We start from the raw sequence: 54,548 nt of genomic DNA, 5'->3' as shown, positions 1-54,548 counted from the left end.
GGTCATGAAGACGTGGCGTTCCTCCGCCACGCCATCGCCGTTGGCGTCGCGCAGCAGGGTGATGCGATTGGCCGACGGCACTGCGGCGCCCGCCTTGCCGAGCAGGTGGCGCATTACCCAGCCCTGGATACCGCCGCCATCGCGTGGCGGCGAATTGGTTTCGGCGACCAGCACGTCGCCATTGGGCAGGCGATAGAGCCAGCGCGGATGGTCGAGGCCCTTGGCGAAGGCCCGCACCGTCAGTCCGGCGGCGGGGGTGGGGGCTTCGTTGCCCTGCCAGCCGACGACATCGGCGACCTTCACGGTCGGGATCGTCTGCACGCGCGCCTCGGTGATCGCGGGACGCTTGCCGGTGACGCGGTCGAACGGCACCTGCGCCGTGTCCGGCCAGGCGAGATAGACGATGACCGCCACCGCGATGACGACGACGAGCGCGGCGACGCGCAGGATGTGCTTCAGCATGCCCCTACGATAGGCACGCGCGGCGACGTGCGGAAGGGGCGGATACGAAAAGGCCGCCGGCGCCAGAGGGGAAGCGCCGACGGCCCTGTGTCATGCCGGCGGATGCCGGCGTGCGCTTACGCTTCCGAACCGTAGAGCAGGTCGTAGCGATCCGCGTTCATCACCTTGGTCCAGGCCTGGACGAAGTGCCTGACGAACATCTCGCCCGCATCCGACGCGGCATAGACTTCCGCCAGCGCGCGCAGCTGCGAATTGGAGCCGAACACCAGATCGGTGCGCGAGGCGGTCCACTTCTGCTCATGCGTCTCGCGATCGGTGCCGACGAACTCCTCGTCGCTTTCGTCGCTGATCTGCTTCCACGCGGTGCCCATGTCGAGCAAATTCACGAAGAAGTCGTTGGTCAGCTGGCCCGGACGGTCGGTGAAGACACCGTGGTTCTTGGCCTTGGCATGGTTCGCGCCGAGCACGCGCAGGCCGCCGACCAGCACCGTCATTTCCGGCGCCGACAGGCCGAGCAACTGGGCGCGATCGACCAGCAGCTCCTCGGTCGGCACGTTGAACTTGACCTGCAGATAGTTGCGGAAGCCATCGGCGCGCGGTTCGAGCACGTCGAAGCCCTCGGCATCGGTCTGTTCGGCGGAGGCGTCGGTCCGGCCCGGCGTGAACGGCACCTCGATCGCATTGCCGGCCGCCTTGGCCGCCGCTTCGATCCCGACCGAACCGCCGAGCACGATCAGGTCGGCGAGCGATACCTTCTTCGCGCTCTTGCCGTCGAAGTCGGCCTTGATGCCCTCATACACCGCCAGCACGCGGGCAAGCTGCTCGGGCTGGTTGACCTCCCAGTCCTTTTGCGGGGCGAGGCGGATGCGTGCACCGTTGGCACCGCCGCGATGATCCGATCCGCGCCACGTCGAGGCCGAGGCCCAGGCGGTGGTGACGAGGTCCTCGATCGACAGGTCGGCATCGGCGATCGCCGCCTTGAGGTCGGCGATGTCGCCCGCCTCGATCTGCGGATAGTCGGCGAGCGGAATCGGATCCTGCCAGATCAGCTCCTCCTGCGGCACTTCCGGGCCGATCAGGCGGATCTTCGGCCCCATGTCGCGATGGGTCAGCTTGTACCAGGCGCGTGCCCATACGTCGGCGAAATAGGCCGGGTCGGCGCGGAATTTCTGGCAGATCGCATTGTAGGCGGGGTCGACCTTCAGCGCCATGTCGGCGGTGGTCATCATCGTCGGCACGCGCTTGCCCGCGGTGTGCGCGGCGGGCGCCAGCGTTTCGTCGGGATTGCCGACCGGCTGCCACTGGTGCGCACCGGCCGGGCTCTTCACCAGCTCGTATTCATGGTCGAAGAGCATGTCGAAATAGCTCATGTCCCAGGTGATCGGTGTCGGCGTCCAGGCGCCTTCGATGCCCGACGTGATGGTATGATCGCCCATGCCGCTCTCGTGCGTCGACGCCCAGCCGAGGCCCTGCGAGGCGATGTCGGCGCCCTCCGGCTCCTTGCCGACGAGCTTCGGATCACCCGCGCCATGCGCCTTGCCGAAGGTATGGCCACCGGCGGTGAGCGCGACGGTTTCCTCGTCGTTCATCCCCATGCGCGCGAAGGTTTCCTTCATGTCGCGCGCCGACCCTTGCGGATGCGGGCAGCCGCCGGGACCTTCCGGATTGACGTAGATGAGGCCGTGCTGGATCGCGGCGAGCGGGCTTTCGAGCGCGAGGCCGGCTTCCTCGTCGATCCGGGTCTGGCCGAGCCATTCCTCCTCAGTGCCCCAATAGACGTCCTTCTCCGGCTCGAAGACGTCCTCGCGCCCGCCGGAAAAGCCGAAGGTCGGCCCGCCCATCGATTCGATCGCGACGTTGCCGGCGAGGATGAACAGGTCCGCCCAGCTGAGCTTGCGGCCATATTTCTGCTTGATCGGCCAGAGCAGGCGGCGCGCCTTGTCGAGATTGCCGTTGTCCGGCCACGAGTTGAGCGGCGCGAACCGCTGCTGGCCGGCCGAGGAGCCGCCGCGGCCGTCACCGGTGCGATAGGTGCCGGCCGAATGCCACGCCATGCGGATCAGGAAGGGGCCGTAATGCCCGTAATCCGCCGGCCACCACGGCTTGCTGTCGGTCATCAGCGCGGTGAGATCGGCCTTCAGCTGGTCGTAGTCGAGGCTGAGGAATTCCTTCCGATAGTCGAAGTCGTCGCCCATCGGATTGCCGCTGACGCCCTTCTGGTGAAGGATGTCGATGGACAGCGATTCGGGCCACCAGTCCTTGGCGGTCTGGCCGAGCAGGCGGCGCATGGCGAGCGGCTGCTTCTTGGGATCGTTGATCGGGCTGCCTTCGGTGATCGCGTCCATGGCTTGTCTCTCCTCGATTCGGTCGGGCCGCGGCGGGGTGAACGCACCGTGCCGCGGTCATGTTGCGATTGCTATCGCAGTCCGGCTGATCGGGAAAACGCTTAATCGCGAAAGGTGTGATCGGGTAAGGCGATCAGCGGGGCGCGGTGCCACGCTTGGCGTTGATCCTGCTTTCCAGCGCGCGGGCTGCGGCCTGGGCGTGTTGCCGGTCCGTCTCGCTGCCGCCGGAGCGACCGACCATGGCATCGATCCGCCGCGATTCGCGCCGGAACTCGCGCGCCTCGTCACGGGTCAGCTGACCGGCGCGTCGCGCGCCGTCGATCATCCGGCGAGTACGGCGGAGCTCTGAATGGACCGGAGCCGTAGGCGGCAAGCTGCTGATCGTCTGCCACTCTTCCTTCGGCCGCCGGACGGGGCCGCCATTGATCGTGCTCCATGCCTGCGCATGAGCCATGCCACCGTCCAGCATCGCCACCGCAGCGATGAGCCAGGTTCCGTACCGCATGCCATCCATCTCCCCTGTCGCTTGGTCGCAGAGTGATCCGCTGCGATGAACGGTGGCTGAGCGGCGGCAAGCAGCGGTTTGGCGACGGTCAGGCCTCCTCCACCTCGCGCACGACCGGCGGGTGCAGCCGCAGGCGGTGGATGCGCCGTTCGTCGGCGTCGAGCACCTCGAACTTCCAGCCGCTGGGATGGTCGACGCATTCGCCGATCGCCGGCACATGGCCGGCGAGCACCGCGGCAAGGCCGCCCAGGGTGTCGACGTCGCTGTCCGCTTCGCCGAGCCGGATGTCGATCAGTTCGGCGGCATCCTCCAGTTCGGCGCGCGCGTCCGCCTCCCAGGCGCCATCGTCGATCGGCACCAGCAGTGCGGTGGGTGCCTCGTCATGCTCGTCCTCGATCTCGCCGACGATCTCCTCGATCAGGTCCTCGATCGTGACGAGGCCTTCGGTGCCCGAATATTCGTCGAGCACGATGGCGAGGTGGACATGGCGCTGGCGCATGTCGGCGAGCAGGTCGAGCGCGCCGCGGCTCATCGGCACGTACAGCGGCTCGCGGATCAGCCCGGCGATGCTGGCCGGGTGCTCGGCACCGGTCGCGAGGATCGCGAACACGTCCTTGATATGGACCATGCCGATGATCGTATCGAGTTCGCCGCGATAGACGGGCAGGCGGCTGTGGCCGGCCTCCGCGAAGATCTGCACCAAGTGGGCGAAGGTGGTGCCTTCCTCCACCGCGATGATGTCGGCGCGCGGCACGCCGACATCGCCCGCATCGCGCTCGCCGAAGTGGAGCAGGTTGCGCACCATCTGCCGCTCGAGCGGGGTGAGGTCGCCCTTGGCATCGGGACCGGGATCGTCCTCGTGCCGATCGATCGCCTCTTCCAACTGGTCGCGAAGGGATTCTTCCTGCGCGCCGCCGAATATGAGGGTTTTCAGCCCTCGCCAGATGCCGGATTCGTGGAGGTCGCCGTTGCCGGCGCTACTTCGGTCGTCTGCCATGGCGGCGGTATCAGTCCTCTCGTATCAAATAGGGGTCGGCGATGCCGAGCGTGGCGAGCGCCTGACGCTCGATCTCTTCCATCGCATCGGCCTCGTCATCGTCCAGATGGTCGTAGCCTAGCAGATGCAGCGTGCCGTGCACCAGCAGGTGCGTGGCATGCTCCTCGACGGTGACGCCCTTGTCCCGTGCCTCCGCCACGCAGACGCCGTGGGCGAGGACGATGTCGCCGAGCAGCAGTTCGCCGTCGTCGCTGTTCTGGCTGACGGTGTCGATCAGGTCCGGCTGCACCATCGGGAAGGAGAGGACGTTGGTGGGCTTGTCCTTCTGCCGATACTGGCGATTGAGCGCGTGCACGTCCTCGTCGGAGGTCAGCCGCACGCTGATCTCCACCACCGCGGCGGTGGTGAGGAGGTCGCCATGCGGCGTGCGTTCGATCGCGGCACGCGCGGCGCGGACGGCCAGCGCGTCCCAATCGGTGCCGTCGGGCCAGGGCTCTTCGCGGGTGAGTTCGATGTGGATCATGCAAGGTCCGTCTTCGAGAAATCGTCGCCCTTGTAGAGCAGCCTGGCGTCGTTTGTCCTGGCGCAGGCATAGGCGAAGCAATCGCCCATGTTGAGGCGGGCGGGGTGGTGGCCCTTGCCGTAGCGGGCATAAGCCTCGATCGCGAGTTGCGCTTCGGCTTCGCCGATCGCCACCATGCGCAGGCCGGCGGTCTGGACGAAGCTTTCCAGGGCGATGCTTGCCTTGGTCACGGTCGTTTTGCGCAAACGTACGATCGCACGCGTCGCTTCCCACGCCCCTACAGCGCAATAGCACCGGTCATTGTGCTGCTCGATCGCGTCGGCGAAGGCGTCCGCCTCCGCTTCGTCATCGACGATCGCGACGATAGCGGAGGCGTCGACGAAGATGGTCAATCGTCGTCCTCGTCGTTCAGCGAATCATAAAAAGCTTTGTCCGCCTTCAAGCCGGTCGGCTCGCCCAGCGGATGCTCCTCTCGCCAGATCCGCATGCGTTCCCGCAGCGGCAGGTTCGCCGCATCCCGCGCGAGTTCATGTTGCAGTGCTTGCTTGACCGCGGCGGTCTTCGATATCCCGCGGCGTCGCGCCAACCGAGCGGCCAGCGCGTTGGTCTCCTCGTCCTTGACGTACAGGGATGCCACTACCAACCCTCCGTATATCCTTAGGGTGTAGAAAGGATATCCCGCCGCGTCAACCGTTCGGCTCCTCATACGCCTCGACGATCCGCCCGACAATCGGATGGCGGACGACGTCGGCGGCGGTGAAGCGCGTCATTGCGATACCCTCGACGCCGTCGAGCCGCATCGTCGCATCGGCAAGCCCCGATGCGCCGACGCCGCCGGGCAGGTCGGTCTGGTTGGGATCGCCGCAGATCACCATGCGGCTGTTCTGCCCGAAACGGGTAAGGAACATCTTCATCTGCGCCGGGGTCGTATTCTGCGCCTCGTCGAGGATCACGAAGGCATCCGCCAGCGTCCGCCCGCGCATGAAGGCGATCGGCGCGATCTCGATCTCGCCGCTGGCGATCCGCCGCTCGACCTGCTCGGCGGGCAGGCAGTCGTGGAGGGCGTCGTAGAGCGGGCGCAGGTAGGGATCGACCTTCTCCTTCATGTCGCCCGGCAGAAAGCCCAGTTTTTCGCCGGCCTCCACCGCCGGGCGCGACAGGATCAGGCGCTGGACGCTGCCGGTGATGAGCTGCGACACCGCCTGCGCGACGGCGATATAGGTCTTGCCCGTCCCCGCCGGCCCCAGCGCGAAGATCATGTCGTTGGTGGTCAGTTCGCGCATGTAGTGCGCCTGCGCCGGGGTGCGCGGCACGATCGTCTTCTTGCGCGTCCGGATCATGATCGACGGAATGCCGCTGCGTTCGGTGCTGACGATGCCGTCGAGCGTCGGTTCGGACGCCATCGCGATCGAGGCATCGACGAGGCCGGTGTCGACCTCTTCGCCGCGCTGCAGGCGGTGATAGAGGTCTTGCAGCACGTCGCGGGCGAGCGCGACATTCTCTGCCGTACCCTCCAGCCCGACGCGATTGCCGCGCGCGGTGATATAGACCCCCAGCCGGTTTTCGAGCGCCACCAGATTCTGGTCGTATTGCCCGAACAGCGTGGCGAGCAACTGGGGCTTGTCGAACAACACCTCTGCCCGGCTGCGTTCACCGGAGCGGGCGGGGACGGGCTTGCGACTCATGCGGTCCTTTCATGCCGGAATGGCTGAGGACCGAATGTGGGATGCGGCCGGACGAAAGGAAAGCCGCAAAACCGTTCGCTTGCATCAGGCGCGGATCAGGCGGCGGCGCGCACCCGCTCCGCACCGCCGACCGACACCGGCCCGCCCGACAGGATATCGACCGTCACCATGTCGCCGATCGCGGCATCGGTCATCAGGTGGACCGATTGCAGCCAGGGCGACTTGCCGAGCATCTGGCCGGGCAGCTTGGCGCGGCGTTCGATCAGCACGTCGCAGGTGCGCCCGACGCTGGCCGCGTTGAACGCCAGCTGGTCGCGCCCCAGCGCCGCCTGTAGCCGCTGGAGCCGTTCGTCCATCACCTCCGGCGGCACCGCGCCGGCCAGGTCGGCGGCGGGCGTGCCGGGGCGGGGGCTGTATTTGAACGAATAGGCCTGGGCATAGCCGACCGCGTCGACGAGGCTCAGCGTCTCGGCAAACTCGGCTTCGGTTTCGCCGGGGAAGCCGACGATGAAATCCCCCGACAGCGCGATATCGGGTCGCACCACGCGGATGCGGTCGAGCAGGCGCAGGTAGGAATCGCGCGTGTGGCTGCGGTTCATCGCCTTCAGCACCCGATCGCTGCCCGCCTGCACCGGCAGGTGGAGGAACGGCATCAGGCTCTCGACGTCGCCATGCGCGTCGATCAGCCCCTGCGCCATGTCGTTGGGGTGGCTGGTGGTATAGCGGATGCGGGCGAGGCCGGGGATGCGGTCGAGCACCCGGATCAGGTCGTGCAGCCCGCGCGTGTCGTCGGCCCAGGCGTTGACGTTCTGCCCCAGCAGCGTGATCTCGCGCGCGCCGGCATCGACCAGCGCCTTCGCCTCGTCGACGATCGCGGCGAACGGCCGGCTGACCTCCGCGCCGCGGGTGTAGGGAACGACGCAATAGGTGCAGAATTTGTCGCAGCCCTCCTGCACGGTCAGGAAGGCGGAGGGGCCGACGCGGCGGCGCGCCGGCAGGCTGCCGAACTTCGAGAGCAGCGGCATGTCGGTATCGAGGCTGGGCGTACCGGCGGCGGCCTTCGCGACGAGATCGGGGAGGTTGTGATAGGCCTGCGGGCCGACGACGACGTCCACCTTGGCGCGGCGGACGATCTCCTCGCCCTCGGCCTGCGCGACGCAGCCGGCGACCGCAATCATCGGCGCGCGACCGTGTTTGCGGAGGCGGCCGATATCCGAATAGACCTTTTCGGTCGCCTTCTCGCGAATGTGGCAGGTGTTGAGGACGACGAGGTCGGCGGCGTCGGCATCCGCGGTCGCGGTGAGTCCGTCCGCCGTCATCAGTTCGGCCATGCGCTCGCCGTCGTAGACGTTCATCTGGCAGCCGAACGACTTGACGTGAAAGGTCCGGGGTTTGTCCGCAGCGCTCATGGCGCGGCGCATACAGGATCGAGGGGCGGATCGCTACCCGCCCGAACGACCGGGCTCCCGCGCGTGCGGGAGCCCGGAGCCGGATTACATCCCGCCCATCGCGCCACCCGCGCCGCCCTTGGCATGCGCCAGGTGCTTTTCGATGATCGGCACCGCGGTGGTCGCGACCTGGCGCAGCGCTGGGTCCTGGCCATCGGTGGCATAGCCCTTGTGCAGCGACCAGGCCGCCTTGTGCGCCTCGGCCTGCTGCTGCATGTAGAGCGCGTCGAAGGCGTCGGGCGAAGCGTCCTTCAGCGCCGCGATCTTGGCGGCATTGGGTTCGGACAGCGCCTTGCCGGGCTTCATCACCTTGGGCTCGGTCTTGGGCAGCGCCGCCATCAGCGACTTGGTCGTCTGCGTGTGATCGGCGATCATCTCGCGCGCGAAATCCTTGGTCGCCTGGTTCTTCGCCTTGGACAGGGCGAGCTTGCTCGACTGGATCTCGTACATGTCGCTGTCGGCGGCCCAGGCGACGTAATTCTGGGCGGGCGTACCGGTCATCGGCGCGGCGCCGACCTGGGCGGCGGTCATGCTGCCCGAATCCTGCGCCATCGCGCCGGCCGATGCCCCGGCGAGCGCCAGAACACTAATGCAAATCAACACCTTGCGCATGATCTTCTCCCTATTGCGGGGCGGTAACGACCCGACGTTGAAGGTGTTCCGGCCGGGCCGAGGTCGCCGATGACTTGCTGGTCTCCCGTCGCGATCCATGGAATGCTGCGCGCAAGGGAGAGGGATCGATGAAGAGCCGCGTGGCCTGGGTTTCGATCGGGATCGTCGCGGGCGCGTTCGCTGCGGCGCTCGCGGCCCAGCAGGATGGGGCGGCCGGGCCGGACATCGTCGTCGAGGGCGCGCCGCCGCGGATGGTGGCCGGTCTTTGGACCTTTCAGTCGAGCCCGATCCTCTTCGATCCTCCGCCGGGACAGCGCATGCCGCCGCCGCGGCCAGGGCAAAGCTGGCAACGCTGCATCGCCGAGGGCGATACGCGTGCGATCCTGGATCAGCTTGTCGGCGAGCGCGCGATGTTCGACGGCACCGCCAGCTGTTCGCGCCTGACGCTGTCGATCGCGCGCAACCGCGTGCGGGGCAACCGCCGCTGCATGATCGCCTCGCCGGCCGGCGTCGCGATCACGCGAACCACGCGCCTGCGTGCCCATATCGCCGAACTCGGCCTCGATGCGGACTACCTTCTGGAGAACGATGTGCGGGGTCTGGACGGGGGCAAGATGCGTTGGCGTGTGACCGCCCGCCGCGTGGGCGACTGTGCGGGGGCGCAGGCGTCGATACCCGTGCTGACGCCCGTGCCGGTATCGACGCCGGCCGAGCCGCTGATCCGGGCGGATCCGGGCCGCCCGGAAGAGCCGCTGCCATCCGGTCCGCAACCGGGGGTGACCGATCGTTCCCCGGCACCGAATGGGGCGCGGGCCGTAGCCCCGGCCGAGCGCCGGGCCGAGGCTCGGGAGGACGATATCGTCGTGGTCGCGCGCAGGCTGCGGGTGATGCGGCTGCATTATGCCAGTGACGGCGCGCTGTTCCGCTGGTGTCATGCCGACGTCTCCAGCGGCGATCCCCGCATCGACCGGATCGGCTGCGCCCTGGTGCGCGCCTGCGTGCGCGAGGGAAACGATGCGACTGCCACCGTGCTCGCCTGCTATCACCGCAAGGTCGATACGCTCGATCCGGTCACCGGCCCGTTGCCGCGGCCGGCCACGCTACAAGCGAAATAAGCGGGCGACGCCGGCGGCGACTCGCCAAAGCGTGCGAAAGTTGTAGGGTCCGGGGTCATGGACATGACCCGCTCCGCGACCCTTGCCTTGCTGGCCGTTGCCGGCGCCTCGCTATCCAGCGCGCCGGCGCGGGCTCAGGAGGCTGATGATAGCGCGCCGCGACGCACGCGTGTCGCGCTGGGGCCGCAGGTGAAGCCGACCTATCCCGGCGCCGATTCGGTGAGCCTTCGTCCCTATATCGACGTGTCGCGGACCCGCGGCGACACCCCCTTCGCCTTCGAGGCGCCGGATGAGAGCGTGGGCTTTCCGTTGTTGCGCCGTGATGCGCGCCTGCAACTGGGGCCATCGGCCGGCTTCGTCGGGCGGCGGCGCAGCCGCGACGTGGGTGGCGTGCTGCCGACGGTCGGCTTCACCGTGGAGGCGGGCGGCTTCGCGCAATATGCGGTGACCGATGCCGTGCGGGTCCGCGGCGAAGTGCGGCAGGGGCTGGGCGGGCACAAGGGGCTGATCGCCGTGCTGAGCGCCGATTACGTCATGCGCGACGCCGATCGCTGGCTGTTGTCGATCGGGCCGCGGCTGACGCTGGCGAGCGCGCGCTACAATCGCGCCTATTTCGGCGTCGCCCCTGCCGACGCGGTGCGATCGGGACTGCCGGCGTTCGATGCGGATGGCGGCGTGCAGGCGGTGGGCGCGACGGCCGGCGCGCTGAAGCAGCTTACCCCGCGCTGGGGACTGGTCGGCTATGCCAAATACGACCGGCTGGTCGCCGACCCGGGCCGGTCGCCGGTGGTGCGCGCGTTCGGGTCGCGCAACCAGCTGTCGGGGGGCGTGGCCTTGTCCTATTCCTTCGGGCCGGGGGTGCGCTGAGCCGCGGCAGACGGCGGACTAGTCCGCGATCGCCGTGCGTGCCCGGGCGGCGATGCCCTTGCGACCGCCGGCGATGGCCGGGTCAAAGGGCGGCAGCATGTGCAGCGTGACCGGGAAGGTGCCGCGGCGGCGGAGCACGCGCAGCGCATGGGACTGGCCGGGTTCGTCGCCGATCCAGGCGAGTTCGCCCGTCGCCGTCCCGTAATCGACCCGGACCGGCTGCACGCATACGCCCGGCGGCGGCGGGTCGAGCGCGGCGAGCAGCGCGGCCTTGAAGGGCAGCAGCGTGGTGCCGTCGCCCGTCGTCCCTTCGGGAAAGATGGTGACGCCGCGCCCTTGGGCCAGCACCGTGCGCAGGCGGGCGATCTGCGCGGTCACCTGCAACCGGTCCTCGCGCGTCACGAAGATCGTGCGGTTGAGCGTGCACAGCCAGCCGACCAGCGGCACGCCCTGCAATTCGCCCTTGGCGACGAAGGCGCTGCCGGTGGCGCCGGCGATGGCGAGGATGTCGATCCAGCTGAGGTGATTGGCGAGGAACACGACATCGCGCCTCAGCGGCGTGCCGATCACGCGCACCCGCGCACCGACGATGCGCGCGACGCTGCCGAGGAAGCGGCGCGGCCATGGCGATGGCCGGCGGAACAGCCGCCACAGGCCGTGCAGCGCCAGCGCGACCAGCAACGTGCCGATCAGCGCCGCCAGTCGCAGCGTGAGGCGCACGTTGCCCATCACGCGACGCCCGTCACGCCGCGACCGCGGCCGGACGCACGCGGCGCCTCAAGCCTTGCGGTCGAGGCTGACGCCGTACAATTCCATGCGATGGTCGACGAGGCGGAAGCCGAGCTTTTCGGCGATCGCCTTTTGCAGCTGTTCGAGTTCCGGGTCGACGAATTCGATGACCTTGCCCGTCTCCACGTCGATCAGGTGATCGTGATGGGCCTCGGGTGAGGGCTCGTAGCGGGCGCGGCCGTCACCGAAATCGTGCCGGTCGAGGATGCCTGCCTCTTCGAACAGGCGCACGGTGCGGTAGACGGTGGCGATCGAGATGCCGGGGTCGATCGCCGAGGCGCGCTCGTAGACCTTTTCGACGTCGGGATGGTCCTCCGCCTCCGACAGGACGCGGGCGATCACGCGCCGCTGTTCGGTGATGCGCAGGCCCTTCTGGTTGCACAGGGCTTCGAGGTCGATCTTGCGAGGCATGGGCACAATGTAGTGGATCGTGCTTGTTGCGAAAAGCGAAACCGACTCGCAATAATGACGGCGGTGGCCGGCCGGTACCGCCTAGACGGGCCGCCGATAGGTGTGCGCGTCGAACGCCTGGCCGGTCTTGCCGCGATAATAGCCGCGCCGTTCGCCGACCTTGGCGAAGCCCTGTGCGGTATACAGGGCGACCGCGGCATTGCCGGCGCGCACCTCGAGGTGAAGGTCGGCGATGCCGCCCGCCTGCGCCTCGGCGATCACTGCGCGCAGCAGGGCGGTGGCGATGCCGCGGCGGCGATGGGCGGGATCGACCGCGAGCAGCAGCAGCTCGGCCTCGTCGGCGACGCTGCGCACCATGGCGAAGCCCGCCGGCATGTCGTCGACCAGCGCCAGCGTCAGCCGCACGCCGGGCATGGCGAGCACGCCCATGCACTGGTTGCGCGTCCACGCCTCGCCGTAGCGCGGGTCGAAGGCGGCACTCATCAGCGCATCGACGGTGGCGACGTCGCGCGCGTCGCCGGTGCGCAGCAGGACCTGGCGCGTCGCCATCAGGCCGGCGCCTTCCCGCCCGGCAGCTTGGCATCGGGCGCGCGGCCATAGAGCGGGCGCGGCGGCAGGGTCGCCAGCGCCGTCGGCAGCAGCGGCGCATCGGCGGCGCGGGGCAGGGCGGGGGTGCCGTGCAGGTCGGGCGCCACCTGTTGCAGCCAGCGCACGCCGTTGCCGACCGGGTGGCGCCCGGCGAGCGCCGCGATCGCCGCCTCCGGCTTCAACGAGGCGAGCGCATCGAGGTGGCGGGGGCCGGCGGCGAAGGCCTGCATGAAGACCTCGCCATGCCCGCCCTCCAGCATCACCGCGATCTCGCCCTCATGGCCGGCGGCGAAGGCGGCGGCGGCGATCAGCGACAGGCTGGAATAGCCCTGCACGCGCGCCCCCCAGCCGAGCGCCAGCCCGCGCGCCGCGGCGATGCCGACGCGCAGCCCGGTGAAGCTGCCGGGGCCCACGTCGACCAGGATATGCGCGGCGCGGCCGCCGTCCGGCAGGTCCGCGATCATCGGCAGCAGCTGTTCGGCATGGCCGCGGCCGACCTCGCGATGCTGCGCGGCGATCACCGTGCCGCCTGCGATCAGCGCGATCGAGCAGGCGGCGGTGGCGGTATCGATGACGAGGGTACGGGAGGCGTCGGTCATGGTCGTCGCGCTGCTTTGCGGCACGGCGGCCGGTGGAACAAGAGGCGCGATGCGCGCGGGGTCCTCAAGCGATCGTGTTGAACCGATCGAACGCCGGGCGGGGCAGGCGATCGTAGACGCTCGCCGGGTCGCCATAGCCCAGGGTGGAGATGAAGTTGGAGCGCACACCCGGCCGGTCGGCGAAGAACGCCTTGTCGACGGCACCCTGGTCGAAGCCCGACATCGGCCCGGTATCGAGGCCGAGCGCGCGCGCGGCGATGATGAAATAGGCGCCCTGCAACGTCGAATTGCGGAAGGCCGAGGCGGTGCGCAATTCGGTGTTGCCGTCGAACCACGCCTTGGCATCGGTATGCGGGAACAGTTCGGGCAGATACTCGTGGAATTCCACGTCCATGGCGATGATGACGCTGACCGGCGCCTTCAGGATCTTGGACGCGTTGGTGTCGGAAACGCAGGCGGCGAGCTCCGCCTTCGCGTCCTCGCTGACGCACCAGACGAGGCGGGCGGGCAATTGGTTGGCGCTGGTCGGGCCCCATTTCATCAGGTCCCAGATCGCGTGCAGCTGATCCTCGGCGACCGGCTGATCGGTATAGCCGTTGTAGCTGCGGGCGGTGCGGAAGATGCGGTCGAGCGCGTCGTCGGACAGGGGTTGGCGCATCAGACGGCCCTCACTTCGGTGACTTCGGGAACATAATATTTCAGCAGCTGCTCGATGCCGTTCTTCAGCGTCGCGGTCGACGACGGGCAGCCGGCGCACGCGCCGTGCATGCGCAGGAACACCTTGCCCTTGTCGAAGCCGCGGTAGACGATGTCGCCGCCGTCGTTCGCCACCGCGGGGCGGACGCGGGTGTCGATCAGCTCGCGGATCTGCGCGACGATCTCGGCATCGGCGGGATCGTCGGTGGTGATCTCGTCGTCTGCGGGCACGCTGAAGCCGGCGCTGCCCTGCCGGAACAGCGGCATGTTGGCGGCGAAATGGTCGAGCAGGATGGCGAGCACGTCGGGCTTCAGGCCCGCCCACTCGACGCCCGGCGCGGCGGTGACCGACACGAAGTCGCGGCCGAAGAACACGCCCGTCACGTCGCCCAATGCGAACAGCATGTCGGCGAGCGGGCTCGCCTCCGCTTCCTCGGGCGTCGCGAAGTCGCGCGTGCCGGCATCCATGACGATGCGGCCGGGCAGGAACTTGAGGGTCGCCGGATTGGGCGTGGTTTCGGTCTCGATCAGCATGGCGCCCATGTGGCGCGTGGACGCGAGGCGATCAAGCGCGCGAGGGGAAAGGGATTGTTTCGCACCCTCAATCCTCCCCGGAACGGGGAGGGGGACCAGCGTAGCTGGTGGAGGGGCAGCCAAGCAGAACCACGGCCCGCGGCTGCCCCTCCGTCACCGCTGCGCGGCGCCACCTCCCCGTTCCGGGGAGGATTTTGCGTCACACCTCCAGCTGCTTCACCGCGGCGTTCCAGCTGCCGATGTTGGCGCGCGCTTCCTGCACGAAGGCGGATCGCTTGACGAAGCCCATGAACAGGTCGGCGAACCATTTGCCCGGATTCCTCAGCGGCCGCTCGAATTGGACCAGCAGCACCACGCGCGTCCCGCTGGTGTCGTTCCACACCTCGTGGTCGTAGGTGTCGTCGAACACCAGCGTCTCGCCCTCCGACCAGCGGACGAAGCGGTCGGCGACGCGCATCCGGACATCGCCGTCGCGCGGCACGATCAGGCCGAGGTGGCAGGTGATGAGCCCCTTGGTCACGCCGCGATGCGCCGGGATGTGCGTGCCGGGGGCGAGGATCGAGAAGAAGGCGCTGTTGAGGCCGGGGATCCGCTCGACCAGCGCACGCGTCGCCGGGCAGCGCGCGAGATTGTCGGGGATCGGATAGCCGTAGCCCCACAGGAAGAACGATCGCCACTTGTCGACCTCCGCGATCGAGCGGTGATCGGGGGATATGGTGGCGAGGCTCGGCGCCTGGCCGTGGGCGGCGACGCGCATCGCCTCGTCGCGGATCTCGCGCCAATGGTCGCGGAGCAGCGCGGTCCAGGCGAAGTCGCGAACGTCGAGCACCGGATCGTTGGCGACCAGCGACGATGCCGCGATCAGCCGGTCGAACACGCCGCGCAGATGCTTGCCGACGCGGATGATGAGCGGTCGCCCGCGCTCGGCCTGCATCGGTCGTGGCCGCCCCCGCTGCTGCTGCCGCACCACCGGCGCGCTGCCGGATTCCCGCCACATTGCGGGCGGCGTCTCTTCGGTTCGGGTCGTCATCGCATGCACCATCATCGAATTCGGCCCGCCGTTTCCCCCGGGGCCGCTGCCGTTGCCTGCCTGCTAACCCCGTACCGGGGCGAAATGATGTCCGAAACGAGGAGGATGGGGCACGATGCTGGCGGCGGGCGGCGGCAATCGCTACAGGCGGGTCATGGCGTTCCTTTCCCGCGCGTTCGCGCCCGTTCTCGTTCTCGCCCTTACCTCGGCGGTCGTCGCCCAGACCAAGGCACCCCCCGCCAAGGCACCGGCATCCGCTGCACCCGCCGCGGCGGCGCCGGCGGTCAAGGTCGATCCCGCGCCATGGCTCTACAAGGGCAGCGATCTGCCGCACGACCCCGCCTGGGTGTTCGGCACCTTGCCCAACGGCCTGCGCTATGCGGTGCGCAAGAACGACGTGCCGCCGGGGCAGATCTCGATCCGGGTCCGCATCGATGCCGGCTCGCTCAACGAAAAGGACAGCGAGCGGGGCTACGCGCACTTCATCGAGCATCTCTCCTTCCGCGGGTCCGAATATGTGCCGGACGGCGAGGCGAAGCGGGTGTGGCAGCGGTTCGGCGCGACCTTCGGGTCGGACAGCAACGCCTCCACCACGCCGACGCAGACGCTCTACAAGCTCGACCTGCCGTCCGCGACGCCCGAGACGATCGACGAAAGCCTCAAGATCCTGTCGGGGATGATGGCGCAGCCGACGCTCACCGATGCCGCGGTGTCGGCCGAGCGGCCTATCGTCCTTGCAGAACGTCGCGAACAGCCCGGGCCGCAGGTGAAGTTGCAGGATGCGATGAACGGCCTGTTCTTCGCCGGGCAGCCGCTCGCCGACCGGTCGCCGATCGGCACCGTCGAGACGCTGGACGCCGCCACGGGGGCCAGCATCAAGGCGTTCCACGATCGCTGGTATCGCCCCGAACGCGCGGTCGTCATCATCTCGGGCGATATGGATGCAGCCCAGCTCGCCCAGCTGGTCACCAAGCATTTCGCCGGCTGGCAGGGCCATGGCGCCAATCCCGCCGATCCCGATTTCGGCAAGCCCGATGCCAAGCAGCCGACCTCCGCGACCATCGTCGAACCCGGCCTGCCGCCGCTGGTGCTGATGGGCGTGATGCGGCCCTGGCAGTACAATGACGACACCAAGCTGTTCAACCAGAAGCGGATGGTCGACACCATCGCCGCCAAGGTCATCAGCCGCCGCCTGGAGCGGCGCGCGCGCGCCGGCGCCAGTTTCGTGCAGGCGAGCGTCGACCTCGACGACCGGTCGCGGTCGGCGAACATGACGACGGTGACGATCCTGCCGGTCGGCGACCAGTGGGAACAGGCGCTGAAGGACGTGCGCGCGGTGATCGCCGATGCCGAGAAATCGCCGCCGACCCAGGCGGAGATCGATCGCGAATATGCCGATTACGAGGTCGCGATGCGCAACGGCGTCGAAACCGCGCGGGTCGAGGCGAGCGCCAAGCAGGCCGACGACATGGCCGGTGCGCTCGACATCCGCGAAACGGTGACCGCGCCGCAGAACAGCTACGACATCCTGGTCGATGCGAAGACCAAGGGGATGTTCAATCCCGCCGCCGTGCTCGCCTCCACCAAGAAGATCTTCCGCGGCGATGCGACGCGCGCCCTGGTCAACACCCGCACCGCCGAGAAGGGCACGGCGGAAAAGCTTGCCGCCGCGCTGAAGGCGGATGTGTCGACGCTGACGATCAAGCGCGCGGCACAGGCGGCGGTGGATTTCAGCAAGCTGCCGGCGCTCGGCGCCCCGGCCACCGTCACCAGCCGCACGCCGATCACGGGGCTGCCGGCGGAGAAGGTGGTGTTCTCCAACGGCGTGCGCATGCTGGTGTTCGCCAATCCCGACGACACCGGCCGCGTGTTCGTGCGCGTGCGCTTCGGGCGCGGCTACAATGCCTTGCCCGCCGACCGGCCGAGCCCCGCCTGGGCCGGCGACCTCGCCCTGATGGAAAGCGGCATCGGCAATCTCGGCCAGAACGACCTCGACCAGCTCACCGCCGGTCGCCAGCTCGGCCTCGATTTCGGGATCGACGAGGATACCTTCTCGATCGCGGCGCTTTCCAGCCCCAAGGATTATGCCGACGAACTGACCCTGGTCGCGGCGAAGCTCGGCCAGCCGCGCTGGGATGCGGCGCCGGTCGCACGGGCCAAGTCGGCGGCGCTCACCGCGATCCCCGGCTATGATTCCTCGGCCGACGGCGTGCTGTCGCGCGACTTGGAAGGATTGCTGCATGCCGGCGATCCGCGCTGGCAGACTCCGGATGCCAAGGCGGTGGATGCGCTGACGCCGGCCCGGTTCAAGGCGTTCTGGGCGCCGCTGCTGGCGAGCGGGCCGATCGAGGTCGACGTGTTCGGCGACGTCAAGACGGACGAGGCGATCGCCGCGGTGGCGAAGAGCCTGGGCGCGCTGCCGCCGCGCACCGTCACCGATACGGCGCCGCCGCCGGTCAACTTCCCCGCGCATGTCGCGACGCCGGTGCTCCGCTACCACAACGGCCCCGATAACCAGGCGAGTGCGGTGATCGCCTGGCCGACGGGTGCCGGCCTCGCCGACATCGCAGAGTCGCGGCGTCTCGACGTGCTGGCGCAGGTGTTCAGTGACCGATTGTTCGAGCGGATGCGCCAGGCCGCGGGGGCGAGCTACAGCCCCGGCGTCGCCAGCCAATGGCCCAAGGGCCTGCCCGGCGGCGGCCGCCTGATGGCGATCAGCCAGGTCGCGCCCGCCAACGTGCCGCTGTTCTTCCGCCTCTCACGCGAGATCGCCGCCGACCTCGCCAAGAACCCGGTGAGCGCGGACGAGCTCGCCCGCATCAAGGGGCCGTTGCAGCAATATTACGCCCGCGCCTCGACCAGCAGCCTGTTCTGGCTGCGCGAACTGTCGGGCGGCGCCTATGACGAGCGGCGGTTCGACGCCATCCGCCACCTCGGCCGCGACTTCGGCGACGTGACGCCCGACGTGCTGCAGGCGACCGCGGCGAAATATCTGGTGCCGGAGAAGGACTGGACGCTCGCGGTGCTGCCGAAGAAGGGGAAGTAGGCGGGCGCTTATCCCCGGCCGGGGGCAGCGACAAGGCAAGTCCTCCCTCGCGTAGCGGGGGAGGGGGACCGCCCGCGTCAGCGGGTGGTGGAGGGGGTGGTTCCGCGGGCGGCCAGCTCTGCGAGGATCAGGCGCATCACCGCGTCCAATTTCCGCAGCACGTCTACCGCGGGGATGCGCAAGGTGGCGATGCCTCGTTCGGCGAGCCACGCGTCGCGTGCTGCGTCACGGCACGGCCGGTTGCCACGGCTGTGGGCCTCTCCGTCGACTTCAATGACGAGGCGAGCTTTTGCGCAGTAGAAGTCGAGAACATAGGGATCGGCGGGAACCTGCTTGCGGACGCGGACAGGCAGTTGGCGTAGTTCCCGCCAGAGGATGATCTCCGGCAGCGTCAGGGTTCTACGGAGGCCTTTGGCGTCAGCGAGGTTCTGCTTCGAGCCACCCAGCTTCATGCTTACCTCCCCCTCCGTCAGCGCTCCGCGCTGCCACCTCCCCCTGGCGGGGGAGGACCTCCTTTCACCCCTCCCCCGCCAGGGGGAGGTGGCGCGCCGAAGGCGTGACGGAGGGGGAGGTAGGCGATGCGCTCACCTTCGATCCCCGATCCTCACCCCTTGTACAGCGCATCCAGCCGCTCGCCGTACACCCCCCGGATCACGTGCCGGCGGATCTTCAGGCTGGGCGTCAGCTGCTCGTTCTCGATAGCGAAGGGCGCGTCGGCCAGCACGAAGCGGCGGATGCGTTCGGTGACCGACAGGTCCTTGTTCACCCGTTCGATCGCATGCCCAATCGCGGTGCGATATTCGCTGTTTTCGGCAAGGCGCTCGAACTTGCAGGAGGTGCCGTTGGCCGCGCACCATTCCTGCGTCCATTCGGGGTCGGGCACGACCAGCGCGACCATATAGGGCCGCCGGTCGCCGGCGATCATCGCCTGCACGATCTCGGGCTGCAACGTCAGCATCCCCTCGATCTTCTGCGGGGCGACATTCTCGCCCTTGTCGTTGATGATGAGGTCCTTCTTGCGGTCGGTGATCCTCAGGCGACCCTTGTCGTCGAATTCGCCGATATCGCCGGTGTGCAGCCAGCCGTCCTTCAGCACGCGGTCGGTCTCCGCCTGGTTGCGCCAATAGCCGTGCATGACGAGTTCGCCGCGCACCAGGATCTCGCCATCGGGCGCGATCCTGACCTCGGTATCGTCGAGCGGCGGGCCGACCGAGTCCATCCGCACGCCGACCCTGGGCCGGTTGCACGAGATCACCGGCGCCGCCTCGGTCTGCCCATAGCCTTGCAGGAAGGTGAGGCCGAGCGCCTGGAAGAACAGCCCGACCTCCGGCGTCAGCGGCGCACCGCCGGACACCATCGCCTTCATCCGGCCGCCGAACTTCTTCGCGATCTTGGGTCGGAAGAGGGTGCGGACCAGCAACTGCGCCGGCCGGTCGGACAGGCGCACGCGGCCTTCGTTCTCCTTGACGCCGATGTCGAGCGCCTTGTCGAGCAGGTAGGCGGACGTGCCGCCCTGCTTCTCGATCGCCTTGCTGATCCGGGTGCGCAGCACCTCGAACAGGCGGGGGACGACGAACATGATCGTCGGGCGCACCTCCTCGATATTGGCGGCGAGCTTGTCGAGGCCCTCGGCATAATAGATCTGGCCGCCCAATCCGATCGGGAAATGCTGCCCCCCGGTATGCTCATAGGCGTGGGAGAGGGGGAGGAAGGACAGGAACACCTCGTCGTCCCAGCCGAAATCCTCGGAAATGACCGCGGCGCAGCCCTTGACGTTGTGCAGGATCGCGCCGTGGTGCTGCATCACCCCGCGCGGCGCGCCGCCGGTGCCGCTGGTATAGATGATGCAGGCAAGATCGTTCCGGCCGAACGTCGCCTGCGCGGCCGTCACCTCCGGGTCGATCGGATGATCGGCGATCAGCTGGCGCCAGTCGTGGAAGTCGATGCTGCCCGAGGGCGCGCGCATCGGGTCGATGCCGATTACCGTCTGCCCCTGGTTGGACCGCAGCACCGCGGTCAGCAGCGTCTTGGCCAGCTTGTCGGTGGATACGATGATCGCGCAGGCGCCCGAATCGGCGATGATATGCGCATGGTCGCGCTCGGTGTTGGTGATGTAGGTCGGCACCGTCACGCAGCCCGCCGCCATGATCGCGAGGTCGGAGATCGCCCATTCCGGCCGGTTCTCGCTGACCAGCATCACCCGGTCACCCGGCTTCATCCCGATCGCCTTCAGGCCGGCGGCGAGGCTCGCGACCTGGCGCGCCGCCTCGGCCCAGCTGATCGCCACCCACTGGCCGCCGGTCTTGCTCCACAGGAACGGGGCATCGCCCTTCTCGCGCGCGCGGGTGAAGAACAGGGTGACGAGGTTGGGGAAATATTCGAGGCTACGCATGGGTCTCTCTCCCGGGGAGGGGGCGGCCGTTCGCCGGCCTGCCGTATCTATTCGGACGGGCGGTTGGCGACCGGTGCCATCGGCTGCGGCCGGGCGATGCGGCCGTCCTCGCCGATCGCGACGCCTTCGCTGCGCGGGTCGGCGGCACCGACCCAGCGGCCGCCGCGCCATTCGATCGCGTTCGCCTTCAGCCCCAATGGCGCGACCTGCGTCCGTTCGCCAAGCTTCGCCAGCGCCGGTTGCAGGGTGGCGGCGGGCGTTCCCGCCTCCAGCGTCGCGACCGGCCCGGGCGCGTAGACGAGGCCGAGCCGGATCGCATCCTCCGCGGAGAGGTTCCAGTCGAGCACGCCGATCAGCGCCTTGGCGATCTGCGCGATGATCGTCGACCCGCCCGCCGCGCCGAGGGCGAGGCGGACCTTGCCGGATGCGTCATAGACGATCGTCGGCGCCATCGAACTGCGCGGCCGCTTGCCGCCCTCGACGCGGTTGGCGACGAGGTAACCTGCATCCACCGGCACGATGTCAAAATCGGTCAGTTCGTTGTTGAGCACGGTGCCGTCGACCACCAGCCCCGACCCGAACGGCCCCTCGACGGTGGTCGTCACCTCGACGACGTTGCCGTCGCGATCGGCGACGGCGAGGTCGGTGGTGCCGGCGACCTCGCTGACCGGCGCCGGCGTGCGGGCGGGCGCGCCCGGCGGCGTCCCGGCGGTGACCTTGGCCAGCGTCGTGTCGGGGGAGATCAAGGCGGAGCGCGATGCCAGATAGGCGGGATCGAGCATGCCCTCGATCGGCACGCGCACGTAATCGGGATCGCCGACGTACAGGTTGCGATCGGCGTACGCGAGGCGCGAGCTTTCGGCGAACAGGTGCCAGGCGACCGGCGAATCCTTGCCGAGCTTGCCCATATCGAAGCGTTCGAGCTGCTTGAGGATCATCAGCACGGTGACCCCGCCCGACGAGGGCGGCCCCATGCCGCAGATGCGGTAGCTGCGATACGGCACGCAGACGGGATCGCGCGGCTTCGCCTCGTAGCTGGCGAGATCGCCGGTGGTCATCTGCGACGGGTTGCGCGTGGCGGTGTTGACCGTCGTCACCAGCTTTTGCGCCTGCGGACCGACGTAGAAGCTGTCGGGGCCGTGCGCGGCGATCCGGGTCAGCAGCGCCGCCTGCGCCGGGTTGCGCAGGATGCCGTCGGCGCCGACCTTGAACGTGGCATCGGCCTCCGGCGTCAGATGCCCGCCGAACGATTCCGCCGAATTGCGGAAGCGCGGGCTGACCTTGAACCCGTCGCGCGCCAGCCGGATCGCCGGCTGGAACAGCCGCGCCCAGGGCAGCCGGCCCGACTGGCGGTGCGCCAGCGCCATGCCGCGCAGCGCGCCCGGCACGCCGACGCTGCGCCCGCCCGGCACCGCCTCCGCATGGGTCAGCGGCGTGCCGTCCGCGGTATAGAACCAACGCGGGGTGGCCGCGTGAGGCGCGGTCTCGCGCGCGTCGATCGTCGTCACCGTGCCGCTCTTCGCCGCATGGCTGACCCAGAAGCTGCCGCCGCCGATGCCGGAACTCTGCGGCTCGACGACGTTCAGCGCCAGCATCGTCGCGATCGCCGCATCGGTGGCGGTGCCGCCCGCCTTCAGGATCTCGACACCGGCGGCGACCGCGCGCGGGTCGGCGGCGCTGACCATGCCCGGCGCCCCGATGGTCGGGGTCCTGGCGATGGGGGCCTTGACGATCGGCGCCTTGGCCAGAGCGGGGGTGCAGGCGAACGAGGCCGCCGCGAGCGCGATCAGGGTCTTCATCGCCGCAAAACCTAACGGCTGGCCCGGCGAGGGCAAGCGGTTACGCCGCCACGGCGTCCTCCACCCGCGCGAAGCCGTCGCGGGCAAGGCAGGCGGCAAGATCGACGAGGATGCGCCGCGCCAGTCCCGGCCCCGCATAGATCAGCGCCGAATAGAGCTGCACGAAGGCGGCACCTGCCCGGATGCGGGCATAGGCTTCCGCCCCGCTGTCGATCCCGCCGGCGGCGACCAGCGCGATGCCGCCGCCGCTCGCGCTGCGTACGTCGGCGAGCCGCTGCCGGGCGAGCGCGGCGAGCGGCGCACCCGACAGGCCGCCCGTCTCGGCGGCATGCGGGCTGCGCAGCGGCGGGCGCGATATGGTGGTGTTGCCCATCACGATCGCGTCGATCCGCTGCCCGATCGCCGCGCGGACGATGCCGTCGATCGCGCCTGCGTCGAGATCGGGCGCGATCTTGAGGAAGAGGGGGGTGTCGCCGCGCGCTTCCGTGCAGGCCGCCAGCAGTTCGGCGAGCGCCGCGCCATGCTGGAGGTCGCGCAGGCCGGGCGTGTTGGGTGAGGAGATGTTGATCGTGACGTAGTCGGCGATCGGCGCCGCTGCCGACACGCCGGCGACGTAATCGGCGATGCGGTCGGTCGCATCCTTGTTGGCGCCGACGTTGATGCCGAGCCGTCCGGTGCCGCGGCGTGCCCCTTTGGCGCGGGCGAGGCCGGCCTCAAGGCCGCCGTTGTTGAAGCCCATCCGGTTGACCACGGCGCGGTCGGCGACCAGCCGGAACAGCCGCGGGCGGGGGTTGCCCGCCTGCGGCACGGGCGTGAGCGTGCCGATCTCCACTGCGCCGAAGCCGAGGCCGAACAGCCCCTCGATCGCGACCCCGTCCTTGTCGAGCCCCGCCGCGACGCCGAGCGGATTGGCGAAGGTGAGCGCGCCGATCCGCGTCGCGAGCCGCCGGTCGTGACGCACCGCCGGGAAGGGCAGCCTGGCGCGCACCGCCAGCGCCTTCAGGGTCAAAGCATGCGCCCGCTCGGCGTCGAGGGCGAACAGCAGCGGACGAAGGGCATAGGACATGGCGATGCCCATCGCATCGCAGCGCGCAGACGTCAAAGTGCCCCCCTCCCGTCATCCCGACGAACGTCGGGACCCATGGAGGGGATGAAGGTGCCGGGATATACGCCATCGCCAGCCGAGTGCGTCCATGGGTCCCGGCGTTCGCCGGGATGACGGGGAGACGTGCTTCCCCCCTTCGTCATCCCCGCGGAGGCGGGGATCCATAATCACGTCGCGGTGAATGGAAGCGAGAGGGCAGCCCGTATGGATCCCCGCCTCCGCGGGGATGACGGGATGAGGGGGGCACCGGCATCCACTCACACTGATCGCCTTTCCCGCGCTTGACCGCGGCGCACAAAAGCCTATCTGGCAATCGGATCGAATTGATCCGATTTGCGACCGGTTCTCAACAGCCGCGCGCGACATACAGTTCGGAGCCATGCGCCTTTCCAGCCTCGCCGATTATGCGGTCGTGATGATGTCCGCCGCCGCGCGCCATTGCGGCGGGGCGGGACGGCTGAACGCGACCCTGCTCGCCGAGGAAACCGGCGTGCCGCTGCCGACCGCGCAGAAGCTGGTCAGCCGCCTCTCCGCTGCCGGCCTGATCGCAAGCGCGCGCGGCACCGGTGGCGGCTTCCGCCTGTCGCGTCCCCCCTCGGCGATCAGCCTCGCCGATATCGTCGAGGCGGTGGAGGGGCCGATCCAGATGACCTCCTGCGTCGAGGGCAGCCGCCACGATTGCGCGATCGAGGGCAATTGCCAGGTCCGCCCGCACTGGGGCGTCGTCAACGAAGCGGTGCGCGGTGCGCTCGCCGGCGTCTCCCTCGCCCATCTCTCCCGCGCACCGGCCTCGCCCGCGCGCGTTCCCGAACAGGTGTAACCATGGCCACCAAGAACGCCGAAGCCTATGCGGCCGTCTCCAAGACCTACGAATGGGGCTTCACCTCCGATATCGAGCAGGACTTCGCGCCCAAGGGGCTGAGCGAAGACACCGTCCGCTACATCAGCGCCAAGAAGAACGAGCCCGAATGGATGCTCGACTGGCGCCTCAAGGCCTTCCGCCTGTGGCAGACGCTGGAGGCGCCGGACTGGGCCAAGCTCAACGTGCCGCCGATCGACTATCAGGACGCCTATTATTACGCCGAGCCCAAGGCGAAGCCGAAGCTCGGCAGCCTTGACGAGGTCGATCCCGAAATCCTGCGCGTCTACGAAAAGCTCGGCATCCCGCTGGAGGAGCAGAAGATGCTCGCCGGCGTCGACGACGGGTCGGAGCCCAAGCGCCGCGTCGCGGTCGACGCGGTGTTCGACAGCGTGTCGGTGGCCACCACCTTCCGCAAGGAGCTGGAGGCCGCCGGCGTCATCTTCCGCTCGATCAGCGAAGCGATCCGCGAATATCCCGACCTCGTGCGCAAATGGCTCGGCAAGGTCGTGCCCCAGCGCGACAATTATTTCGCCACGCTCAACAGTGCGGTCTTTTCGGACGGCACCTTCGTCTACATTCCGGAGGGCGTGCGCTGCCCGATGGAGCTGTCGACCTATTTCCGCATCAATGCGGAGAACACCGGCCAGTTCGAACGCACGCTGATCGTCGCCGACAAGGGGGCGTACGTCAGCTATCTCGAAGGCTGCACCGCGCCGATGCGCGACGAGAACCAGCTCCACGCCGCGGTGGTCGAACTGGTCGCGCTGGACGATGCCGAGATCAAATATTCGACCGTGCAGAATTGGTATCCCGGCGACGAGAACGGCCTCGGCGGCATCTACAATTTCGTCACCAAGCGCGCGCTCTGCCAGGGCCGGAACAGCAAGGTGTCGTGGACGCAGGTCGAAACCGGCAGCGCGATCACCTGGAAATACCCCAGCTGCGTGCTCGCGGGCGAAAACAGCGTCGGCGAATTCTATTCGGTCGCGGTGACCAACAACCGCCAGCAGGCGGACACCGGCACCAAGATGATCCACTTGGGGCGGAACACCAGGTCGACCATCGTGTCGAAGGGGATCAGCGCCGGCCGCTCCGACAACACCTATCGCGGCCTGGTGCGCGTCGCGCCGACCGCGGAGAACGTCCGCAACTTCACGCAGTGCGACAGCCTGCTCCTGGGCGACCAGTGCGGTGCGCACACCGTGCCGTACATCGAGGTCAAGAACCCGAGCGCGCAGATCGAGCATGAGGCGACGACGTCGAAGATCAGCGAGGACCAGCTGTTCTATGCGATGAGCCGCGGGCTGGATCAGGAGGCGGCGGTCGCGCTGATCGTCAACGGCTTCGCGCGCGAGGTGCTGCAACAGCTGCCGATGGAGTTCGCCGTCGAGGCGCAGAAGCTGCTGGGGATTTCGCTCGAAGGCAGCGTGGGATGATGGTCGAGCCCCTCCCCTGCAGGGGAGGGGTTGGGGTGGGGGACGCGGGCGGAGGTCTCGGTGAGACACGCCCCACCCCCAAACCCCTCCCCTGAAGGGGAGGGGCTTAAAGGATAGAAGATGCTCAAGATTGAAAACCTCCATGCCGAAATCGACGGCAAGCCGATCCTCAAGGGCCTCAGCCTCACCGTCAACGCGGGCGAGATCCATGCGATCATGGGGCCGAACGGCGCGGGCAAGTCGACGCTCGGCTATGTCCTCGGCGGCCGGCCCGGTTACGAGGTGACCGGGGGCTCGATCACCTTCGCCGGACAGGACCTGCTCGAACTCGAACCCAACGAGCGCGCAGCCGCCGGCCTGTTCCTCGGCTTCCAATATCCGGTCGAGATCCCCGGCGTCAGCAACGTCCAGTTCCTGCGCGAGGCCTTGAACGCCCAGCGCGCGACCCGCGACGAAAAGCCGCTGTCGGGCGCCGAATTCCTGCGCCTCGCGCGCGAGGAGGCGAAGAAGCTCGACATGGACGCCGAGATGCTGAAGCGCCCGGTCAACGTCGGCTTCTCGGGCGGCGAGAAGAAGCGCAACGAGATGGTGCAGATGGGCGTCGTCGATCCCAGGTTCGCGATCCTCGACGAAACGGATTCCGGGCTCGACATCGACGCGCTGCGCATCGTCGGCGACGGCATCAACCGCATCATGCGCGCGCCCGACAAGGCGGTGCTGCTCATCACCCACTACCAGCGCCTGCTCGACTATGTGCAGCCCGACCACGTCCACGTGCTGGCGGACGGCCGCATCGTCCGCTCCGGCGGCGCCGACCTGGCGCGCGAACTGGAACGCGAAGGCTATGCCGGGGTGGTGGCGTGATGATTCACGCGAAGCCGCGAAGCCGCGAAGAGGGTGTGCGTAGGGCGAGCGTGTCGCTACCCGGCGGCCTTTTTGTTCACGCGGAGGCGCGGAGGCGCGGAGGGCGCGTCGCTGGTGATACGCTCTCGCGGACCGTCGCATCCGGGGCGAAAGCGCTGACGCGCGACCAGGATCATAGCGCCGCAGGCAGCATCTCTCCTCTTCTTCTCCGCGCCTCCGCGCCTCCGCGCGAACGAAACCCTTCTTCGCTTCGCGTCTTCGCGTCTTCGCGTGAACATCCTCTGCCGGGCCTCGCCGCATGACCGCCGTCCTCGACCTGCCCACGCCCCGTAACGAGCTGTTCCGCTGGGCCGACATGCCCGCGCTGGAAGCCGCGCGTGCGCTGCCGCCGACCCCGGCAGCGGTGCCGGCGGCGATCCTGGCCGATGCGGATCGGCTCGTGTTCGTCGACGGTCGTCTCGACACCGACTCCAGCCGCCCCGGCGACCTGTCGATCGAGAGCGGTTCCATCGACAGCGATCACGCTCTCGCGCGCTTTGCCGCAGGGCAGGGGCATCGCCTGACGCTCGCACCCCGCACCGTCACGACCGTGGAGATCGTCCGCGTCAACGCCGGTGAGGACAGCCACATGCCGCTCGTCATCACGGTCGGCGAGGATGCGGTGCTGACCCTGGTGGAAAGCTATGCCGGCGCCGGCTGGTCGAACGCGCTGACCCGCTTCGATCTCGGCAAGGGCGCCCGCGTCATGCGGTCGGTGCGCGTCGTGCAGTCGGCGGGCTTCGTTTCGACTCGCGACGAGGTGACGATCGGCGAGGCGGCGAGTTTCGTCTCCGTCGCGCTCGGCGCCACGGCGGCCGGCACGCGTTTCGATGCCGCGCTGACGCTGGAGGGCGACGGCGCCTATGCGGAACTCGGCGGCGCGCTGCTGACCCGCGATGCGCAGCGGCAGGAATGCGCCGTGCGCGTCCGCCACGCCAAGCCCAACGGGCAGAGCCACCAGCTGTGGCGGGCCGTCGCCGCCGATCGCTCCACCGTCAGCCTCGCCGCCGCGGTCGAGGTCGCGCGCGATGCGCAGAAGACCGACGGCGAACAGTCGCTGCGCGGCCTGCTGCTCCAGCGCACCGCGACGGTGAACCTGAAGCCCGAACTGGAGATCTTCGCCGACGACGTGAAATGCGCGCATGGCGCGACGGTCGGCGAACTCGACGCACGCGCGCTGTTCTACATGCAAAGCCGCGGTATCCCGGCAGCACGGGCCAAGGCGCTGCTGACGCGGGCGTTCGTGGCGGATGCGCTGGACCGCATCGCGGACGAGCAGGTGCGCGAGGCGTTCGCGGCGGATGCCGATGCGTGGCTGGAGCAAGCGCTGTGAGCGGGCTGTCCTCAATCCTCCCCGGTACGGGGAGGGGGACCATGCGCAGCATGGTGGAGGGGCAGCCGCAGGCAGCATGGCTGCTTGGCTGCCCCTCCGTCACGCCTTCGGCGCGCCACCTCCCCGTGCCGGGGAGGAGTTTTCGACGCGCACGTGCCGTAAACTTCGCCAACTTCCGCGCGCTCCGGGAGGCCGCATGACCGCTGGCGAAACCCCGCTCGACACGCTCGCCGACTTCCCCGCGATCCCCGCCGGCTGGGCGTATCTCGACACCGCGGCGACCGCGCAGAAGCCGCAGCCGGTCATCGACGCGATCGCCCGCGCCTATGGCGAAACCTATGCCACCGTCCATCGCGGCGTGTACCAGCGTTCCGCCGACATGACGCTCGCCTATGAAGCGGCGCGCGGCACGGTCGCGCGCTTCATCGGCGCCGCGACGCCGGACGAGATCGTCTTCGTCCGCGGCGCCACGGAGGGGATCAACCTCGTCGCGCACAGCTGGGCGGCGCAGCAGTTGAAGGCGGGCGACCGCATCCTGCTGTCGATGCTGGAGCATCACAGCAACATCGTGCCGTGGCAGATGGCGGCCGAACGCGTCGGCGCAGCGATCGACGTGGTGCCGCTCACCGCGGATCATCGCATCGACCTGGATGCGATGGCGGCGATGCTGACCCCGCAGCACAAGCTGGTCGCGCTGGCGCATGTCTCCAATGTGCTCGGCTCGGTCCTCGACGCACGCCGCGCCACCGAACTGGCGCATCGGGTCGGCGCGAAGATCCTGATCGACGGATGCCAGGCGGTGCCGCGCCTCGCCGTCGACGTCGCCGCGATCGGCTGCGATTTCTACGTCTTCTCGGGGCACAAGCTCTACGGCCCGACCGGGATCGGCGTGCTGTGGGGCAGGGGCGAACTGCTGGCGCAGATGCCGCCCTACCAGGGCGGCGGGTCGATGATCGACCGCGTCACCTTCGCCAAGACCACCTACGCCCCGCCGCCCGGCCGGTTCGAGGCGGGGACGCCGCATATCGTCGGCGCGCTCGGGCTGGCCGCGGCGGTCGCCTATGTCGAGGGGATCGGCGTCGAGCGCATCCATGCGCACGAGGCGGCGCTGGTCCGCGATGCCCGCGCCGCGCTGTCGTCGCTGAATTCGGTCCGCCTGTTCGGGCCGGAGGACAGCGCCGGCATCGTCAGCTTCGCGGTCGAGGGGGTGCATCCGCACGACGTCGGCACCATATTGGACGAAGGCCGGGTGGCGATCCGCGCCGGCCACCATTGCGCGCAGCCGCTGATGGACGTGCTGGGCGTCGATGCGACGGCGCGGGCGAGCTTCGCCGTCTACAACGGGCCGCAGGATATCGAGGCGCTGGTCCGCGGCGTCGAGAGAGTAACGAGGATATTCGGATGAGCGATACGATCCGTATCGAGGAAGTGGAGGCGGTGACCCCGCCGCCGCGCGCGCGTGTCGAGGATGCCCCGCGCGAGCGGGACTATCTGTCGGGTTTCCTCCAGCAGAAGCCGCAGGGCGATGCCCCCGGCGAGCCCGGCGGCGCGCTCTACGAGGGCGTGGTCGAGGCGCTGAAGGAGATCTACGACCCGGAAATCCCCGTCAACATCTACGATCTCGGCCTGATCTACGGCGTCGAGGTGACCGGCGAGGGGCAGGCGGTGGTGACGATGACGCTCACCACGCCGCATTGCCCCGTCGCCGAGTCGATGCCCGCCGAGGTCGAGATGCGCGTCGCCGCGGTGCCGGGCATCGCCTTCGCCGACGTGAACCTCGTCTGGGATCCGCCGTGGGACCCGCAGAAGATGTCCGACGAGGCGAAGCTCGAACTGGGTATGCTGTAGCAATGTTAGCCCCTCCCCTTCAGGGGAGGGGTAGGGGGTGGGGGACGTCTCACCGAGACTGGCGCTCGATGACTCCTCCACCCCAACCCCTCCTCTGAAGAGGAGGGGCTTTGGAGACGAACTGATGGCCACCACACTCCGCCAGCGCCCTGCGCCGCTGATCCTGACCCCTGCGGCCGATACCCGCATCGCCGACCTGATGGCGCGCGCGCCCGAGGGCGCGATCGGCGTCAAGCTGTCCACCCCGCGCCGCGGCTGTTCGGGCCTTGCCTATTCGGTCGACTACGTCACCGAGGCCAAGCCCTTCGACGAGCGGATCGAGACGCCGGGCGGCACTTTGTTCGTCGATGGCGGATCGATCCTCTATCTCGTCGGATCGACGATGGATTGGGTCGAGGACGATTTCACCGCCGGCTTCGTGTTCCAGAACCCGAACGCCAAGGGCGCCTGCGGGTGCGGGGAAAGCTTCACGGTGTAACCCAAAGCTCCTCCCCTGCTCCGCAGGGGAGGATTTGCGCTTTATTACAACCCCTTGCCGTACACCGTGTAGACCTTGTTCACCCGGCTTTCGATCGTCTCGGCGATCGAGCGCATGCCCTGGTTGTCGTCGAGGATCCAGCCGATCTCGCCCCGGCTGGCGCCATAATGCTGCACCGAGGCGCGGCGGATATATTCGATCATCATGAAGGCGAGCTGGCTCGCCATCCGCGACGATTGCAGCTCCTTCACCACCCCCATCAGCGGCACGCGCATCGTCCGCACCTTGGGCTTCCGCAGCCACAGCAGCAGCTTCGCCCAGCCGAGCGGCAACAGCGAACCGCCCAGCGGCGCGATCGCCTCGTTGAGGTCGGGCAGGGTGATCATGAAGGCGACCGGCTTGCCGTCCAGCTCGGCGATGCGGATCAGGTCGTTGAACACGATCGGCTTCAGCTTGACGCCGACGTCCTTGATCTCGGGCGGGGTGAGGGGCACGAAGCCCCAATTGTCGCTCCACGCGTCGTTGAGGATCGCGAGGATGATCGCCGCTTCCTCCTCGAACTTGCGCTTGTCCACCTCGCGGACGACGATCCGCTTGTTAGCCTCGCCGGACTTGATGATCCGCTTCACGATCGGCGGAAATTCCTGGGTGATATCCAGTTCGTAGGTGAAGAGCTGCTTCACCTGTTCGTAGCCGGCGCGTTCGATCCAGCCCTGATATTCCGGCTTCGCATGGCCCATCATGATCGTCGGCGCATGGTCGAACCCCTGGACGAGCAATCCCGGCTCTTCCCAGATCGACTGCGACACCGGCCCGAGCGCACGGGTCATGCCCTCATCGCGCAGCCATTGCTCCGCCTTGGCGAGCAGGGCGGTGAAGATATCCTCCCGCTCGGCATCCATCAGGCCCCAGAAGCCGACGCCGGGCCCGAAACCCTGTTCCGCCGGCATGGTCAGCGCCAAGGTGTCGATATGCGCCGAGATGCGGCCGACCAGCCGGCCACCCTCGTGCGCCAGGAAAAGTTGCGCCTTGGCATGGCTGTACCAGCCGTTCTTCGCCGGGGTGATGAGGCCGAGCGCCTCGCCCTTCAACGGCGGCACCCAGGCGGGATCGTTCGCGTACAGGCGGAACGGCAGGTCGACGAACGCCTTGCGCTCGCTCTTGGTGGTGACGGGCGTGATCGTCAGGTCGCTCATGGGGCCTCCCTTTTAAGCGCGCGATCTAGCAGGTCGCGGCGATGATGCGAGTGACGTTTCCGTCATCTGTGATCGGAACGTTGCGGCGGATGGACCGACCGCAGACCTGTGAATGCCACGCTGTCGCCACTATCTGGAGGCAATGGATCACGTCATGGAAAGCTCGCTGACCCTCTCCCGTGCGCCTGCCGGAGAAGCCGCGCCGCGGCCCGCGCGCCAGCGGATCGCCGACGACAAGGCGATGCTGCGCGCGGCGGCCGAGGCGACGCGCGATCTGATCGCGCCGCGCCCTGGCATCTACTGGGCGGATCTGATCGCGTCGGTGGTGGTCGGCTATGGCGCGCTGGCGGTCGCGGTGACGGCCGCAAAAACGGGCGTGGTGGTCTTGGCGGCTATGGTGTCGGCGCTGGCGTTGTACCGTGCGCTGAGCTTCATCCACGAAGTCAGCCATATGAAGCATAGCGCGCTGCCGCGTTTCCGTGGCGGCTGGAATGCGCTGGTCGGCGTGCCGATGCTGGTGCCGAGCTTCATGTATGAAGGGGTGCACAACCTGCATCACGCCAAGACGCGCTATGGTACGTCGGAGGATCCCGAATATCTGCCGCTGGCGCTGATGAAGCCGTGGACGCTGCCCGCGTTCGTCGTCATCTCCGCGCTGGCGCCGATCGGCCTGCTGATCCGTTATGCGATCCTGGCGCCCCTGTCGTTGCTGTCGCCGAAGCTGCGCACGACGGTGATGGAGCGGTATTCGGCGCTCGCCATCAATCCCTCGTTCCGTCGGCGTGCGCCCGAGGGCGAGGCGCGGGCGATGTGGAACCGCGTGGAGGCGGCAGCCAGCCTGTGGGCGATCGCCGTCGTTGTGTTGACCGCGACCGGCGTGTTTCCGCTGCGGTCGGTGCTGATCGCCCTGGCGATCGGATCCGGGGTCGCCGTGGTCAACCAGGTCCGCACGCTGGTGGCGCATCTGTGGGAGAATGACGGCGAGCCGATGTCGGTGACCGCGCAGTATCTCGACTCGGTCAACGTGCCGCCGCCGGCGCTGCTGCCTGCGCTGTGGGCGCCGGTCGGGCTGCGCTACCACGCGCTGCACCACCTGCTGCCGAGCCTGCCCTATCATGCCTTGGGTGAGGCGCACCGACGCATCACTGCGGCGCTGGAACACGGATCGCCTTATCACAAGGCGAGCTATGCCGGTTTGCCGGGGCTGGTGAACAAGATCGTTCGCAGCACCTTCCAGCCGCGCTGAACCGCGGCCGGGTGCGGATCAGACCCGCCTGATGCGCGCGAGGATGGTGGCGAGGGTGCCTTCGCCATAAGCGGCCCGCGTCTGCGCGGCGGTCATCGGCGTCTGGGTAGTGGCCGTGCCGCTGGTCTGCTTCGACGAAGCGGCCTTGGGAACCATGATCGGCCGCATCACCCGGGCGGATTTCGTCGTCTTGCTGCGTGCGGTGACCGTCTGCGTTTGCGTGGCCAGCGCCTTGGCGAAGGCGCCGGTGGTCGTCGACGCGGACGTACCTGTCGTCGAACCCTTCGCGGTCACCGCGGTCGTGTTGGTGATTTCCATGCTCTTTTCTCCCCTATCGGCCCGGCTCTCCCGTCGGGCGGATTGCTGTCAGTCCATCCGGTCGGACAGGCTCGGCTGGGTCTGACCCGGGGTTTGCGTGACCAGAGCAGCCGCTGCGGATCGCGTGCGGTCGCTCCAGCCGCGCGCCTGTCGTTCTTCGCTGCTCATGGTGTCGTAATCCGACACCAGCGTCTGGCTATACGTGGCGAGGCCGGCGAGGCCGCCGCCACTGCGCATCGCGCTCGTCACGCCCTGCCGCTCGCGCGCCTGCAACTCGGCCTTTGCCGCCACGACTTCGGTCCGCGAAAAGACGTCGCCGTGATCGAGCGCGATCGCCGCCAGCGCGCGTCCGGACATCGCCTCCAGCCCGGTGCTGCCCTGGCTGTGTGAATCGAGCGAGGCGCGCACCTCCTTGGCCAACGCGCCGAAATCCTTCCTCGCGTCCGCGAGTTGCGCTGCAGCCCTTCGTGCGCCGAGCGAGATGGTCGCCACGTCGCCGTTGGGCGTAGTGACCTTGTCCTTTGAAGCGGTGGCTATCGGGGTAGCGGCCGCAGCAGCCACACCGTTACCGCCGTAGCGGGTGGCGACCTGCGTCTTGGCGAGCAGTGACGCGGTCTGCTGGCGGGCGATCAGGTCAGCCATGCGCAGGCTGCGCGCTTGATGCTATCGGCATTGCGTGTCCCCGGTTACGTGCAGGCTCTCCCTGCCTGCGCCACGGCGGGCTTAACGGGTCATGGTTAACGAAATGCTCGATGCGGACGTAATCCGCTGTCCGTTTGCTTATTCCTCGGTGCGGATCAGCACGGCTTCGCCGATCAGCAGGAATAGCAGGAAGGGCGCCCAGGCCGCGAGAAAGGGCGGGTAGGCGCCGAGATTGCCCATCGCGAGCGCGAAATTGTCGGCGACGAAATAGGCGAAGCCCAATGCCATGCCGATCACCGCGCGGACGAACAGCTGGCCGGAGCGCGCGATGCCGAACGCCGCCACCGCGCCCAGCAGCGGCATCAGCACCGCCGACAGCGGGCTGGAAAATTTATGCCACAGGGTCCCCTCCAGCGACTTGGTGGGGCGTCCCGCATCGCGCAGGTCGCCGATCGCCGCGGCAAGCTGCGCGAAATCGAGCCCATCGGGGTTGACGTTGCCGAGCGTGAACTGGTCGGGCCGTACGCCCGGCGCGACGGTTACCGTGCCGAGGTTGGTGACCTTGCCGGTCGCGACGTCGAAGCGGGTGGTCGGGCTGATCGCCCAGCCATTGCCGACATGGCGGCCCTGAGCACCGCGGATGATCGCGACGAGTTCGCCGCCGGTGCGGTCATAGACCGTGACGTTGCCGAGCCGGGTCGCCTGCCCGCGGCCGCGCACCTGCTGCACCGCGATCAGGTCGTCACCGTCGCGTACCCAGACGTTGGTCCGCTCGCCGCGATCGATCGGCAGCGCGCCGTAATCGACGTCCTTCCACTGATCGAGTGTCGCGGTCGCGCGGCTGACGATGCGTTCGTTGAAGGCGAAGCTGATGCCGGCAACGCCCAGGCTGGCGATCAGCAGCGGCGCAAGCACCTGATGCGCCGACAAGCCCGCGGCTTTCAGTGCGATGACTTCGCTGTTTTGGTTCATCGTAAAGAAGGTAGCGATTGCACCGAGTAACACTGAAAAAGGCAGCAAAAACGCGATGATTTGCGGCGCGCGCAGGCCGACATAGGTCCAGACCTGCGCCTGGGTGTTGCCGGGATGCGCCAGGATCGCACCCGATTCGCCGAGCAGGTCGAGCGTCTGCAGGATCAGCACGAGCGCGGCGAGCAGGCCGAAGGTGCGCGTCAGGAACAGGCGCACCATGTAGAACGAGACGATGCGCGAGGGAAAGAAGGCGGTCATGCCATGCCCTTCTTGCGGCCACGGCCGGGGATGTAGCGGACGAACAGCTTGACGAGCTTGGAGAAGCCCCGCTCCAGCGCGCCGATCGGCTGACCGCCGGGAACATAGGCGATCTGATAATACATCCACAGGATGATGCCGGCGAAGATGCAGAAGGGCACCCAGAGCGCGATCAGCGGATCGACCCTGCCCAGTTCGCCGATCGAGGCGGCATATTCGTTCACCTTGTGATAGGCGACGATCATCACGATCGCCAGGAACGCGCCGAAGCCGGAACTCGATCGCTTCGGCGGTACGCCCAAGGCCACTGCCAGCAACGGCAGCAGGAACATCGTCGCCACCTCCACCAGGCGGAAGTGGAATTCGGACCGGCTGCTGTCGCGCTGTTCCTCGCTGTGCGAGCTATGGCCCAGTTTGGCGAGTTCGGGCAGCGTGAATTCCAGGTTGCGTCCGCCGCGCTGGCGGAAATTCTCGTATCGCGGCAGCGGGATCGGCAGATCGTGCGAGGTGAAGGTCAGCACGCGCGGCACGGTGAAGTTGGGCGCCTTGTGGACCAAAGTCCCCTTGGTCAGGCGGAAGATGATCGTGTTGGGATCATCGGTCGCGAGGAACTGGCCAGATTGCGCGGTGACCGAATAGCTGGTGCCCTTGTCATTGTAATAGACGAAGATGCCGTCGAGCTTGCGACCCTTGTCGTGGCTCTGTTCGATGCGCAGCGTCATGCGGTCGCCGAAATGCGTGAATTCACCGACCTTGATCGACGCACCCAGCGCGCCGGTGCGCAGTTCGAAACGGAGCTGCTCGTAATAATAGCGCGCCTTGGGCTGGACGAAGCCGACGATCGCGATGTTGAGCAGCGCCAATATGACGGCATACATGTACGGCACGCGCAGCAGCCGCGTGTAGCTGACGCCGACGGCGCGCAGCACGTCCAGTTCGGAATTGGCGGCAAGGCGGCGGAAGGCGAGCAGGATGCCGAGCAACAGGCCGATGGGGATACCGAGGCCGAGATATTCCGGCAGCAGGTTGGCGAGCATCCGCCACACCACGCTGATCGGCCCGCCCTCCGTCGCGACGAAGACGAACAGGCGCTGGATGCGGTCGAGGACCAGCAACATGGCGGCGATCGTCAGCGTCGAGAATAGCGGCAGCGCGATCAGCCGGGCCATGTAGCGGTCGAGGGAGGTCATGCGGGCAGGGGCTCGGGCCGGGACGGGGAGCCTCGCGTATAGGCGTGGCGGCGCGGGGCGTCAGCTAAAAAGGCGTAGGCCTATTCGGCGGCGATCTGCTGCGGCGGGGCAGGCCGCTCGCGCGCCATCGCCGCGCCGATCGCGCGCTCCAGCCCGGTCAGCGTGAACGGTTTGCGCAGCAGATGGTGGTCGCCGAATTCGGCGGCATTGGCCTCGCCCGCGAAACCGGTGACGAAGAGAACGGCGATATGGGGATAGCGCGGCCCGAGCGCAGCGATCATTTCCGGTCCGGTCTGACCCGGCATCAGCACGTCCGAGATGATGAGGTCGACATCCGGCCTGTCGGCGAGCAATCCCGCCGCCTTGGCGGGCGCATCGCAGGCGATGCCGTGGTGGCCCAGTTCCTCCAGCGCCCCCATCGTCGCGGCGAGTACGCGGGGATCGTCCTCCACCACGAGCACGACCAGGTCGTGCGGCACAGGGGCGACCGGCGCGATCTCGACCAGCGCGGCCGCGGCCGGCGTCTCCACCGCGGTATCGCGCGGCAGGTACAGCGTCACCGTCGTGCCGCGCCCCGGCGCGGTATCGATCGCGATCGAGCCGTCGAGCTGGCGGACCAGTGCGAAGATCTGGCTGAGGCCGAGGCCGGTGCCCTTGCCGGCTTCCTTGGTGGTGAAGAAGGGTTCGTAGACGCGCTCGACGACATCCGGCGTCATGCCGGTGCCGGTGTCGGTCACCGCGATGGTCAGGTAATCGCCCGCGGCGCAATGATCGACCTGGTGCTCGGCCAGCGTTGCGGCGCCCGTCGCGATCAGCAGGTCGCCGCGTCCGTTCATCGCGTCGCGCGCGTTGACCGCCAGGTTCAACACGGCATTTTCCAGCTGCACGCGATCGGCGCGCACATGCCAGGCGGGTGCGGTGTCGCGGGTGGTCACGGTGACCGCATCGCCCAGCGTCCGGTCGAGCAGTTCCGACATGCCGGACACGAGCTGGCCGGGCCGGATCGGTTCCGGCTTCAACGATTCCTCGCGGCTGAAGGCGAGGAGCCGGCGGGTGAGGGCGGCGGCGCGATTGGCGCCGTCGGCCGCATTGTCGAGGTGGCGTGCCACCGCCGCCGGATCGCCGGTCACCGCCCGCTTGGCAAGTTCCAAGCCGCCGAGAACGACGGCCAGCATGTTGTTGAAATCATGCGCGATGCCGCCGGTCAGCTGGCCGACCGCCTCCATCTTCTGGATCTGGCGCAGCTTGGCTTCCTGCAAGCGCAGCTCATCGGTCGCCTGCGCCACGGCGGCGGCCAGCTCTTCCGCGCGTTCGCGCTCCGCATCCGCTTCGGCGCGAGCGAGTGCGCGCTCGCCGACCGCCTGCAAGGTGAACCAGCCGAGCACCAGCGCGCCGAGGACGATCAGGACGCCGAACACCGCCAGCACGCCGGCGATACGGCTCGATCGGCTGACGGTGCGCATCGCGTCGGCGGTGCGTGCGTCGAGCAGGGCGCGTTCGCCTGAAATGATGTCGTCGAGCGACCGGTCGATCGCGGTCAGCGTCGGCGACTGGCGCGCCTTGTAATAGCGGGCGAGGGCCTGGCTGTTCTTGCCGTAGGTGGTGCTGAGCGCGGTCAGCGACAGCTCTTCACCGCGCTGCATATAGGCATTGCGCAGCTGCGCGACGCGGGCGCTCTGTTCACCCGTCGGCTGCGTCAGTTGTTCCAGCCGCCCGAGCTGCGTCCCGGCGAGGCGCCACTGGTCGACGTAGATCTGGCCGAGTTCCTGCTCGGTCTTGCCGCTGATGACATAGCGGCCGAGCGACGCCTCCGCGCGCGCGATCGTGCCCGACACGGTGCGAGCGAGGATCATCACGTCGTAGCTGTGCGCCTGCGCCTGGAGCGCGCGATCGCGCTGGCGGTTGGCGATGCCGAGCGTGACGATCAGCGCGACCAGCACCGCCGCGCCGAGCAGACCCATCACGACGAGCGTGATCGTCCGCCAGGCCGCGTCGCCACCCAGGGCCCCCCCCGGGACCGTTTCGGCGTCGTCCCGCATCACGGCAGCGATGCTACCGCGATTCGGCGGTCATGGAAAGACGCACGGCGCCGACGGGACGGATGTCAGCCGATGGCGCCAACGGCCTGTCCGGCCGCCTGGAAGCGCGCGATGACGGCATCGAGCTGCGCCGTCGTATGTTCGGCACAGAGCGAGCAGCGCAGCAGGAACGTGCCCGCCGGGGTCGCCGGGGGCCGCGCCATGTTCACGTAGACGCCGGCGTGCAGCAGCGCCTGCCACATCGTCACCGCCTGTTCCTGATCGTCGAGGATCACCGCCACGATGGCGCTGTCCGGCGCTTCGGTGCCGAGCCTGAAGCCCAGCGCCTTGAGGCCGCCGTGCAGCTGGCGGGCGTTGGCCCACAATCGTTCGCGCTTGGCATGCGCGGTGCTGAGCTTGCGGATCGATGCGGCGGCCGTGGCGACGACCGACGGCGGCAGGCTGGCGGTGAAGATATAGGCGCGGCAGGCGAGGCGGATCGCCTCGAACTTCGGATGGTTGGAGACGCAGAAGCCGCCGACGGTGCCGACCGATTTCGAGAAGGTGCCGACGACGAAGTCGACCTCGCCCTCCAGCCCCTGGTCCTCGTACACGCCGCGACCGTTGGGGCCGTAGAAGCCCATCGAATGCGCTTCGTCGGACAGGACCATGGCGCCGTGCTTCTTGGCGACTGCAACCATCTCCTTGAGCGGAGCGATGTCGCCGAGCATCGAATAGACGCCCTCCAGCACCACCAGCTTGCCCGCATCCTTGGGCAGGCGGCCGAGGCGCTTGTCGAGATCCTCGACGCTGTTGTGGCGGAAGCGGACGATCTCGGCATAGCCCTGCTTGCAGCCGTCGTAGATCGAGGCATGGCTGTCGGCGTCGAGGATGACGTATTCACCCTTGCCGACCAGCGTCGAGATCATGCCGAGATTGGCCATATAGCCGGTCGAGAAGACGATCGCGCCGCTGGTGCCGTAGAAGTCGCGCAGCGCGGCCTCGGCCTCCATATGGTCGCGGAAGGTGCCGTTGAGCATGCGGCTGCCGTTGGTGCCCGAACCGAATTGGTCGAGCGCTGCATGGCCGGCGGCGACGACGTCGGGATCGAACGTCATGCCCATGTAGTTGTAGGTGCCGAGCAGGATCGTCTCGCGGCCGGAAATCACCGCCTCGGTCGGCGAGCGCACCTCGTCCATGACGATCGCGAACGGATCGGTGACGCCGGTGTCGATCAGCGCCTGCCGCTCGGCGATCAGGCCGTCGAACTTCGACATGAGGTCGCGTTCGGCCGGCACCGGGGCCGGGGTGAGATCGAGCGCCTCGGGCTGGAGACCGGTTTCGGTCATGCGTCCGCCTTCAGCTTGGCGACCGCATCGGCGAGCTGGCCGATCGTCTCGATCTCGGCCTGCATGTTCATCGTGATGATGATGTCGAACTCGTCCTCGATCGCGGCGACGAAATCCATGACCGTCAGGCTGTCCCATTCGAGATCGCCCTGGAAGGTCGTCGCTTCGGTCAGCGTGACGCCCTTTTTGTTGAACGGTTCGATCTGGCTCTTGATCGTGTCGAGGATCTGGGTGCGGTCGGTCATGATGGTCATCCGAATGGCGGCCAAATGCGGCAGGGTTGCGGCGCTATAGCAGCCCGTGGGCGCGATACCATCGCGCGGTATCGGCAAGGCCTGCGTCGAGGGCGATCCGCGGCGTCCAGAGCGAGGACGGCGGGCGCAAGGCGGGGCGCACCGACCAGTCGGGATGGGCCAGATAGCCGACCCGGTCGGCGGTGAGCTTGGCACCCGTGCCCCGCAGGGCGCGATCGAGGCGGGCGCCGAGCATCAGCAGCGCCCTGGGCAAGTGCAGCGCGGCGACGCGGCGGCGGCCGACGGCGCGGGCGATCCCCTGCGCCATGGCCGCGTGCGATAGGGGGTGGCCATCGTCGACCTCATAGGTCGCGGGTGGCCCGTCGCTGACGGCCAGCGCCAGCAGCAGCCGGGCGAGGTCGTCCACCGCGACCAGCGACACGATTCCGCGCGGCGGCAGCAGGGCGATGCCGAGCCGCGCGGCGCGGAACAGGTCGCGCATCTCCATGTCGCCGGGGCCGTAGACGCCGCTCGGGCGGATGATGCTCCAGTCGAGCCCGCTCGCCGTCACCAACGCCTCCGCCTCCGCCTTCGACCAGCCGTAGATCGACAGGCCGGGTTCGCGCGCCGACAGCGAGGAGACGTGGACGAACCGGCGTACCCCGGCGTGCGCGGCGGCGGCGAGCATCGCGCGGGTGCCGTCGATATTGCCGGCGACGAAGCCGGCGCGGGTCGGCGTGCTGACGACGCCGGCGACGTGGACGATCGCGTCGGCACCGGTGGCGAGCGTGCGAAGGGTGTCTGCCCGGTCGAGTGCGCCCTCGATCCAGGTCACGCCGGCGCGCGGCGGCTGCGGGCGGCGGGTGAGCGCGCGGACGGGGTGGCCGGCGGCGAGCGCGCGGTCGAGCAGGGCCTTGCCGACGAAGCCGGTGGCGCCGGTGACGGCGAGGGTGGCGATGCCTGCGCGGGCAGGGGGATGCTGCGGCGTGCTGTCGGCCATCACACCAGCGCCAGGTGGTTGCGATGCACCAGCGCGGCGCGCGGCGCATAGCCGAGGATCGCCGCCTGCTCGTCGGACCGCGTGCCGATCAGCCGCGTCGCGTCGCCCGCGTCATATTCCGACAGGCCGCGGGCCACGATGCCGCCCGGCCCCTCGATCGTCACCAGATCGCCGCGCGCAAAGCTGCCCTCGATTTCCGTCACGCCCGCGGCGAGCAGGCTGCCGCCGGCACCGAGCGCGTGGGCGGCGCCGGCGTCGACGTGGATGCGGCCGCGCGCGGTCAGGCCGCCGGCCAGCCACGCCTTGCGGGCGGGGGCGGTGCGCTCGGCGACGAACAGCGTGTGTCGCGGCTCGCCGGCCAGCGGATGGTCGTGCCGCCCGCTGGCGATGGCGAGGTGCGCACCGGCGCCGGTCGCGATCCGCGCCGCGGCGATCTTGGACACCATGCCGCCCGATCCCATGCCGGATGCCGATCCCGCATCGGCCATGGCGGCGACGGCGTCGACCCGCTCGACCCGCGCGATATGGCGCGCGGCGGGGTTGGTGTGCGGATTGGCATCGTACAGGCCGTCGACGTCGGACAGCAGCACCACCCCTTGCGCGCCGGCCGCCTGCGCGACGCGGGCGGCGAGCCGGTCGTTGTCGCCGAAGCGGATCTCCTCGGTCGCGACGCTGTCATTCTCGTTGATGACCGGGACGACGCCGAGGCCGAGCAGCCGGTTCAGCGTCGCGGCGGCGTTGAGGTAGCGGCGCCGATCCTCCAGATCGTCCAGCGTCACCAGCATCTGCGCCGCGGTGAGGCCGTGGCCGCCAAGCAGTTCGGCCCAGGTCTGGCTGAGGGCGATCTGGCCGGTCGCCGCCGCCGCCTGCGCATCCTCCAGGCTGGCGCGGCCGCCCTTGGCGAGGCCGAGCCGCCGCGCGCCGAGGGCGATGGCGCCCGACGAGACGATCGCCACCTGCTGCCCCGCCGCCACCCGCGCCGCAACGTCGGCGACCAGCGTCGCCAGCCATTGGCGCCGCACCGCGCCATCCGGCGCGACGAGCAGGGCCGAGCCGACCTTCACGATCAGCCGCGGGCAGGAAGGGGGAGCGAACAGCATCACGCCGCCGTTAGCCCGACGGCGGCGAACGGATCAATCGCGCGCGAAGATTTCGTGGTGCGGCACCACCACGCCGAGTGCCGGGAGCGACAGGTCGACGGGGGCATCGTGACTCTCGTCCTGCCACGCATGAGGCCCGGTGCGCTGGATGACGCGCAGCCGCTCTGTGGCGATGTCGACGAACACGATCGTATCGACGCTGTCCAGCGCCTTGTATTCGTCGAGCTTCACCCTGAGGTCGGTGCGTGCGGTGCCGGCCGACAGCACCTCGAACAGCACGCGCGGATCGTCGAACGCCTTGGCATCGTCGTTGGCCGGGTCGGTGCGATTGCAGAAGACGCTGACGTCGGGATAGCGGACGGACAGGTCGTGCGTCCGCGTCGCCATGCTTGACGGATACGGCTTGCAGCCGCCGCCGCGCAGCAAGGCGCCGAGCGTCCGCAGGAGGTTGCCTTGGATTTGGACGTGGCGCGCAGTACCGCCAGCCATCATCCGAATGACACCCACGTCCAGTTCCGCCTTGTTCTCACCGAACGTCATGCGGAGGAAGTCGTCTGCGGTGAGGCGCGGATAGGACGGCGAGGAGAACATGATGCCGTCGTATCCGGTTCGGCCCTAATCGCCTAGCCCAGCGGCGACCAGCTGATCTCGTCTTCGCCTTCGTCCTCGTCGCCGACCGGTTCGGCGGCGGGAATGGCGTCGAGCAGGCGGTCGAGCACCCAGTCGACTCCGGTGCCGGCCGCGCCCGACAGCGGGATCACGTCGGTGCCGCTTTCCTCCGCCAGTTCGGCGGACAGCGCCTCGATCAACTCGTCGTCGAGCATGTCGATCTTGTTGAGCGCGACGACATGCGGCTTGTCGGCAAGGCCGCCGCCATAGGCCTCCAACTCGGCGCGGACGATGCGATAGCTTTCGGCGACATCCGCATCGTTGGCGTCGACCAGGTGCAGGAGCACGCGGCAGCGCTCGATATGCCCCAGGAACCGGTCGCCGATCCCGGCGCCGTCCGCCGCGCCCTCGATCAGGCCGGGAATGTCGGCGACGACGAATTCGCGTTGCCGGTGGCGCACCACGCCGAGCTGCGGCCGGGTGGTGGTGAAGGCATAGGCGCCCACCTTCGCCTGCGCGTTGGTGACGGCGTTGATGAAGGTCGACTTGCCGGCATTGGGCAGGCCGACCAGTCCGGCATCGGCGAGCAGCTTGAGGCGCAGCCACACCCAGGCCTCTTCCGAAGGCCAGCCGGTGCCGTGCTGGCGCGGCGCGCGATTGGTCGAGGTCTTGTAGCTCGCATTGCCGCGGCCGCCGTCGCCGCCGCGCAGGAACACCTCGCGCTGGCCGACGCGGGTAAAGTCGAGGAGCACCTCGTCCTTGTCCTCCGACAGGACCTGCGTGCCGACCGGCACACGGATCACGAGGTCGTCGCCGCCACCACCGGTGCGGTTGCTGCCCGATCCGCCATGGCCGCGGGGCGCGCGGAAATGCTGGGTGTAGCGGAAATCGATCAGCGTGTTGAGCCCGGCCACCGCTTCAAACACGATGTCGCCGCCCTTGCCGCCGTTGCCGCCGTCGGGGCCGCCATATTCGATGAACTTTTCGCGGCGGAAGCTGACGGCGCCGGGGCCGCCCGAACCGGAACGGACGAAGATCTTGGCCTGGTCGAGGAAATGCATGGCGCCTCTTTAGCGTGATGGCCGCGAACGGCCAGCCCCCGGGGCATGCCGGGCGATCGGCTCCGCATCGGCGGCAGGTGATGGACCGTCCCGCCAGGGCGGGCTAAGGTTTCCGACAGTGACGATGACGCACCCTTCTGCCACCGATCCGATGCCGCGCCTTGCCTGGCAGCCGGTCTTCGATGCGACGCCGCTGGCACCCGCCGATCGCTATGCGATGTGGCGCGATGCCGATGTCGCCGGACTCGCGACGCGGTACGACACCGTGCCGCACGAACCCTTCACCGTTGCGATGGACTGGCTCGATCTCGGCACGCTCGGCCTCGGGCAGGCGCGGATCACCGCGCAGGATTGGGACCGCAGCCGGGCGAAGGCGGCCGCCGACGATTTCGACCAGCTGGTGGTCAACGTCCGTCACGTCGGCGGCGCGCGGGTCGACACCGGCGACCGCCGGGTGATCGCGTCGACGGGATCGATCATGCTCGCCGACATGGCGCGGCCGATGCATCATTTCTCCGAAGCCTCGGTCAGCACCGGTTTCGCCCTGCCGCGCGAAGTGGCGGAACGCTTTCTGCCGTCGATGGAGCGGCTGCACGGCCATGTCGTGCCGCCGGCACAGGCGGCCTTGCTGGTCAGCCATCTGGCATCGCTGCACGATCAGGCGGCGCATCTGCCCGCCACGGCGGGGCCGGTGCTGGCGCAGACGGTGATCGACCTCCTGGCGATGACGGTAACGGCGAGCCTGGGCACGGCGCCTGCCGACGCCGAACAGCATGAGCGCGGGTTGCTGGTGCAGTTGCGCGACACGATCGAGCGCAACCTCGGTTCGCCCTCGCTGAATACCGCGCGTCTGAGCCGGGAACTCGGCGTTTCGCGTTCGACGTTGTTCCGCCTGTTGCGGGACCAAGGCGGCGTGCAGGCCTATATCCGCGAACGCCGGCTGGCGCGGGTCGCCGACACGCTGCGCGATGGCGGCGACCGGCAGACGATCGCGGTCCTCGCCGAACGCTGGGGCTTCTGCGATGCCGCCTATCTCGGCCGCGCCTTCCGCGAGGCCTATGGCATCACGCCGGGCGACTATCGCGCCCTGCACCTGTCGTCACCGGCCAGTCGCGGTTCGACGCGGTAGCCGCCGATCGGCACCGCGGACCCCCGTCGCGACATCGATCGGCGTCAGCCGTACGGGAACGCGGATCAGCGCACCGTCTGGTCGGCTCGATCGAGCGGCATCCATTTGCCGTTGCCCTGCGCCTTGACCAACGGGGTCCCGCAACGGTCGCAAGCCGAACTCCATCGCGATCCGTCCGACCGGAGGCGACGCCGCACGCGCTTGTGACCCAGGATCCCGCACGCCAGACGCTTGAATGACTGCATCATTGACCCATCCGATCGATAGGTCCGCATAGCCCCCAAGCCACGCACGCTGCAGGGGGCAGGGCATTGCGCTGGTGCCACACGCCATTGCCCATGTGTCAGGCCGCACCGGTCAGGCGGATGCGTCCGACCTCGCGAGCATCGCCACCGCGAGATCGCGCGCCTTGCCACGCGGCAGGCCGAGCGCCTCGGCCATGGCGGCACCGAGCAGCGCATCGCCCAGCGCCAGCAGGACCAGGTGCAGCGTTTCGTCCTGGATCGGCCGTTCGGCGGGTTGCACGCCATCGGCGAGTTCATCGACCAGATCGTGGATCGCCGACAGGATCGGATCGAGCGCATCGCGATTGCCGGACAGGATCATCCAACTCGCCAGCCCGCCCGCGCCGCCGCTGTCGAAGGCGTCGAAGACGAGGTCGACGATCGCCCGCGGATCGGGCTCCGCCCCGCCGGCCGCGGCGCGGTTGTTCAGCACGGCGTCACGGATCGTCGAAGTGATGTAGCCCGCCATACGCGCGATCAGCGCCTGCTGCAGCCCCTCGGCCGAGCCGAAATGGTGCAGCAGGTTGGCGTGCGTCCGCCCGATCCGCGCGCCGACCGCCTTCAGCGTCACCGCCTGCGGGCCGCTTTCGATCAACAGGCTCTGCGCGGCCTGCAACGCGGCATCGCGGCTCTGGGCGGGGGACAGGCGCTTGCGAAGGGTTGCGGTGGACAGGAGGATGACCTATTTACAGAAATGTAAGTAACGCCGAGCGTCCCTTTGTGTTTGGAGGAATCCATGGCGAAAGCAACCACGCCCGCCGATCTGGTCATCACCCCGCGCGACCGCCGCTTTGGCCGCGGCATCGCCATGCGGCGCTGGTGGCTGAACGACGATCCGATCGCCACCGCCTTCTACAACGCCCTGTCGGTGACCTTCCCCAAGGGGGAGGGCTATTTCGTCGACAGCGTGCGCCGGTTCCGCGAGGGCACGCCGCCCAAGCTGACCGCGGAGATCAACGCCTTCATCAAGCAGGAGGTGCTGCACACGCGCGAGCATGTCGCCTTCAACCGCCATGTCACCGATCAGGGTTACGACGTGACGCTGCTCGACCGCGACGTGGATGCCGCGCTGGCGCTGACCAAGGGGCGGCCGCCGATCGCCAGCCTTGCCGCGACCACCGCGCTCGAACATTTCACCGCAATGCTGGCGCATGAACTGATCGCCGATCCGCGACATCTGGCGGGCGGCGAGGAACAGGCCAAGGCGCTGTGGCTGTGGCATGCCGCCGAGGAGATCGAGCACAAGGGCGTCGCCTACGACACGTGGTTGCACGCGACGCAGGGCTGGTCGCGATTCCGGCGCTGGCGGATCAAGGCGCTGGTGATGCTGATTACCACCTGGCGCTTCTTCACAGGGCGGACGCGCGGCATGCTGGAACTGCTGCGGCAGGACGGGCTCAGCGGACCGCGGGTGTGGGCGCGGCTGGCGTGGTATGCGTTCGGCAATCCCGGCATGGCGCGCAAGGTTGCGGGCGTGTGGGCGGCCTATTTCCTGCCGGGTTTCCACCCGTGGAAGCACGACGATCGCGCGCTGATCGGCCTCGCCGAGAGCGATTACGAGGCCGCGGTGATGCCGCGGGCGGCGCGGGTTTAGAGACGCCGGTGGCAGGAGCGGGGGGGGAGATCGGCAGAGTCTCCCCCCAGCAGCGGTGACACGGCGCTTCTGCGGGCGAGGGGCCCGGCACCTATGCCGCGATTCGCATCGGTTCGCTTTGGTCCTCGTCTAGGTCCAGGGCGTAGCTGATCGCCGGTGCCGCCTCCGTCCGCGCGACGGAGCGCTTCATCACCGTCCGTCCGGTGGCGCGGAAGCCGAGCTTGCGCAGCACGGCGCCCGATGCCGGATTGTCGGCGAAATGCCAGGCGCCGATCCGCGTCAGCGGCAGCGCGTGACGGGCGATATCGAGCACGGCGCGGCCGGCTTCCGTGGCATAGCCGCGGCCCCAGGCGGATGGGGTCAGCCAATAGCCGAGTTCCACCCCCGCTTCGCCGCCGAAGTCGGTGAGCGCGATCCCGCCGACCAGGGTCGGGGCACCGGCGTCATGCGACTGGATCAGGAAGCGCGGCTCGTGGTTCGCCCGCGGGTCGGCGGCGAAGGCGTGCGCATCGTCGATCGAATAGGGGAAGGGGACGCGCATCAGCATGCGGGCGACGCCTTCATGGCCGATCGCCTCGGCCAGCGCGGGTGCGTCTTCCGGCCACGCGGGCCGCAGCGTCAGTCTCTTGGTTCTGGCGAACATTCTTGCTCTCTCCTTGGCCACGCCGCTGCCACGCGCCTGTGACGCGGCAGGGACAGTCGGGGTCGGGAGCAAGAAAAAAGGGAGGCCGGGGTGACCCGCCTCCCTTGTTTGGTTGGCACCGCCTGGGCGGTGCGACCGGGTCACCCTGGTGGGCAACCCGGCTGGTTACCCGATGTTATTCAGCGGCTTCCGCCATAATCTGCACCGAGCAGAATTTACGGCCGAGCTTGCCCTCGTGGAACGCCACGCGGCCGTCGACGAGCGCGAACAGCGTGTGATCCTTGCCGATCCCCACGTTCGCACCCGGATAGAATTTGGTCCCGCGCTGACGCACGAGGATGTTGCCCGCGATCGCTTCCTGACCACCGAACTTCTTGACGCCGAGGCGACGACCGGCCGAATCGCGACCGTTACGCGACGAACCGCCTGCTTTCTTATGTGCCATGCTGCTCTACTCCTGTTCGCGCGTGCTGGGCTCAGCCGACCGAAACGATCTTGAGGATCGTGTGGTTCTGGCGATGACCGTTCTTGCGGCGATAATTGTGACGGCGGCGCTTCTTGAAGACGATGACCTTCTCGCCCTTCGCCTGCGCGACGATCTCGGCGGCGACGGTCAGGCCCTCGACGCTCTTGAGCTCGGAGCCTTCGCCCGCGAGCAGGACGTCACCCAGCGTAATCGATGCGCCGGCTTCGCCGTCCAGCTTCTCGACGACGATCTTGTCTCCGGCGGCGACGCGGTACTGCTTGCCGCCCGTGCGCACGACTGCGAACATGGCTCTAGTCACTTCCCAAAAAACATGTGCCCGCGCAGGATATGCCCGGCGGGATGAGCGGCGGCAGCTAAGGAAAACGCGTCCTTCTGTCAACCTCCCGCCGGCGCGTTTTTGCCGGTGGGCCGGATTCGTGCCGCCTCAGTGGCGATGTTCGCGGCGCAGCGCGTAGCGACCGTCCGCGAAATCGGTGAACAGGCCGGAAATCGCCGGATGATCGACCGGCTCGTCGCTTTCGTCGGCCACCAGATTCTGCTGGCTGACATAAGCGACGTAGCTCGATTCCATGTTCTCGGCGAGCAGGTGGTAGAAGGGCTGGTCCTTGCTCGGCCGCACGGATTCGGGAATCGCCTCATACCATTCGTCGGTGTTGGCGAAGACCGGATCGACGTCGAAGATCACGCCGCGGAAATCGAACAGGCGATGGCGCACGACATCGCCGATCGAGAAGCGGGCGTGCGCGATGGCGGGCGCATCGATCTCGACGAAGGGGGGCGTAACCGTTGGGTCGTGGCGGGGCATGCGAGCAATTTAAGCCTCTTTCCGCGCTGCACAAGCGGAACGGTGCTTGCCACCGCATGGCGAACCCGTTAGAGGCGCGCCCTCGACCGACCGACCGGCGCTGTTCGCACCGGAAACGTCTTCTGCGGAGAGGTGGCAGAGTGGTCGATTGTACCGCACTCGAAATGCGGCGTGCCTTTACGGGTACCGAGGGTTCGAATCCCTCCCTCTCCGCCACTTTCCCCCGACGCCATCACCGCTGCGGCGGATCGCCGGCCAGGTAGCGGGCGACGCGATCGATCATGTCGTGCGGGATGCGGCGGGCGATCACCGGCATGGTCGCATGGCTCTTGCGCGCATCCACCACATTCTTGTCGCCGCGCCAGTCGCGCAGGCGCTGCGCGATATAGGTGGCGCGCTGGCCGGCGAGGACCGGATAGGGCTTGCCCGGCGCGTGGCAGCTGGCGCAGGCGGGAAGCTGGACGGCGGGCAGGCCGCTGGTGACGATCCGTGCCGCCTCGGCGTCCGTAGCGGCGCCAGCGGCCGGACGCGCGTCGAGGCCCAGCATGGCGGCGAATCGGCGTGCGTCCGCCGCCATCTCCTGCGGCTGCATGCGCATCGCGACCTGCTGCATCACCGCACTGGAGCGGCGGCCGCTGGCATAGCCCTGCAATGCGGCGAGCAGATAGGCAGGGTCCTGCCCGCCGAGCACGGGGACGTCGGGGGCGCCGCGCCCCTTGCCGTCGACGCCGTGGCAGCCGGTGCAGGCGGCGAGGTCCGACGCCGGATCAGGTTCGCCGACCAGCGCCTGATAGTGCGCCGGCGTCATGCCGGGCAGGCGGCGGACAAAGGCGACCATGCGGCGCACCTCGTCGGGGCGGTCCTGTACGGCCCAGGCAGGCATGCCGGTGTATTTGACACCATGCTGGACGATCCAGAACAGCTGCTTGTCGTTCCATTCCGTCGCGTTCTTCGCAAGGTCGGGCGCTGGCGGGGTGGCGGCCTGCATGACCGGGGCCGGTTTCACCCCCGGCGCGCCGTGGCAGACCGAACAGGCATTGGCGAAATGGCCGGCGGCGCTGACGAGGCCCGTCGCATCGGCGGGATCGTCGGGCGACGTGAAGGCGGCATGGGTGCGGACTGAACTCCGCATCGCCCAGTGCAGGAACCAATCGGTGATCTTCCAATGGCCGCTCGATGCGGCGAGGTTCATCACGCCGGACCAGGCGAACAGCATGCCCGCCACGCCGAGCACGAGGGCGGCGGCGAGCGCCCGGAGCCAGGTGATGCGGATCGTCATGCGGCGGCCTCTTGGGGGGTGCGGAGCAGGCGGGCGAGCAGCGCCAGTCCGCCGGCCAGATAGGCGATGCCGCCGACGAGCAGCATGACGACGCCGGCGAGTTGCTGGTCGGCGAGCGCCTGCGGACCATGGTGCATGTAGAGCGGGCGCGGGGCGAGGCCGATCAGCGCGCCGAGCAGGGTCATGTGCATCGAGGTGACGAGCAGCGCGACGACGCCTGCGGCACGATGCTGCGGCGCCAGCACCGCCGACCAGAGCAGCAGGCCGGCGGCGAGGAAACTCGCCTGTTCGGCGACCAGCCACGCAGGATGGTGCGCGGCGAGCGCACGCAGGGCAGGGACGTGCCAGCCCCACACTACCACCGCCTCGATCAGCGCCGCCGGCAGGGGCGAGGCGAGGCGCGGCCAGCGCAGGGCCGGGTCCCATTGGGCGCCCTGCACGGCCAGCGCGAGCAGCGGCGCTGCGATGGCGACGGCGATCATGTGCGCCACCATATGGCCGGTCATCGCCCCGCCGCTGAGGCTCCAGCCGACGCCGAGCAGCAGGGCGGCCGCGAGGAGCAGGCCGCGTGTCACCGGCAATCGCTCAGCACGAGGACGGGAAGGGCGGTGAAGACCACCGCGATGAAGCTCAGTGCCGACAGCAGCAGCGTCGAATAGGCGAGGAAGCGGAGGCGGTCGATATCGGTGCCGGCATCGTGCGGCGCGGGATCGCCGGGGGTGCGTGCCTGCTGCCAGGCGATCACGCCGGCGCCGACGATGACGACCAGCGCGATCACCGTGCCGACCGCGAAGGCCGTGGGAAAGCGCGCCCAGGCGCCGATCTTCGCGCAGGACACCGCAGCCCAGAGATAGGAGAAGAGGAAATGCACCGCCCAGGTCGTCGGCGGCACGATCAGCGTCCACAAGGTGACGCGCAGGCGGCGGGCGCGGTGCAGCCAACGCCTCACAGCCCCGCCTCCGGGAACAATCCGACCGTCAGATAGGCGACGAGGGCGGTGAGCGCGAAGAAGTGGCAATAGACGGTGATGTTGCGCAGGTCGGCATCGTGGCTGGGAGTCATCCGCCCGGCCAGGCTGCGGGCGAGCGTATAGGCCTGCATGATCGCGGCGACCGCGACGTGGGCGACGGTCCAGATCACCAGCACCCAGACGATCGCGGGATAGACGTTCGCCTTCGGATCGAGGCCGTCGAGGCAGCGGAGGCCGGCGAACAGGCCGGCGATCGCGGCGACGAGTCCCGCGACAAGCAGCAGCCGGGCCGCAGCGACGCCGCCGCGATGATGGACCTCGCGCGCCGCCAGCGTCGCGGCCCAGCTCGCCAGCGACAGGGCCAGCGCGATCATCGGCGCGCCGACCCCCGGTCCGGCGAAACCCGCGCCGAAATCGGGGTGGATGGTCCAGTAGAAATAATAGCCGAATACCAGGCCGGAAAAGGCGGTTGCGTCCGCCATCATCGTGATGAACATCGCCCACCAGCCGGGTGCCGCCGGCCCGGCGATGTAGAGCGGCATCGTCATGCCGTGGCCGATCGGCTTTTCGGGCTTTTCCGGGATCTCGGCGGTATCCCACAGCCACCACAAGATGCAGGCCAGAGTCACCACACCGCAGAGCGCCGCGATCCAGTAGAGATGATAGGTGGTCAGGATGAACACCGCGCCCAGCGCCACCGCGGTCATCATCGGCTTGACGCTCGGCGTGCCGAGGCGGATCACCGATACGGGCCTCGCATCGAGGACGGAGGTGATGATCGTCTCGCGCCGGCCTTCCTCCGCATCGGGCAGGAAGAAGCGGCCTTCGTCGACCTTGGCGACGAAGCCGGGCTGGTCCCAGATCGGGTAGCGGCTCTCGACCAGCGGCACCGAACGGATGCCCCAATCCTCGTCGTCGGGATGGGCCAGCCATTCGAGCGTGCCGGCGTTCCACGGATTGCGCGGTGCCTTGGCCCGGCGGGGCGACAGCGCGAGGTCGGCCACCAGCACCAGCACGCCGGTCGCGAACAGATACGACCCCAGCGTCGAGGCAAGGTTCAGCCAGCCGATGTTGAGGTCTGCGGGATAGGTGAAGACGCGGCGCGGCATCCCCTCCAGCCCCGACAGGTGCATGGGGAAGAAGGTGAGATTGACGCCGGTGAACATGATCCAGAAGGCGATGCGCCCGAGCCGGTCGCTCAGCTTTTTGCCGGTGATGAGCGGCCAGTAATAATAGAGGCCGCCGAACAGCGGCAGCAACGTGCCGCCGATCAGCACGTAATGGAGATGGGCGACGATGAAATAGGTGTCGTGCGCCTGCCAGTCGAACGGCGCGATCGCCACCATGACGCCGGTGAGCCCGCCGATGACGAAGATCGCGAGGCTGCCGCTCGCGTAGAGCAGGGGCGTCGACCATTTGACCTTGCCCGCCCACAACGTCGCGATGAAGGCGAAGATCTGCACGCCAGTCGGGATCGCCACCGCCTCGCTGGCGGCGGAGAAGAAGGCGAGGCTGATCTTGGGCAGGCCGGTCGCGAACATGTGGTGGACCCACAGGCCGAACGACAGGAAGGCGGTGCCGACCGCGGCGAGCACGATCCACGGATAGCCGAGCAGGTGACGCTGGGCGAAGGTCGGGATCAGCATCGCGAAGAGGGCGATGCTGGGCAGGAAGACGATATAGACCTCCGGATGGCCGAAGATCCAGAACAGGTGCTGCCAGAGCAAGGGATCGCCACCCTTCGCCGCGTCGAAGAACGGCCAGCCGAGCAGCCGCTCCATCTCGAACAACAGGTCGCCCGCGATCAGCGGCGGGAAGGCGAACAGGATCATCACCGCCACGACCAGGATGTACCAGGCATAGAGCGGCATCAGGTTGAGCCGCATGCCGGGCGGGCGGCATTTGAGCACGCCGACGATCAGCTCGACGGCGGCGGCGACCGACGACACCTCGATGAACGAAAGGCCGAGCATCCAGATGTCGGCGCCGAGGCCGGAAAGGTCGGTGCGCGTGGTCAGCGGCGGATACATGAACCAGCCGCCGTCGGGCGCGGCGTTGAAGAAGATCGAGCCGCCGACGAACACGCCGCCGAGCAGGAACGACCAATAGCCGAAGGCGGAGAGGCGCGGGAAAGGGAGGTCGCGCGCGCCGAGCAGCTGCGGCAGCAGGATGATCGACACCGCCTCGAACATCGGCACGGCGAACAGGAACATCATCATCGAGCCGTGCAGCGTGAACAGCTGGTTGAAGGTGTTCGCCGAGACGAGGTCGTTGTCCGGCACCGCCAGCTGCGTACGCATCACCAGCGCGAGCACGCCGGCGAACAGCATGAAACCGAATGCGGTCAGCACGTACCAGATGCCGACCCGGTTGTTGTTGACGTCCGTCCAGCGGAAGAACCAGCCCGATGGCGGCTTCCACACCGCGCGCAGCCGCTCCTCCTGGGCGGCGCGGAGGGCAGGATCGTCCTGGTCGTGGAGGCTCATAGGTGGCCTTGCAGGTAGCGGGCGATGGCGGTGGCCTCGGGTTCGGACATCTGCGGGAAGGCGGGCATGCGCACGCCGGGCTTGGTGCGTTCGGGATGGCGGATGAAGGCGGCGAGATTGGCGGTGGTCATCGGCAGGATGCCCGCGGCGAGCGTCGCGCGGCTGCCGAGATGGGTGAGGTCGGGACCGATGGTGCCGGCGGCGCCCGTGCCGCGAATCGTGTGGCAGCCGTTGCAGCCGTAGGCGGCGAAGGCGCGGGCGCCGGTGAACACCGGCGAGCCGGGAAACGCCGGAGTCACGACCGGCGGCGGCGGACCCGCCTGTCGCGTCAGCCAGCGGTCGAAGGCGGCGGGCTCCATCGCCACCACGTCCATCGCCATCAGCGCGTGGCTGAGGCCGCAGAATTCGGCGCATTGGCCGCGGTAGCGACCCGGCTTGTCGGCGCGCACCACCAGGGTGTTGGTGCGGCCGGGGATCATGTCCATCTTGCCGCCGAGGCCGGGGATCCAGAAACTGTGCACCACGTCCGCCGCGGTGAGGCGGAAGGCGACGGTACGGCCGACGGGAATGCGCACCTCGTTGGCGCTTTCGACCGGGGCGCCGCCGGACGGGCGATAGGTGACGCGCCACCAGAATTGCTCGCCCTCGACCGCGATCTGCAGGTCGGCGGGGCCGTAGCTGCGCGGTCGCATATAGGGGAGGGAGTAAGCGAGCAGGCCGAGGAGGACGATGGTCGGGATCACACCGCCGAGCCACAGCACCAGCCGCATGCCCTTGTCGAGGCCGAGCTCCCCTTCGGGTGCCCGCACCGCGTGGCGCATCAGCAGCGCGACTCCGGCGGCGATGAGCACGGCGCCGATCAGCATGACGATGAACAGATGGCGGATGTCCGACGCGTCCGCACCGAACGGCGCGAGCGTCGACTGATGCGTGTTGCATCCGGCGAGAAGCACGAATGCCCCCGCGATCAAAGCTTTGTACCGGCCCCCCATGATAAGCGACAACGCTTCGGGTCCGTAACGGTTCTAGCGAATGTGTAAGGAAAGGTTGCCGGGCTGGTGGCGCTCACCCTCACCCTCGCGCCGCCTGCGGCGTCTTCTCCCTCTCCCCGCGGGAGAGGGAGGGGGCCGCGCGGCACGGAGGCTAGGAGGAAGGACGTTCGCTGTACGCCCCATGCGTCCGTCATTGCGAGCGCAGCGAAGCAATCCAGCGCCGGATCAGGACGCCCTGGATTGCTTCGCTGCGCTCGCAATGACAGCGCGGGGCGGCCG

Annotated in this window: 56 protein-coding genes and 1 tRNA gene (1 of these 57 running past the window's edge); 14 read left to right on the top strand and 43 right to left on the bottom strand. The window is 68.6% G+C overall.

Going from position 1 to position 54,548, the window contains the following annotated elements; all coding sequences use genetic code 11:
- The 10 genes from ACTZQ5_RS03400 to ACTZQ5_RS03355 form a co-directional block, all read right to left on the bottom strand.
- Positions 1-462, bottom strand: partial view of a PQQ-dependent sugar dehydrogenase gene (locus tag ACTZQ5_RS03400; RefSeq protein ID WP_443583760.1) — the 5' end (the start) only. 867 nt of this gene lie to the left of the window's left edge; only the first 462 of its 1,329 coding nucleotides appear in the window; the start codon lies at positions 460-462; the stop codon falls past the left edge of the window.
- A gap of 116 nt (positions 463-578) precedes the next feature.
- Positions 579-2,807 (bottom strand): catalase/peroxidase HPI, encoded by a 2,229-nt coding sequence (katG, locus tag ACTZQ5_RS03395; protein WP_443583759.1) that lies wholly within the window; start codon positions 2,805-2,807, stop codon positions 579-581.
- A 133-nt stretch (positions 2,808-2,940) separates the two neighbouring features.
- Positions 2,941-3,312 (bottom strand): hypothetical protein, encoded by a 372-nt coding sequence (locus ACTZQ5_RS03390; RefSeq protein ID WP_443583758.1) that lies wholly within the window; start codon positions 3,310-3,312, stop codon positions 2,941-2,943.
- 88 nt (positions 3,313-3,400) lie between these two features.
- Positions 3,401-4,309 (bottom strand): hemolysin family protein, encoded by a 909-nt coding sequence (locus ACTZQ5_RS03385; protein WP_443583757.1) that lies wholly within the window; start codon positions 4,307-4,309, stop codon positions 3,401-3,403.
- A 10-nt stretch (positions 4,310-4,319) separates the two neighbouring features.
- A complete protein-coding gene (gene ybeY, locus ACTZQ5_RS03380) occupies positions 4,320-4,832 on the bottom strand; it encodes an rRNA maturation RNase YbeY (protein WP_443583756.1) in 513 nt (170 codons plus the stop codon).
- Positions 4,829-5,224 (bottom strand): type II toxin-antitoxin system VapC family toxin, encoded by a 396-nt coding sequence (locus ACTZQ5_RS03375; RefSeq protein ID WP_443583755.1) that lies wholly within the window; start codon positions 5,222-5,224, stop codon positions 4,829-4,831. The genes ybeY and ACTZQ5_RS03375 overlap by 4 nt, the downstream gene beginning before the upstream one ends.
- Positions 5,221-5,469: a type II toxin-antitoxin system VapB family antitoxin gene (locus tag ACTZQ5_RS03370; RefSeq protein ID WP_443583754.1), complete on the bottom strand. Its 249-nt coding sequence runs from the start codon at positions 5,467-5,469 to the stop codon at positions 5,221-5,223. Before ACTZQ5_RS03370 ends, ACTZQ5_RS03375 begins: the two co-directional genes overlap by 4 nt.
- Positions 5,470-5,518: 49 nt before the next feature.
- Positions 5,519-6,517: a PhoH family protein gene (locus ACTZQ5_RS03365; protein ID WP_443583753.1), complete on the bottom strand. Its 999-nt coding sequence runs from the start codon at positions 6,515-6,517 to the stop codon at positions 5,519-5,521.
- Between the two features lie 95 nt (positions 6,518-6,612).
- On the bottom strand, positions 6,613-7,938 hold the full coding sequence (gene miaB, locus ACTZQ5_RS03360) for a tRNA (N6-isopentenyl adenosine(37)-C2)-methylthiotransferase MiaB (protein ID WP_443583752.1): 1,326 nt from the start codon (positions 7,936-7,938) through the stop codon (positions 6,613-6,615).
- A gap of 72 nt (positions 7,939-8,010) precedes the next feature.
- Positions 8,011-8,577, bottom strand: coding sequence for a DUF4142 domain-containing protein (locus ACTZQ5_RS03355; protein ID WP_443583751.1), 567 nt, complete (start codon positions 8,575-8,577; stop codon positions 8,011-8,013).
- Between the two features lie 128 nt (positions 8,578-8,705).
- Between ACTZQ5_RS03355 and ACTZQ5_RS03350 the strand changes: the two genes are divergently transcribed.
- Together ACTZQ5_RS03350 and ACTZQ5_RS03345 are read left to right on the top strand one after the other, a co-directional pair.
- Positions 8,706-9,692 (top strand): hypothetical protein, encoded by a 987-nt coding sequence (locus ACTZQ5_RS03350; RefSeq protein ID WP_443583750.1) that lies wholly within the window; start codon positions 8,706-8,708, stop codon positions 9,690-9,692.
- 63 nt (positions 9,693-9,755) lie between these two features.
- Positions 9,756-10,559 (top strand): MipA/OmpV family protein, encoded by an 804-nt coding sequence (locus ACTZQ5_RS03345; protein ID WP_443583749.1) that lies wholly within the window; start codon positions 9,756-9,758, stop codon positions 10,557-10,559.
- A gap of 18 nt (positions 10,560-10,577) precedes the next feature.
- On the opposite strand, the gene ACTZQ5_RS03340 is transcribed toward ACTZQ5_RS03345, so the two are convergent.
- From ACTZQ5_RS03340 to ACTZQ5_RS03310, 7 genes are all read right to left on the bottom strand, one after another.
- On the bottom strand, positions 10,578-11,288 hold the full coding sequence (locus ACTZQ5_RS03340; protein ID WP_443583748.1) for a lysophospholipid acyltransferase family protein: 711 nt from the start codon (positions 11,286-11,288) through the stop codon (positions 10,578-10,580).
- A gap of 48 nt (positions 11,289-11,336) precedes the next feature.
- Positions 11,337-11,759, bottom strand: a complete 423-nt coding sequence (locus tag ACTZQ5_RS03335) for a Fur family transcriptional regulator (RefSeq protein ID WP_038661510.1) — start codon at positions 11,757-11,759, stop codon at positions 11,337-11,339.
- 81 nt (positions 11,760-11,840) lie between these two features.
- Complete coding sequence (locus ACTZQ5_RS03330) at positions 11,841-12,308, bottom strand: GNAT family N-acetyltransferase (RefSeq protein ID WP_443583747.1); 468 nt, start codon at positions 12,306-12,308, stop codon at positions 11,841-11,843.
- On the bottom strand, positions 12,308-12,946 hold the full coding sequence (tsaB, locus tag ACTZQ5_RS03325; RefSeq protein ID WP_443583746.1) for a tRNA (adenosine(37)-N6)-threonylcarbamoyltransferase complex dimerization subunit type 1 TsaB: 639 nt from the start codon (positions 12,944-12,946) through the stop codon (positions 12,308-12,310). The genes ACTZQ5_RS03330 and tsaB overlap by 1 nt, the downstream gene beginning before the upstream one ends.
- 64 nt (positions 12,947-13,010) lie before the next feature.
- Entirely contained in the window at positions 13,011-13,604 is a 594-nt protein-coding gene (locus ACTZQ5_RS03320; RefSeq protein ID WP_443583745.1) for a malonic semialdehyde reductase, read from the bottom strand.
- The gene (locus ACTZQ5_RS03315; RefSeq protein ID WP_443583744.1) at positions 13,604-14,176 is read right to left on the bottom strand and encodes a NifU family protein; all 573 of its coding nucleotides are present in this window, start codon (positions 14,174-14,176) and stop codon (positions 13,604-13,606) included. The genes ACTZQ5_RS03320 and ACTZQ5_RS03315 overlap by 1 nt, the downstream gene beginning before the upstream one ends.
- A gap of 199 nt (positions 14,177-14,375) precedes the next feature.
- Complete coding sequence (locus ACTZQ5_RS03310; RefSeq protein ID WP_443583743.1) at positions 14,376-15,206, bottom strand: aspartyl/asparaginyl beta-hydroxylase domain-containing protein; 831 nt, start codon at positions 15,204-15,206, stop codon at positions 14,376-14,378.
- 154 nt (positions 15,207-15,360) lie between these two features.
- Between ACTZQ5_RS03310 and ACTZQ5_RS03305 the strand changes: the two genes are divergently transcribed.
- Positions 15,361-18,252, top strand: coding sequence for a M16 family metallopeptidase (locus ACTZQ5_RS03305; protein ID WP_443583742.1), 2,892 nt, complete (start codon positions 15,361-15,363; stop codon positions 18,250-18,252).
- 77 nt (positions 18,253-18,329) lie between these two features.
- On the opposite strand, the gene ACTZQ5_RS03300 is transcribed toward ACTZQ5_RS03305, so the two are convergent.
- The 4 genes from ACTZQ5_RS03300 to ACTZQ5_RS03285 form a co-directional block, all read right to left on the bottom strand.
- Positions 18,330-18,704 carry an endonuclease domain-containing protein gene (locus ACTZQ5_RS03300; protein WP_443583741.1) on the bottom strand — a complete coding sequence of 125 codons (375 nt, stop codon included), beginning with the start codon at positions 18,702-18,704 and terminating at the stop codon, positions 18,330-18,332.
- A gap of 152 nt (positions 18,705-18,856) precedes the next feature.
- Positions 18,857-20,644, bottom strand: coding sequence for an AMP-dependent synthetase/ligase (locus tag ACTZQ5_RS03295; RefSeq protein WP_443583740.1), 1,788 nt, complete (start codon positions 20,642-20,644; stop codon positions 18,857-18,859).
- A gap of 47 nt (positions 20,645-20,691) precedes the next feature.
- The gene (gene ggt, locus ACTZQ5_RS03290; RefSeq protein ID WP_443583739.1) at positions 20,692-22,443 is read right to left on the bottom strand and encodes a gamma-glutamyltransferase; all 1,752 of its coding nucleotides are present in this window, start codon (positions 22,441-22,443) and stop codon (positions 20,692-20,694) included.
- A 40-nt stretch (positions 22,444-22,483) separates the two neighbouring features.
- Positions 22,484-23,509, bottom strand: a complete 1,026-nt coding sequence (locus tag ACTZQ5_RS03285) for a quinone-dependent dihydroorotate dehydrogenase (RefSeq protein WP_443584131.1) — start codon at positions 23,507-23,509, stop codon at positions 22,484-22,486.
- Positions 23,510-23,927: 418 nt separating this feature from the next.
- Here ACTZQ5_RS03285 and ACTZQ5_RS03280 point away from each other — a divergent pair, with 418 nt between their 5' ends.
- From ACTZQ5_RS03280 to ACTZQ5_RS03250, 7 genes are all read left to right on the top strand, one after another.
- A complete protein-coding gene (locus tag ACTZQ5_RS03280) occupies positions 23,928-24,368 on the top strand; it encodes an SUF system Fe-S cluster assembly regulator (protein ID WP_443583738.1) in 441 nt (146 codons plus the stop codon).
- Between the two features lie 2 nt (positions 24,369-24,370).
- Complete coding sequence (sufB, locus tag ACTZQ5_RS03275; RefSeq protein WP_443583737.1) at positions 24,371-25,846, top strand: Fe-S cluster assembly protein SufB; 1,476 nt, start codon at positions 24,371-24,373, stop codon at positions 25,844-25,846.
- Between the two features lie 120 nt (positions 25,847-25,966).
- Entirely contained in the window at positions 25,967-26,710 is a 744-nt protein-coding gene (gene sufC, locus ACTZQ5_RS03270; RefSeq protein WP_443583736.1) for a Fe-S cluster assembly ATPase SufC, read from the top strand.
- 298 nt (positions 26,711-27,008) lie between these two features.
- Positions 27,009-28,082 carry a SufD family Fe-S cluster assembly protein gene (locus ACTZQ5_RS03265; protein WP_443583735.1) on the top strand — a complete coding sequence of 358 codons (1,074 nt, stop codon included), beginning with the start codon at positions 27,009-27,011 and terminating at the stop codon, positions 28,080-28,082.
- Positions 28,083-28,278: 196 nt separating this feature from the next.
- Positions 28,279-29,487, top strand: a complete 1,209-nt coding sequence (locus ACTZQ5_RS03260) for a cysteine desulfurase (RefSeq protein ID WP_443583734.1) — start codon at positions 28,279-28,281, stop codon at positions 29,485-29,487.
- Positions 29,484-29,930 (top strand): SUF system Fe-S cluster assembly protein, encoded by a 447-nt coding sequence (locus tag ACTZQ5_RS03255; RefSeq protein ID WP_443583733.1) that lies wholly within the window; start codon positions 29,484-29,486, stop codon positions 29,928-29,930. Before ACTZQ5_RS03260 ends, ACTZQ5_RS03255 begins: the two co-directional genes overlap by 4 nt.
- 124 nt (positions 29,931-30,054) lie before the next feature.
- Positions 30,055-30,408: a HesB/IscA family protein gene (locus tag ACTZQ5_RS03250; RefSeq protein ID WP_443583732.1), complete on the top strand. Its 354-nt coding sequence runs from the start codon at positions 30,055-30,057 to the stop codon at positions 30,406-30,408.
- Positions 30,409-30,452: 44 nt separating this feature from the next.
- Here ACTZQ5_RS03250 and ACTZQ5_RS03245 read toward each other — a convergent pair whose 3' ends face one another.
- A complete protein-coding gene (locus ACTZQ5_RS03245; protein WP_443583731.1) occupies positions 30,453-31,604 on the bottom strand; it encodes an N-acetyltransferase in 1,152 nt (383 codons plus the stop codon).
- A 154-nt stretch (positions 31,605-31,758) separates the two neighbouring features.
- On the opposite strand from ACTZQ5_RS03245, the gene ACTZQ5_RS03240 reads away from it, so the two are divergent.
- The gene (locus ACTZQ5_RS03240; RefSeq protein ID WP_443584130.1) at positions 31,759-32,850 is read left to right on the top strand and encodes a fatty acid desaturase family protein; all 1,092 of its coding nucleotides are present in this window, start codon (positions 31,759-31,761) and stop codon (positions 32,848-32,850) included.
- An 18-nt stretch (positions 32,851-32,868) separates the two neighbouring features.
- On the opposite strand, the gene ACTZQ5_RS03235 is transcribed toward ACTZQ5_RS03240, so the two are convergent.
- The 11 genes from ACTZQ5_RS03235 to obgE form a co-directional block, all read right to left on the bottom strand.
- Positions 32,869-33,168: a hypothetical protein gene (locus ACTZQ5_RS03235; protein ID WP_443583730.1), complete on the bottom strand. Its 300-nt coding sequence runs from the start codon at positions 33,166-33,168 to the stop codon at positions 32,869-32,871.
- Positions 33,169-33,216: 48 nt separating this feature from the next.
- The gene (locus tag ACTZQ5_RS03230) at positions 33,217-33,810 is read right to left on the bottom strand and encodes a hypothetical protein (RefSeq protein ID WP_443583729.1); all 594 of its coding nucleotides are present in this window, start codon (positions 33,808-33,810) and stop codon (positions 33,217-33,219) included.
- A gap of 138 nt (positions 33,811-33,948) precedes the next feature.
- A complete protein-coding gene (gene lptG, locus ACTZQ5_RS03225) occupies positions 33,949-35,040 on the bottom strand; it encodes an LPS export ABC transporter permease LptG (protein ID WP_443583728.1) in 1,092 nt (363 codons plus the stop codon).
- Positions 35,037-36,230: an LPS export ABC transporter permease LptF gene (lptF, locus tag ACTZQ5_RS03220; protein ID WP_443583727.1), complete on the bottom strand. Its 1,194-nt coding sequence runs from the start codon at positions 36,228-36,230 to the stop codon at positions 35,037-35,039. The genes lptG and lptF overlap by 4 nt, the downstream gene beginning before the upstream one ends.
- Positions 36,231-36,310: 80 nt before the next feature.
- A complete protein-coding gene (locus ACTZQ5_RS03215; protein ID WP_443583726.1) occupies positions 36,311-38,269 on the bottom strand; it encodes an ATP-binding protein in 1,959 nt (652 codons plus the stop codon).
- A gap of 65 nt (positions 38,270-38,334) precedes the next feature.
- A complete protein-coding gene (gene spt, locus ACTZQ5_RS03210) occupies positions 38,335-39,597 on the bottom strand; it encodes a serine palmitoyltransferase (RefSeq protein ID WP_443583725.1) in 1,263 nt (420 codons plus the stop codon).
- Positions 39,594-39,842 (bottom strand): acyl carrier protein, encoded by a 249-nt coding sequence (locus ACTZQ5_RS03205; RefSeq protein WP_443583724.1) that lies wholly within the window; start codon positions 39,840-39,842, stop codon positions 39,594-39,596. The genes spt and ACTZQ5_RS03205 overlap by 4 nt, the downstream gene beginning before the upstream one ends.
- Positions 39,843-39,885: 43 nt before the next feature.
- Entirely contained in the window at positions 39,886-40,830 is a 945-nt protein-coding gene (locus tag ACTZQ5_RS03200) for an NAD-dependent epimerase/dehydratase family protein (RefSeq protein ID WP_443583723.1), read from the bottom strand.
- Positions 40,830-41,930, bottom strand: a complete 1,101-nt coding sequence (gene proB, locus ACTZQ5_RS03195; RefSeq protein WP_443583722.1) for a glutamate 5-kinase — start codon at positions 41,928-41,930, stop codon at positions 40,830-40,832. Before proB ends, ACTZQ5_RS03200 begins: the two co-directional genes overlap by 1 nt.
- 33 nt (positions 41,931-41,963) lie before the next feature.
- Positions 41,964-42,521, bottom strand: a complete 558-nt coding sequence (locus tag ACTZQ5_RS03190) for a Uma2 family endonuclease (RefSeq protein WP_443583721.1) — start codon at positions 42,519-42,521, stop codon at positions 41,964-41,966.
- Between the two features lie 32 nt (positions 42,522-42,553).
- A complete protein-coding gene (obgE, locus tag ACTZQ5_RS03185; RefSeq protein WP_443583720.1) occupies positions 42,554-43,600 on the bottom strand; it encodes a GTPase ObgE in 1,047 nt (348 codons plus the stop codon).
- A 124-nt stretch (positions 43,601-43,724) separates the two neighbouring features.
- Between obgE and ACTZQ5_RS03180 the strand changes: the two genes are divergently transcribed.
- On the top strand, positions 43,725-44,729 hold the full coding sequence (locus tag ACTZQ5_RS03180) for a helix-turn-helix domain-containing protein (RefSeq protein ID WP_443584129.1): 1,005 nt from the start codon (positions 43,725-43,727) through the stop codon (positions 44,727-44,729).
- A gap of 357 nt (positions 44,730-45,086) precedes the next feature.
- Here ACTZQ5_RS03180 and ACTZQ5_RS03175 read toward each other — a convergent pair whose 3' ends face one another.
- Positions 45,087-45,629 (bottom strand): TetR/AcrR family transcriptional regulator, encoded by a 543-nt coding sequence (locus tag ACTZQ5_RS03175; RefSeq protein ID WP_443583719.1) that lies wholly within the window; start codon positions 45,627-45,629, stop codon positions 45,087-45,089.
- 120 nt (positions 45,630-45,749) lie between these two features.
- On the opposite strand from ACTZQ5_RS03175, the gene ACTZQ5_RS03170 reads away from it, so the two are divergent.
- Complete coding sequence (locus ACTZQ5_RS03170; protein WP_443583718.1) at positions 45,750-46,607, top strand: metal-dependent hydrolase; 858 nt, start codon at positions 45,750-45,752, stop codon at positions 46,605-46,607.
- 91 nt (positions 46,608-46,698) lie between these two features.
- Here ACTZQ5_RS03170 and ACTZQ5_RS03165 read toward each other — a convergent pair whose 3' ends face one another.
- From ACTZQ5_RS03165 to hspQ, 4 genes are all read right to left on the bottom strand, one after another.
- Positions 46,699-47,250, bottom strand: coding sequence for a GNAT family N-acetyltransferase (locus ACTZQ5_RS03165; protein WP_443583717.1), 552 nt, complete (start codon positions 47,248-47,250; stop codon positions 46,699-46,701).
- Between the two features lie 175 nt (positions 47,251-47,425).
- The gene (gene rpmA, locus ACTZQ5_RS03160; protein ID WP_037534549.1) at positions 47,426-47,695 is read right to left on the bottom strand and encodes a 50S ribosomal protein L27; all 270 of its coding nucleotides are present in this window, start codon (positions 47,693-47,695) and stop codon (positions 47,426-47,428) included.
- Positions 47,696-47,726: 31 nt separating this feature from the next.
- Positions 47,727-48,023, bottom strand: a complete 297-nt coding sequence (gene rplU, locus ACTZQ5_RS03155) for a 50S ribosomal protein L21 (protein ID WP_017979337.1) — start codon at positions 48,021-48,023, stop codon at positions 47,727-47,729.
- A gap of 138 nt (positions 48,024-48,161) precedes the next feature.
- Positions 48,162-48,542 (bottom strand): heat shock protein HspQ, encoded by a 381-nt coding sequence (hspQ, locus tag ACTZQ5_RS03150; RefSeq protein WP_443583716.1) that lies wholly within the window; start codon positions 48,540-48,542, stop codon positions 48,162-48,164.
- A 126-nt stretch (positions 48,543-48,668) separates the two neighbouring features.
- Between hspQ and ACTZQ5_RS03145 the strand changes: the two genes are divergently transcribed.
- Positions 48,669-48,758 (top strand) — tRNA-Ser (locus ACTZQ5_RS03145).
- Between the two features lie 16 nt (positions 48,759-48,774).
- Here ACTZQ5_RS03145 and ACTZQ5_RS03140 read toward each other — a convergent pair.
- Genes ACTZQ5_RS03140 through coxB form a run of 5 tightly spaced genes read right to left on the bottom strand, consistent with a single transcriptional unit; the run spans position 48,775 to position 54,269 of the window.
- A complete protein-coding gene (locus ACTZQ5_RS03140; RefSeq protein ID WP_443583715.1) occupies positions 48,775-49,821 on the bottom strand; it encodes a c-type cytochrome in 1,047 nt (348 codons plus the stop codon).
- On the bottom strand, positions 49,818-50,396 hold the full coding sequence (locus ACTZQ5_RS03135; protein WP_443583714.1) for a cytochrome c oxidase assembly protein: 579 nt from the start codon (positions 50,394-50,396) through the stop codon (positions 49,818-49,820). The genes ACTZQ5_RS03140 and ACTZQ5_RS03135 overlap by 4 nt, the downstream gene beginning before the upstream one ends.
- The gene (locus ACTZQ5_RS03130) at positions 50,393-50,770 is read right to left on the bottom strand and encodes a hypothetical protein (protein WP_443583713.1); all 378 of its coding nucleotides are present in this window, start codon (positions 50,768-50,770) and stop codon (positions 50,393-50,395) included. Before ACTZQ5_RS03130 ends, ACTZQ5_RS03135 begins: the two co-directional genes overlap by 4 nt.
- Positions 50,767-53,277 carry a cytochrome c oxidase subunit I gene (ctaD, locus tag ACTZQ5_RS03125; RefSeq protein ID WP_443583712.1) on the bottom strand — a complete coding sequence of 837 codons (2,511 nt, stop codon included), beginning with the start codon at positions 53,275-53,277 and terminating at the stop codon, positions 50,767-50,769. Before ctaD ends, ACTZQ5_RS03130 begins: the two co-directional genes overlap by 4 nt.
- The gene (coxB, locus tag ACTZQ5_RS03120) at positions 53,274-54,269 is read right to left on the bottom strand and encodes a cytochrome c oxidase subunit II (RefSeq protein WP_443583711.1); all 996 of its coding nucleotides are present in this window, start codon (positions 54,267-54,269) and stop codon (positions 53,274-53,276) included. The genes ctaD and coxB overlap by 4 nt, the downstream gene beginning before the upstream one ends.
- Positions 54,270-54,548: the final 279 nt, after the last annotated feature.

It is taken from the genome of Sphingomonas cellulosilytica (genome assembly GCF_052321755.1).
In the GTDB taxonomy this organism is placed as follows: Bacteria; Pseudomonadota; Alphaproteobacteria; order Sphingomonadales; family Sphingomonadaceae; genus Sphingomonas.
The sequence above is the reverse complement of the archived record's forward strand: the minus strand, read 5'-3'. Positions and strand labels throughout refer to the sequence as shown.

Excerpts from the sequence above, each read along its gene's own strand:
- ACTZQ5_RS03385 (WP_443583757.1), bottom strand. The coding sequence starts at position 4,309 with ATGGCAGACGACCGAAGTAGCGCCGGCAACGGCGACCTCCACGAATCC.
- coxB (WP_443583711.1), bottom strand. The coding sequence starts at position 54,269 with ATGGGGGGCCGGTACAAAGCTTTGATCGCGGGGGCATTCGTGCTTCTC.
- ACTZQ5_RS03345 (WP_443583749.1), top strand. The coding sequence starts at position 9,756 with ATGACCCGCTCCGCGACCCTTGCCTTGCTGGCCGTTGCCGGCGCCTCG.
- ACTZQ5_RS03245 (WP_443583731.1), bottom strand. The coding sequence starts at position 31,604 with ATGAGCGACCTGACGATCACGCCCGTCACCACCAAGAGCGAGCGCAAG.
- ACTZQ5_RS03250 (WP_443583732.1), top strand. The coding sequence starts at position 30,055 with ATGGCCACCACACTCCGCCAGCGCCCTGCGCCGCTGATCCTGACCCCT.
- ACTZQ5_RS03230 (WP_443583729.1), bottom strand. The coding sequence starts at position 33,810 with ATGGCTGACCTGATCGCCCGCCAGCAGACCGCGTCACTGCTCGCCAAG.
- ACTZQ5_RS03285 (WP_443584131.1), bottom strand. The coding sequence starts at position 23,509 with ATGTCCTATGCCCTTCGTCCGCTGCTGTTCGCCCTCGACGCCGAGCGG.
- ACTZQ5_RS03315 (WP_443583744.1), bottom strand. The coding sequence starts at position 14,176 with ATGCTGATCGAGACCGAAACCACGCCCAATCCGGCGACCCTCAAGTTC.
- lptG (WP_443583728.1), bottom strand. The coding sequence starts at position 35,040 with ATGACCGCCTTCTTTCCCTCGCGCATCGTCTCGTTCTACATGGTGCGC.
- ACTZQ5_RS03180 (WP_443584129.1), top strand. The coding sequence starts at position 43,725 with ATGACGCACCCTTCTGCCACCGATCCGATGCCGCGCCTTGCCTGGCAG.
- ACTZQ5_RS03190 (WP_443583721.1), bottom strand. The coding sequence starts at position 42,521 with ATGTTCTCCTCGCCGTCCTATCCGCGCCTCACCGCAGACGACTTCCTC.
- ACTZQ5_RS03240 (WP_443584130.1), top strand. The coding sequence starts at position 31,759 with ATGGAAAGCTCGCTGACCCTCTCCCGTGCGCCTGCCGGAGAAGCCGCG.
- ACTZQ5_RS03205 (WP_443583724.1), bottom strand. The coding sequence starts at position 39,842 with ATGACCGACCGCACCCAGATCCTCGACACGATCAAGAGCCAGATCGAA.
- ACTZQ5_RS03235 (WP_443583730.1), bottom strand. The coding sequence starts at position 33,168 with ATGGAAATCACCAACACGACCGCGGTGACCGCGAAGGGTTCGACGACA.
- ctaD (WP_443583712.1), bottom strand. The coding sequence starts at position 53,277 with ATGAGCCTCCACGACCAGGACGATCCTGCCCTCCGCGCCGCCCAGGAG.
- ACTZQ5_RS03310 (WP_443583743.1), bottom strand. The coding sequence starts at position 15,206 with ATGACGACCCGAACCGAAGAGACGCCGCCCGCAATGTGGCGGGAATCC.
- obgE (WP_443583720.1), bottom strand. The coding sequence starts at position 43,600 with ATGCATTTCCTCGACCAGGCCAAGATCTTCGTCCGTTCCGGTTCGGGC.
- ACTZQ5_RS03340 (WP_443583748.1), bottom strand. The coding sequence starts at position 11,288 with ATGGGCAACGTGCGCCTCACGCTGCGACTGGCGGCGCTGATCGGCACG.
- ACTZQ5_RS03305 (WP_443583742.1), top strand. The coding sequence starts at position 15,361 with ATGGCGTTCCTTTCCCGCGCGTTCGCGCCCGTTCTCGTTCTCGCCCTT.
- sufB (WP_443583737.1), top strand. The coding sequence starts at position 24,371 with ATGGCCACCAAGAACGCCGAAGCCTATGCGGCCGTCTCCAAGACCTAC.
- ybeY (WP_443583756.1), bottom strand. The coding sequence starts at position 4,832 with ATGATCCACATCGAACTCACCCGCGAAGAGCCCTGGCCCGACGGCACC.
- ggt (WP_443583739.1), bottom strand. The coding sequence starts at position 22,443 with ATGAAGACCCTGATCGCGCTCGCGGCGGCCTCGTTCGCCTGCACCCCC.
- ACTZQ5_RS03350 (WP_443583750.1), top strand. The coding sequence starts at position 8,706 with ATGAAGAGCCGCGTGGCCTGGGTTTCGATCGGGATCGTCGCGGGCGCG.
- ACTZQ5_RS03140 (WP_443583715.1), bottom strand. The coding sequence starts at position 49,821 with ATGACGATCCGCATCACCTGGCTCCGGGCGCTCGCCGCCGCCCTCGTG.
- proB (WP_443583722.1), bottom strand. The coding sequence starts at position 41,930 with ATGCTGTTCGCTCCCCCTTCCTGCCCGCGGCTGATCGTGAAGGTCGGC.
- rpmA (WP_037534549.1), bottom strand. The coding sequence starts at position 47,695 with ATGGCACATAAGAAAGCAGGCGGTTCGTCGCGTAACGGTCGCGATTCG.
- katG (WP_443583759.1), bottom strand. The coding sequence starts at position 2,807 with ATGGACGCGATCACCGAAGGCAGCCCGATCAACGATCCCAAGAAGCAG.
- spt (WP_443583725.1), bottom strand. The coding sequence starts at position 39,597 with ATGACCGAAACCGGTCTCCAGCCCGAGGCGCTCGATCTCACCCCGGCC.
- hspQ (WP_443583716.1), bottom strand. The coding sequence starts at position 48,542 with ATGCCCCGCCACGACCCAACGGTTACGCCCCCCTTCGTCGAGATCGAT.
- ACTZQ5_RS03165 (WP_443583717.1), bottom strand. The coding sequence starts at position 47,250 with ATGTTCGCCAGAACCAAGAGACTGACGCTGCGGCCCGCGTGGCCGGAA.
- ACTZQ5_RS03330 (WP_443583747.1), bottom strand. The coding sequence starts at position 12,308 with ATGGCGACGCGCCAGGTCCTGCTGCGCACCGGCGACGCGCGCGACGTC.
- ACTZQ5_RS03200 (WP_443583723.1), bottom strand. The coding sequence starts at position 40,830 with ATGGCCGACAGCACGCCGCAGCATCCCCCTGCCCGCGCAGGCATCGCC.
- ACTZQ5_RS03390 (WP_443583758.1), bottom strand. The coding sequence starts at position 3,312 with ATGCGGTACGGAACCTGGCTCATCGCTGCGGTGGCGATGCTGGACGGT.
- ACTZQ5_RS03260 (WP_443583734.1), top strand. The coding sequence starts at position 28,279 with ATGACCGCTGGCGAAACCCCGCTCGACACGCTCGCCGACTTCCCCGCG.
- tsaB (WP_443583746.1), bottom strand. The coding sequence starts at position 12,946 with ATGACCGACGCCTCCCGTACCCTCGTCATCGATACCGCCACCGCCGCC.
- ACTZQ5_RS03365 (WP_443583753.1), bottom strand. The coding sequence starts at position 6,517 with ATGAGTCGCAAGCCCGTCCCCGCCCGCTCCGGTGAACGCAGCCGGGCA.
- ACTZQ5_RS03280 (WP_443583738.1), top strand. The coding sequence starts at position 23,928 with ATGCGCCTTTCCAGCCTCGCCGATTATGCGGTCGTGATGATGTCCGCC.
- ACTZQ5_RS03295 (WP_443583740.1), bottom strand. The coding sequence starts at position 20,644 with ATGCGTAGCCTCGAATATTTCCCCAACCTCGTCACCCTGTTCTTCACC.
- sufC (WP_443583736.1), top strand. The coding sequence starts at position 25,967 with ATGCTCAAGATTGAAAACCTCCATGCCGAAATCGACGGCAAGCCGATC.
- miaB (WP_443583752.1), bottom strand. The coding sequence starts at position 7,938 with ATGCGCCGCGCCATGAGCGCTGCGGACAAACCCCGGACCTTTCACGTC.
- ACTZQ5_RS03170 (WP_443583718.1), top strand. The coding sequence starts at position 45,750 with ATGGCGAAAGCAACCACGCCCGCCGATCTGGTCATCACCCCGCGCGAC.
- ACTZQ5_RS03300 (WP_443583741.1), bottom strand. The coding sequence starts at position 18,704 with ATGAAGCTGGGTGGCTCGAAGCAGAACCTCGCTGACGCCAAAGGCCTC.
- ACTZQ5_RS03215 (WP_443583726.1), bottom strand. The coding sequence starts at position 38,269 with ATGCGGGACGACGCCGAAACGGTCCCGGGGGGGGCCCTGGGTGGCGAC.
- ACTZQ5_RS03255 (WP_443583733.1), top strand. The coding sequence starts at position 29,484 with ATGAGCGATACGATCCGTATCGAGGAAGTGGAGGCGGTGACCCCGCCG.
- ACTZQ5_RS03335 (WP_038661510.1), bottom strand. The coding sequence starts at position 11,759 with ATGCCTCGCAAGATCGACCTCGAAGCCCTGTGCAACCAGAAGGGCCTG.
- lptF (WP_443583727.1), bottom strand. The coding sequence starts at position 36,230 with ATGACCTCCCTCGACCGCTACATGGCCCGGCTGATCGCGCTGCCGCTA.
- ACTZQ5_RS03355 (WP_443583751.1), bottom strand. The coding sequence starts at position 8,577 with ATGCGCAAGGTGTTGATTTGCATTAGTGTTCTGGCGCTCGCCGGGGCA.
- rplU (WP_017979337.1), bottom strand. The coding sequence starts at position 48,023 with ATGTTCGCAGTCGTGCGCACGGGCGGCAAGCAGTACCGCGTCGCCGCC.
- ACTZQ5_RS03265 (WP_443583735.1), top strand. The coding sequence starts at position 27,009 with ATGACCGCCGTCCTCGACCTGCCCACGCCCCGTAACGAGCTGTTCCGC.
- ACTZQ5_RS03320 (WP_443583745.1), bottom strand. The coding sequence starts at position 13,604 with ATGCGCCAACCCCTGTCCGACGACGCGCTCGACCGCATCTTCCGCACC.